Consider the following 46,532-nt stretch of genomic DNA (forward strand, 5'->3'; position numbering starts at 1 on the left):
GCCGGCGGCGAAGGCGACCGGAGGAGCGAAAGCGTCCGGCACGCGCACGCCGCGCCGGCGCGGCAGGACGCGGAGGCGCACGGCGGCGGCGGCCAGGCGCATGCCGCCCGCGGCGACGGCGGCCAGGCCGCGCATCGCCTTCAGCTGGGCGGCCCCGGCGGACCGGAGCCCCCGCGCGGCCTCGTGCTCCGCCTGGCAGACCGCGTGGACCGGGATCCGCATCTCGTCCGGCAGGCGGCGGAAGGCCCGGCGCAGCGCGCCGGCCGCTTCCGGCCGTTCGCGAGGGGACGGCGCCTCGCGCCGTGCGGGCGCATCGCGCGTCATCAGCGCGGCGAGCCGGGCCTCGACATCCGCCCAGTCGAGCTCGACGAAACCATGAGGGGCGCGGGCATGGCGGCAGACCCGGACCGCGCCGCCGCCGGCGGCCACCAGGGATGCGGAGAGTTCGAACGTCACCCGCTGGATACCGCTGGGGCGGTGCCCGGATTCGACATGTCGGATCAGGTTCTCAAGATCCAGCCAGATCAACAATGCGCTGCTACCTCAAAAGAAGGCGCGAAAAGAACACGCGGTTGGGCATTTGAACGGCGTTCCTCGTCGAATCCGTCGTTCCGATCGGCTTGGGCGTAACCGCCGATCCCGGCGACAATGTGTTTGCGACGCAACATATGACACGCGCAGGTTGAGGGTGCACGCCCATTGAGGTTAAATTTTGGCATAGCTTCCGGCCATATCGTTGCCATGCCGTGCCGGACGGCGGCGGGTCAGAGCGGGATCGTGATCGCCACCCGCAGGCCGCCGAGCGGGCTGGTATCGAGGCGGAGCGTGCCGCCATGCGCCGCGACGATGTCGCGGGCGATGGCGAGGCCGAGGCCGGTGCCGGCGGCCGAGCCGCTTTCGAAGGGACGCAGCATCTGCTCGCGACGCTCGGCGGGGATGCCGGGACCATCGTCGTCGATGACGATCCGCAGCATCTGCCCGCCTTCCGGCGCCGCCGCGACGACGATGCGGTGGGCGTGGCGGGCCGCGTTGTCGAGCAGGTTGGACAGCGCCCGGCGCATCGCCTCCGGCCGGACCACCGCCTGCGGCAGGTGCGCGAGGTCGAGCGCGATGGCGGCGCCGCCGCGCGCGGCGCGGGCGGCGAGATCCTCGATCAGCAGGGCGATGTCGGTCGGCTGGGGCTGCTCGGTGCCCTCGCCGCGGGCGAAGGTGAGGTAGAGGCCGATCAGCCGCTCCATTTCCGTCACGTCGTCGTTCATGCCGTCGGTGTCGGCGATGTCGGGCGGCAGCATGGCGATGGCGAGGCGCAGCCGGGTGAGCGGGGTGCGCAGGTCGTGCGAGACGCCGGCGAGCATCGCGGTGCGCTGGGTGAGGAAGCGGCGGATGCGGTCCTGCATGCGGTTGAAGGCGGTGGCGGCGCGGCGGACCTCGATCGCGCCCTCGGGGCGGATCGGACCGGGATCGCGCCCCATGCCGAAGGCCTCGGCGGCGAGGGCGAGCCGGCGGATGGCGCGGACCTGGTTGCGCAGGAACAGGATGGCGATGCCGAGCAGCAGGATGGTGACGCCGGCGAGCCAGGCGAAGAAGATGTAGAGCGCGCCGACATAGAGGCGCTTGCGCGGCACGTCGACCGTCATCACCCCGGTTGCGAGCTGGACATCGACGCGGATCATCCCCGGCGGGCCGTTCCAGACCAGGGAGAATTTCCGGTTGAGGTCGCGGCGGAGGGCGCGGGCGAGGTCGGTATCCACCGGGCCGAAGACATGGGGCAGGCCGCGCGGGGTGAGTTTTTCTCTCTCGTGGAAATGGAAGCGGAACTGGAAGCGCTGCCCGGCATGGGCGAAGATCCGCGCGCTGCTGGCGGGGTGCAGGGCGGCCTGGTCGAGCACGAAGGCGATCTCGCCGGCGACGCTGCCGGCGAGGCGGCGGGAGAGCACGTCGAGATGGCTGCCGTAGAAGATCTGCAGCGCGACGCCTTCAAGCAGGATCAGCGGCAGGATCACGATCAGCAGGGTGCGGCCGAACAGGCTGCGCGGCAGGATCTTGCGCAGGACGCGGTCGGGCTCGAGACCGCGCGGGGCGAGCCTCATGGACCCGGCTTGAGGACGTAGCCGCGGCCGCGCACGGTCTGCAGGTAGCGCGGCTCGCGCGGGTCGGGCTCGATCTTGCGGCGCAGGCGGGTCACCTGCACGTCGATCGCGCGTTCGCCGGCCTCGTCCATGCCGAGGATCTCGGCCAGCGCCTCGCGCGAGAGGACCTCGTGGGCGCGGGCGGCGAGCACGGCGAGCAGGCTCGCCTCGCCACCCGTGAGGCGGACCGGGCCGCGCTCGGTGGAAAGCTCGCCGCGGGCGGGATCGAAGCTCGCCGCCCCGAGCCGGACCGGGCCGGCCGCCTGCGCCGGCGGGGCGGCGCGGCGGAGCATGGCGCGGATGCGCAGCAGCAGCTCGCGCGGGTCGAACGGCTTGCCGAGATAGTCGTCCGCCCCCGCCTCGAAGCCGGCGATGCGGTCCTCCGGCGCGCCGCGGGCGGTGAGCAGCAGGATCGGCAGGTCCGGCGCGCGGTCGGCGCGCAGCGACTCGATCAGTTCGAGCCCGGTTTCCTCGGGCATCATGACATCGAGCACCATCATGTCGGGGTCGACCACGCGCAGGGTCTCGCGCGCGGCGGCGGCGCTCTCGGCGACGGTGACGCGGAAGCCGTTCTCGACGAGGTAGCGCTGCATCAGCGCGCGCAGGCGGGCATCGTCGTCGACCAGCAGGATGTGGGCGGCGGTGGCGCTCATCGGCGCGCGTTGCGCGCGGCCTCGGCCCGGTCGAGATAGGCGCGGGCCTCTTCCTTCATCATGCCGCGCAACACCTTGCGGAAGCCCTCGACGGCGGGGCCGCCGGCCTCGCGGAAGGCGGCGATCAGGCGCTCGCGCTGGGCCTCGAAGAGCTTGCGCTCCAGCGCGGCACCCGCCGGGGTGAGGCTGAGCAGGCGCTGGCGGCGATCCGCCCGGCCGGGGGTCTGCTCGACATAGCCGTCGCGGATCAGCGGGCCGAGGACGCGGGCGAGACTCTGCTTGGCGATCCCGAGAATGTGAAGCAGCTCGCCCACCGGCAGGCCGGGATTGCGGCCGATGAAATGCAGCGTCCGGTGATGCGCGCGACCGAAGCCGATTTCCGCAAGGATGGCGTCGGCCGCGGCCACGAGGTCGCGGTTGGCGAAGAAGATCATGTCCTGGGCGAGGCGAAGCTCTTCCTCGCGCAGGAACAGGAGGCCGGCGGCCGTGCCGGGCTGGGATGGTTTTTCGTGCATGGCTCCCTTGCCCATACTGAAGCGGGGACGCTGTGATAAGACAGGATTTATGGCTTTCCTGCAAGAACCGTTGCGCGGGCGGGCCGCAACCGCCGCCAAAACGTCAAACCTGCTCTCCGGCAATCATCGCTTGGCCATCGGCCGCGGACAAATTATGGTTCCGGGTTCCTCGGCAGAGGGGACCGACATGAAAGAGGACGCGAGGCGATGAGTCTGATTCCGTTTGACGACCGCGACGGCATGATCTGGTGGGACGGCGAGCTGCGCCCCTGGCGGGACGCCAAGCTGCACGTGCTGACGCACGGGCTGCATTACGCCTCCGCCGTCTTCGAGGGCGAGCGGTCGTATGGCGGGAACATCTTCCGCCTGCGCGACCATACCAACCGGCTGATCCAGTCGGGCAAGCTGCTCGGCTTCGACATTCCCTTCAGCGCCGATGCGATCGACGCCGCCTGCAACGAGGTGCTGAAGGCGAACGGGCTGACCGACGCCTATATCCGCCCGATCGCCTGGCGCGGCTCGGAGATGCTCGCGGTTTCCGCCCAGCAGACCAAGATCCACCTCGCCATCGCCGCCTGGCCGTGGCCGAACCTGTTCGGCAACGACCGGATGAAGGGCATCACCCTCGGCATGGCGCCGTGGCGCCGGCCCGATCCGCGCACCGCGCCGACCGCCTCGAAGGCCGCCGGGCTCTACATGATCGGCACGCTCTCGAAGCACGCGGCCGAGGCGGAGGGGTTCAACGACGCGCTGATGCTCACCCTCGACGGGCATGTCGCCGAGGCGACGGGGGCGAACATCTTCTTCGCGATCGACGGCGAACTGCACACGCCGACGCCGGACTGCTTCCTCGACGGCATTACCCGCCGCACGGTGATGGCGCTGGCCCGCGCGCGGCAGATTCCGGTGCATGAGCGGCACATCAAGCCCGAGGAGATGGCGAAGGCGAGCGAGGTGTTCCTCGCCGGCACCGCCGCCGAGGTGACGCCGGTGCGCCAGATCGGCGAGCTGACCTTCACGCCGGGGAAGATCACCGAGACGCTGATCGCGGACTATACCGCGCTCGTCCACATGTCGCCGGAAGAGGTGGCCAAGCGGGCGGCGTGACCGTTCCGCGGTTCAGCGACCACGCGGCGAACGAGCGCACCTTCCTCGCCTGGGTGCGCACCGCGATCGCGGTGATGGCGTTCGGCTTCCTGGTCGAACGCTTCAACCTCTTTCTCCAGGTGGCCGGGCAGTCGCTGGGGCGGAAGTTCACCGTCTCGGGGACGCTCGCGTCCGACGCGGTGGGGATCGCGCTGATCGTCGCCGGCGCGATGATGGTGGCGGCGGCGATGCTGCGATTCGTCGGCAACCGGCGCGCGATCATCGACGAGGACGCCCGCGCGCCGGAGAGCGACCGGCTCGACCTCGCGCTGGCGGGGATGATCGTCGCCCTCGGGGTCGGGCTTGCCGTCTATCTCGCGGCGACGATCCTGCACGGGACGGGCTGATCCCTGCGCGGGGCGGGCTGATCCAGATCGCCGACGCCCGGCAGGATTGCGCCGGCGGGGCGTTTGCCGGGATTCGCGGCCGGGTTATGGTGAGGCAATGTCATCCGCACAAAGCGCCGTTGCCGCCGATGCGCCGGATCTGGCGACCAGCCGGCGCCTGCCGCTGCTGCTCGGATTCCTGATCGCGATCGGGCCGGTATCGGTCGACATGTATCTTCCCGCCTTCCCGACCATCGCACGGCAGTTCCACGACCCGGCCGGGCCGGGGCTGACGCTCGCGGCGTATTTCGCCGGGCTCGCCGCGGGGCAGATGACGCAGGGGCCGTTCTCGGACCGGGCCGGGCGGCGGTTGCCGATCCTGCTCGGGCTCGCGCTCTACACCCTCGCCTCGATCGGTTGCGCGCTGGCGTGGAACACGGCCTCGCTCTCGGCGTTCCGGCTGGTGGCCGCCTTCGGCGGTTCGGCCGCGGTGGTGGTGCCGCGGGCGATGGTGCGCGACATCGCCGACGGGCCGGCGGCGGCGCTGCTGTTCTCGCGGCTGATGCTGGTGATGGGCGTGGCGCCGATCATCGCCCCCATTCTCGGCAGCGCGGTGATCGCGTTCGGCTCGTGGCGGTGGATTTTCGCGCTGGCGACGCTCTACGGGATCGTCGCGATCGGGCTGGTGTGGTTCCGGCTGCCGGACACGCTGCCGCTCGCGCGGCGCAGCACGGTGGGGTTCCGCACCATCATCATCCGCTACGGGCAGATTTCCGCCGAGCGCGGCTTCCTGACCCATGCGCTGACCGGGACCTTCGCGATCGGCGCGCTGTTCGCCTATCTCGCCGGCACGCCGGCCGTGTTCATCGGCGAGTTCCACTGGGACCCGATTTCCTATGCGCTGCTGTTCGGGCTGAACGCGGCGATCTATATCGGGTTCAACCAGTGGAACCCGCATCTCGTGGCGCGGGCGGGGCTGCGGCCGGTGATTTCCGCCGCGGTCGCGGCGCTGGTGTGCGGCACGATCGTGCTGGTGGCGGCGGCGCTGCGCGGCGGCGGGCCGCTGCCGATCATCGCCGGCCTGTTCATCTGCCAGGCGAGCTACGGGCTCAGCCTGCCGAGCTCGCTGGTCGCCGCCCTATCCCGGCACCAGGCGCATGCGGGCTCGGCCTCGGCCCTGCTCGGCACCTGGCAGTATCTCGGCGGGGCGATCACCGGCGCGCTGGTCGGCGCCTTCGCCGACGGCACCGCCCGGCCGATGGCCTTCGCCATGTTCGCCTGCGCGGTGCTCGCCGCGCTCGCCGCCGCCTTCCGACCGCAACGCCTGACCTGACACGCCCCTGACGAGGACAACATGCCCAGCATCATCGGCATTCCCGCCTGCACCAAGTTCATCGGCAACCACCACCAGCACGCCACCCCGGCGCGCTACGGCGAGGCGGTGATCGCGGCGAGCGACGCGCTGCCGCTGCTGATCCCGCCGGAAGGCGAGAAGATGATCGCCGTGCTCGACCGGCTGGACGGCATCCTGTTCAACGGCAGCCCGAGCAACGTGATGCCGGCACGCTACGGCGTGGCCAATGACGAGACGCCGGACGCGCACGACGCCGACCGCGACGCGACGACGCTGCCGCTGATCCGCGCCGCCCTCGCCCGCGGGATGCCGGTGCTCGGCATCTGCCGCGGGTTGCAGGAGCTCAACGTCGCCCTCGGCGGCACGCTGCACCAGCAGGTCCATACCCTGCCGGGGCGGCTCGATCACCGCGCCGGCAACGGCACGAGGGCCGAGCAGATGGCGCTCAAGCACGAGGTGCGGCTGAGCGGCGCGCTGCGGCATATCTGCGGGGCGGAGACGATCATGGTGAATTCGCTGCACGGCCAGGCGATCGACCGGCTGGCGCCGGGGCTCGCGGTGGAGGCGGTGGCGCCGGACGGGACGATCGAGGCGGTGCGGGTCGAGGGGGCGGCGGGCTTCGCCATCGCCGTGCAGTGGCACCCGGAATGGGCGGTGATGGAGGCGCCGGACCGGCAGCGGCTGTTCGCCGCCTTCGGCGAGGCGTGCCGGACCTGGCGCGGCGGGCGGGCGGCGGCCTGACTTTTCGGGACGCAGCTTCTATATGGGGGGCTTACGCGGAAGGACCGAGGCCATGGATATCCAGACGATCGATTCGCAATACGACCAGTTGCAGGCCCAGGCGCAGCAGACCGCCGGCCAGCTGAAGGCGCTGGCGCAGAAGCTGCAGGCGGCGCGCGACGCCGGGAACCAGGACGCGCGGGAATGGCTGCTCGACCTGCGCGAGGTCGCGCTCGCGATCCAGGCGGAGCAGAATCAGGTCGGCGGGCTGCTCCAGGCGCTTCACAATTTCGTGGCCAACCAGCCGGCGGCGGTGCCCGCCGCCTCGGTGCCGCAGACGCAGCCGGCCGCCCAGCCAGCGTCCCAGCCCTGGGGGGCGCCGCAGCAGGCGCCGTATCCGCCGCCGCCGCCGCAATACCCGCAGCAGGGTTATCCGCAGCAGGGCTATCCGCCGGCCTATCCGCAGCAGCAGGGCGGCGGGCTGCTCGGCGGGTTCCTGAATTCGGGCTTCGGCCGGGCGATCGCGATGGGGGCCGGGTTCGGCCTCGGCGACGACCTGATCAACAGCATTTTCTGACCGGCCCGACATGAACTGGCTTTCCGAATTCGTCCGCCCGCGCATCCGCACCCTGCTGGGCCGCAAGGAGGCGCCGGACAATCTCTGGCATCAGTGCAGCGCCTGCCAGCAGATGATCTTTCACCGCGAACTCGAGAACAACCTGAAGGTCTGTCCGCATTGCGGGCACCACATGCGGGCGACGGCGGCCGAGCGGCTGGCCTGGACCTTCGATGGCGGCGCGTTCCAGAGGATCGACCTGCCCAAGGTGCCGGCCGATCCGCTGAAGTTCCATGACCGCAAGAAATATCCCGACCGCCTGGCCGACGCGCGCCGGAAGACCGGCATGGAGGACGCCGTGCTGGTGGCGCATGGCACGGTGGGCGGGCACCGGGCCGTGGTCGCGGCGATGGATTTCCGCTTCATGGGCGGCTCGATGGGCGCGGCGATGGGCGAGGCGCTGGTCACCGCCGCCCGGCTCGCGGTGCTGCAGAAGGCGGCGCTGATCGTCTTCACCGCCTCGGGCGGGGCGCGGATGCAGGAAGGGCCGGTGAGCCTGATGCAGATGCCGCGCACCACCATTGCCGTGCAGATGGTCCGCGAGGCGGGGCTGCCCTATATCGTCGTACTGACCGACCCGACCACCGGCGGGGTGACCGCCTCGTTCGCGATGCTGGGCGATATCCAGATCGCCGAGCCGAACGCGCTGATCGGCTTCGCCGGGGCGCGGGTGATCGAGGAGACGATCCGCGAGAAGCTGCCAGAAGGCTTCCAGCGCGCCGAATACCTGCTCGAACACGGCATGGTCGACATGGTGCTCGCGCGCGGCGAGCTGGCGGCGACACTCGGGCGGCTGCTCGGCCTGCTGAAGGTGGGGCGGCCGGACGCAGAGGCGGCGTGAGCGGGGCGGCGCCGGCCCCGGCACCGGCACCGAGCCGGATCGACGCGCGGATCGAGCGGCTGCACGCGCTCTATCCGCGGCTGATCGACCTGCGGCTGGAACGGCTGGAGCGGCTGCTCGAAGCCCTGGGCCATCCGGAGCGGCGGCTGCCGCCGACCATCCATGTCGCCGGGACCAACGGCAAGGGCAGCGTCTGCGCCTTCCTGCGCGGCATGGCCGAGGCGGCGGGGCTGCGGGCGCATGTCTATACCTCGCCGCATCTCGTGCGGTTCAACGAGCGCATCCGGCTTGCCGGCGCGCTGGTCAGCGACGACGAGCTGGACGCAGCGCTCGACGAGGTCGAGCGGGTGAACGACGCCGCGCCGATCACCGTGTTCGAGGCGATCACCGCCGCCGCCTTCGTGCTGTTCGCGGCACGGCCGGCGGAGATCGCGATCATCGAGGTGGGGCTCGGCGGCACCTTCGATGCGACCAACGTGATCCCGCCGCCCGCCGCCGCCGCGATCACCGCGATCTCGCTCGATCACCGCGAGTTCCTCGGCGAGACGGAAACCGTGATCGCCGCCGAGAAGGCCGGGATCATGAAGCCGGGCAGCCGGGCCGTGACCGGGTTCCAGACGCCGGACGTGCTGGCCGTGCTGGAGTCGCGGGCGAAGGCGGCCGGGGTGCCGCTCGCCGCGCGCGGGCGGCAGTGGCGGATCATGAAGCAGGGCGAGGGCGCGGTGTATGAGGACGAGGAGGGGCGGCTGGAGCTGCCCCGCCCCGCCCTGCCCGGCGCGCACCAGTTCGACAATGCCGGCATCGCCATCGCCGCCCTGCGCGCCGGCGGGTTCGGGCTCGACCAGGCCGCCTTCGCGCGCGGCATGGCGGCGGCGGAATGGCCGGCGCGGTTGCAGCGCCTTGGGCCGCCCTTGGCCTCGTTGCTGCCGGCGGGCTCGGAACTCTGGCTCGACGGCGCGCACAATCCGGGCGGGGCGCAGGCGCTGGCCGAGGTTCTGGCCGGCTGGGAGGGGCCGACGCATCTCGTCGTCGGGATGAAGCAGGCCAAGGACGTCGCGGAGTTTTTGCGCATCCTGCTGCCGCAGGCGGCATCGGTGCAGGCGGTGGTCGAGCCGGGGCAGCACCTGGCCCTGCCCGTCGAGGCGATCATCGAGGCGTCGGGCGGGGTCGCGACGGCGGGGCCGGATGTGGAGGCCGCGCTGCGGCGCCTCGCCGCGGACGGGACGCCGAAGCGGGTGCTGGTCTGCGGCTCGCTCTATCTCGCCGGGGTGATCCTGGCACGGCAGGAAGCGGCGCCGGCGCAGGGCTGATCCCCCTCGCCTTCCGGCCTGCCCGGCTTGCCTGAACCGCGCGATCCACCCGATACTCGCGCGGAGCAAAAAGGGAGACCGGAATGTCCGCCACGATGAAAGCCTGGGCCGTTGTCGAGAACGGGGCGCCGCTGAAGGAAATCGACCTGCCGATGCCGGAGCCGACGGGGCGGGAGATTTTGCTGGAGGTGACGCATTGCGGCGTCTGCCATTCCGACCTGCATCTCTGGGACGGGTATTACGATCTCGGCAGCGCTGGGCGCTACGAGATCGTGCAGCGCGGGATCACGCTGCCGCTGGCGCTCGGCCACGAGATCGTCGGCCGGGTGGTGAAGCTCGGGCCGGAGGCGAGCGGGGTGAAGGTGGGGGATGTGCGGATCGTGTATCCCTGGGTCGGCTGCGGCGAATGCGCGCGCTGCAAGGCGGGCGAGGACAATCTCTGCGCCAAGCAGCGCTCGCTCGGCATCTACCAGCATGGCGGCTACGCGACCCATGTGATCGCGGCGCATGCGGGGCACCTCGTCGATCCCGGCGATCTCGATCCGGCGCTGGCGGCGACCTATGCGTGTTCGGGCATCACCGTCTATGCCGCGATCCGCAAGGTGATGCCGCTGCCGGCGGACACGCCGGTGGTGCTGATCGGCGCGGGCGGGCTCGGGCTTTCGGCGATCGCGGTGCTGCGCGCGCTCGGGCACAAGGCGATCGTCAGCGTCGATACCAGTGCGAGGAAGCGCGAGGCGGCGCTGGCGGCGGGGGCCACCGCGGTGGTGGATGGCAACGACCCGGCGCTGCACAAGGCGATCATCGCGGCGTGCGGCGGGCAGCCGGAGGCGATCATCGACCTCGTCAACGGCTCGGGCACGGCGAAGGCGGCGCATGCGGCGCTGGCCAAGGGCGGCAAGCTGATCATGGTCGGGCTGTTCGGCGGCGAGCTGAACATCCCCCTGCCCTTCATGCCGATGCGGGCGCTGACGTTGCAGGGCAGTTTCGTCGGCACGCCGGGCGATCTGCGCGAGCTGGTGGATCTCGCCCAGGGCGGGGCGCTGCCGAAGCTGCAGATCGAGACCGTGCCGCAGCGCGAGGCGGACGCGGCGATCCATCGGCTCAAGGCCGGGGATGTGACCGGGCGGCTGGTGCTGGTGGCCGACGGCGCGTGATCGACAAGCTCGAATACCTGCTCGCGCTGGCGCGGGAGGAGCATTTCGGCCGCGGCGCCGAAAGCTGCGGCGTGACCCAGCCCACCTTCTCGGCGGGCATCCGCTCGCTCGAGGAGGCGCTGGGGATGCCGCTGGTCGAGCGTTCGTCGCGGTTCCAGGGGTTCACTCCGGAAGGCGAGCGGGTGCTCGAATGGGCGCGGCGGATCGTCGGCGACATGCATGCCATGCGCGCCGATATCCGCGCCCTCAAGCGCGGGCTCAACGGGCTGCTGCGGATCGCCGCGATTCCGACCGCGCTCGCCACCATCACGGAACTGACCACGCCGTATCGCCGGCAGCACGAGGCGGTGCGGTTCTCGATCCAGTCCTGCACGTCGAACGAGGTGCTGCGGCGGCTCGACAATTTCGAGGTCGATGCGGGGGTGACCTATATCGACAACGAGCCGATCGGGAAGAACCGGGTGGTGCCGCTCTATGACGAGCGCTACCGGCTGCTGACCGCGGCGGACGCGCCGCTCGGCCGGCGCGAGCAGGTGAGCTGGGCGGAGGTCGGCCAGATTCCGCTCTGCCTGCTGACGCCGGACATGCAGAACCGGCGGATCCTCGACCGGCTGCTGCGCAATGCCGGGACCGAGCTGCGGCCGACGCTGGAGAGCAACTCGATCGTCGTGCTGGTCAGCCATGTGCAGACCGGGCGCTGGGCCTGCGTGCTGCCGGAGAAGCTGGCGCAGATCTTCGGGCTGACGCCTAGGCTGCGGGCGATTCCGATCGTGGAGCCGGAGGAGGTTCACGCGGTCGGGCTGGTGCTGCCGAACCGCGAGCCCGTGTCGCCGCTGGTGGCGGCGCTGGTGAACGTCGCGGAAGGACTGGCGCGGGGTCAAGCCGCCCTTGCTTGATAGACGCGCTCTATCAAACAATCCGGGTTTTGGCTTGTTTGCGGGAAGATCATGTGGATAATGCACACGAAAGATTAACCTGCCCGATTTAAGCAGGAGGTTCGGTCATCCCGGCCGAGCGAGGAAACAGGACTGTCGGAATGGACCCAAAGCCCGCTGAATGGAATGACGAGGCCGCCCGCGCCGTGATCCGGGATTACCTGGGCGAGGAAGGGCCGCTGCTGCCGATCCTTCACGCGCTGCAGGAGAATTTCGGCTTCATCCCGCGCGAGGCCGAGCCGCTGATCGCCGACATGCTCAACATCACCCGCGCCGAGGTGCATGGCGTGATCAGCTTCTACCACGATTTCCGCCGCGCGCCGGCGGGCCGCCACGTGCTGAAGCTGTGCCGGGCGGAGGCCTGCCAGTCGATGGGGTCGGAGGCGAATGCGCGCCGCCTGCTGGACGCGCTCGGGCTCGACTGGGGCGGCACCACGCCGGACGGGCGGATCACCGTCGAGGCGGTGTATTGCCTTGGCCTGTGCGCCACGGCGCCGAGCGCGCTGTTCGACGACGAGCCGGTGGGACGGGCGGATGCCGCCACCCTTGAAGCCCTGGTCGCGGAGGCCGCGTGATGAAGATTTTCGTGCCGCAGGACATGGCCGCCGTGGCGGTCGGGGCGAACCGGGTGGCCGCGGCGATCGAGGCCGAGGCGCGGGCGCGCAACATTCCGGTGACGATCGTGCGCAACGGCTCGCGCGGGCTGTTCTGGCTGGAGCCGCTGGTCGAGGTCGCCACCGCGTCGGGGCGGATCGGCTACCGGAACATCGGGGACGCCGACGTGGCGGGGCTGTTCGAGGCCCGCTTCTTCGACGGCGCGCCGCATGAAAAATGCGTCGGCCATGTCGAGGAGATTCCCTTCCTCGCGAAGCAGACGCGCTTCACCTTCGGCCGCGCCGGGATCATCGATCCGCTCTCGCTCGAGGATTACCGCCATCACGGCGGTTACAAGGGGCTGGAGGCGGCGCTCTCGATCGGGCCGGCGGCGACCGTCGCCGCGGTGAAGGAGAGCGGGCTGCGCGGGCGCGGCGGCGCGGGGTTCCCGACCGGGATCAAATGGGAGACCGTGGCGCGGGCGCCGGCGGACCGCAAATATGTCGTCTGCAACGCCGACGAGGGCGATTCCGGCACCTTCGCCGACCGGCTGATCATGGAAGCCGATCCGTTCATGCTGATCGAGGGCATGACGATCGCCGGCGTCGCGGTCGGCGCGACGAAGGGCTATGTCTATATCCGCTCGGAATATCCGCTGGCGATCCGGATGATGCGCCGGGCGATCGAGATCGCGGAGCGCGCCGGCTATCTCGGCAAGGGGATCAACGGCAGCGCGCATGATTTCGACCTCGAGGTGCGGGTCGGCGCCGGGGCCTATGTGTGCGGCGAGGAGACCTCGCTGCTGGAGAGCCTGGAGGGCAAGCGCGGGCAGGTGCGGCCGAAGCCGCCGCTGCCGGCGATCGAGGGGCTGTTCGGCCGGCCGACCATCATCAACAACACGATCAGCCTGGCGAGCGTGCCGTTCATCCTGGCCGAGGGGGCGAAGCGCTATGCCGAGATGGGCTATGGCCGCTCGCGCGGGACGATGCCGGTGCAGCTCGCCGGCAACGTGAAGCATGGCGGGCTGTTCGAATGCGCCTTTGGCGTGACGCTGGGCGAGCTGGTGAACGACATTGGCGGCGGCACCGCCTCGGGCCGGCCGGTGAAGGCGGTGCAGGCGGGCGGGCCGCTCGGCGCCTATTTCCCGGTCTCGATGTTCGACACGCCCTATGATTACGAGGCCTTCGCCAAGCGCGACGGGCTGATCGGCCATGGCGGGCTTGTGGTTTTCGACGACACTGCCGACATGGCCCAGATGGCCCGGTTCGCGATGGAGTTCTGCGCCCTCGAATCCTGCGGCAAGTGCACGCCCTGCCGCATCGGCTCGACGCGCGGGGTGGAGACGTTCGACCGCATCCGCGCCGGGATCGAGCCGGAGACGAATCTCGCCCTCGTGCGTGACCTCTGCGAGACGATGAAGTTCGGCTCGCTCTGCGCGCTGGGCGGCTTCACGCCGTATCCGGTGCTGTCCGCCATCAACCATTTCCCGGAAGAGTTTCGCGCGCCGAAACTCCCCGCCGCGGCTGAGTGAAGGAGAACCGCCATGGGTCTCGTCCATGAAATCGACTACGGCACCAAGGCCAGCAACGCCGCGGCGCTCGTTACCCTGACGATCGACGGGGTGAAGGTCAGCGTGCCGGAAGGCACGTCGGTCATGCGGGCGGCGATGGAGATCGGCACGCAGATCCCCAAGCTCTGCGCCACCGACATGCTGGACAGTTTCGGCTCGTGCCGGCTCTGCCTCGTGGAAATCGAGGGGCGCGCGGGCACGCCGGCCTCCTGCACCACGCCGGTGGCGGAGGGCATGGTGGTCCATACCCAGAACGAGCGGCTCGGCAAGCTGCGCCGCGGGGTGATGGAGCTCTATATCTCCGACCATCCGCTGGACTGCCTGACCTGCTCGGCCAATGGCAATTGCGAGTTGCAGGACATGGCCGGCGCGGTCGGGCTGCGGGAGGTGCGCTATGGTTATGAGGGCGAGAACCATCTCGACTCGGCCAAGGACGTCTCCAACCCGTATTTCCAGTTCGACCCGGCCAAGTGCATCGTCTGCTCGCGCTGCGTGCGGGCCTGCGAGGAGGTGCAGGGCACCTTCGCGCTGACCATCGCCGGGCGCGGTTTCGACTCCAAGGTATCGCCGGGGATGGAGGAGAGCTTCTTCGAGTCCGAGTGCGTGTCCTGCGGCGCCTGCGTGCAGGCCTGCCCGACCGCGACGCTGATGGAGACATCCGTCGTCGAGATCGGCCAGCCGGAGCATTCGGTGGTGACGACCTGCGCCTATTGCGGCGTGGGCTGCTCGTTCAAGGCGGAGATGCGCGGCGAGGAACTCGTGCGCATGGTGCCCTACAAGGATGGCAAGGCGAATCATGGCCATTCCTGCGTGAAGGGGCGCTTCGCCTGGGGCTATGCGACGCATCAGGACCGGATCACGAGGCCGATGATCCGGGCGAAGATCTCCGATCCGTGGCGGGAAGTGTCGTGGGACGAGGCGATCAGCCACGTGGCGTCGGAATTCAGGCGCATCCAGGCGACCTATGGGAAGGGCTCGATCGGCGGCATCACCTCGTCGCGCTGCACCAACGAGGAGACCTTCCTGGTGCAGAAGCTGGTCCGCGCCGCCTTCGGCAACAACAATGTCGATACCTGCGCGCGGGTGTGCCACTCGCCGACCGGCTATGGCCTGTCGCAGACCTTCGGCACCTCGGCGGGGACGCAGGATTTCGACAGCGTCGAGCAGGCGGACGTGATCCTGCTGATCGGCGCCAACCCGACCGACGGCCACCCGGTGTTCGGCTCGCGGATGAAGAAGCGGCTGCGCGAGGGGGCGAAGCTGATCGTGATCGATCCGCGGCGGATCGACCTCGTCCGCACCCCGCATGTCGAGGCGGCGTATCACCTGCCGCTGCGGCCGGGCACCAATGTCGCGATGCTGACCGCCCTCGCCCATGTGATCGTCACCGAGAACCTCTATGACGAGGCCTTCGTGCGCGAGCGCTGCGATCTCGACGCGTTCACGCTGTGGGCGGAATTCGCCGCGGCGGAGCGGAACAGCCCCGAGGCGCTGGCGGCGACCACGGGCGTCGATCCGCAACTCGTGCGCGCGGCGGCACGGCTCTACGCCAAGGGCGGGAATGCCGCGATCTATTACGGGCTGGGCGTGACCGAACACAGCCAGGGCACGACGGCGGTGATGGCGCTCGCCAATCTCGCGATGGCGACCGGCAATATCGGGCGCGTCGGCGTCGGCGTGAACCCGCTGCGCGGGCAGAACAACGTGCAGGGCAGCTGCGACATGGGCAGCTTCCCGCACGAGTTCAGCGGCTACCGCCATGTCTCGACCCCGGAGGTCCGGCAGGCCTTCGAGGTGGATTGGGGCGTTTCGCTCGATGCCGAGCCGGGGCTGCGGATTCCGAACATGCTCGACGCCGCGGTGGATGGCACGTTCAAGGGGCTTTACATCCAGGGCGAGGACATCGCGCAGTCCGACCCGGACATCAAGCATGTCACCGCCGGGCTCGCGGCGATGGAATGCGTCGTCGTGCAGGATCTGTTCCTGAACGAGACGGCGCAGTTCGCCCATGTGTTCCTGCCGGGCTCGACCTTCCTGGAGAAGAACGGCACCTTCACCAATGCCGAGCGGCGCATCCAGCTCGTGCGCAAGGTGATGACGCCGAAGAACGGCTACGAGGACTGGGAGGTGACCCAGCTGATCGCCAAGGCGCTGGGCTACGAGATGAACTACGCGCATCCGTCGGAGATCATGGACGAGATCGCGCGGCTGACGCCGAGCTTCGCGGGCGTGTCGTTCGACCTGCTGGAACGGCAGGGCTCGGTGCAGTGGCCGTGCAACGAGAAGGCGCCGGAGGGGACGCCGGTGATGCATGTGGGCGGCTTCGTCCGCGGCCAGGGGCGGTTCTTCGTGACCGAATACGTGGCGACCGACGAGAAGACCGGGCCGCGCTTCCCGCTGCTGCTGACCACCGGGCGCATCCTGTCGCAATACAATGTCGGCGCGCAGACGCGGCGCACGGCGAACACCGCCTGGCACGAGGAGGACCTGCTGGAGATCCATCCGCACGATGCCGAGCAGCGCGGGATCAATGACGGGGCGTGGGTCAAGGTGGCCAGCCGGGCGGGCGAGACCTCGCTCCGGGCGAAGGTGACCGACCGGGTCGCGCCGGGGGTGGTCTACACCACCTTCCACCACCCGATGACGCTCGCGAACATCGTCACCACCGACTATTCGGACTGGGCCACGAACTGCCCCGAATACAAGGTGACGGCGGTGCAGGTCTCGCCGTCGAACGGGCCGACCGAGTCGCAGCAGACCTATGCGGATCTCGGTCGCAGGACCCGGCAGATCGAGGCCACGCCGGCCGAATGACCAGGCTGTTCGAACCGGTCGTCCGCGTGGCGACGACCGCGTTCCACCACGGCGAGGTCAGCGCGGGATCGCGGCAGGTTCCGGAAGAAACCGCCATCGCGCTGAGCTACAACCGGGTTGGCTACGCGGTCATGATGGCGACGCCGCGCGATCTGCGGGATTTCGCGACGGGGTTCAGCCTGTCGGAAGGCATCGTCGACCGGGCGGCCGATCTGCTCGACTGCGAACTCGTGACCGTCGATCAGGGGATCGAGTGCCGGATGCGCGTCGGCACCGATGTCGCCGATCGCCTGGCGCGGCGGCGGCGGCACATGGCCGGGGCGCTCGGCTGCGGCCTGTGCGGGCTGGAAAGCCTCGCCGAGGCGACGCGGGCGATTCCGCGGGTCGGCTCGGGGCTGACGATCTCGGCCGAGGCGGTGATGCGCGGGATGCGGGCGATGGCGATGCAGCAGGAGCTGAACCGCCAGACCCGTGCCATTCACGCCGCCGGATTTCTCGACCCGGCGGACGGTTCGGTGCTGGTGCGCGAGGATGTCGGCCGGCACAACGCGCTCGACAAGGTGATCGGCGCGCTGGTCGGCGCCGGCCGGTCCGCGGGCAGCGGCGTCGTGCTCATGACCAGCCGGGTCTCGATCGAACTGATCCAGAAATGCGCGGTCGCCGGCGCGCCGGTGATCGTCGCCGTGTCGGTGCCGAGCGCGCACGCGATCCGCGCCGCCGACGAGGCCGGGATCACGCTCGTCGCCGTCGCGCGCGAGGACGGATTTGAAGTCTTTACCCACCAGACACGCATCTGTTTCGGAGCCTCCAGACATGTCGCCTGAAGACCAGGACCGCAAGCTCGTCTACATGGCGAACCAGATCGCCACCTTCTTCAACACCACGGCGGACGGCGAGGCCGTGGCCGGGATCGAGAACCATATCCGCAAGTTCTGGGACCCGCGCATGCGGGCGAAGATCATCGCCTTCCGCGCCCGCGGCGGCGAAGGGCTGACGGAAAACGCCGCCGCCGCGGTGGACCGGCTCGCCAGCGAAGCCGCCTGAACCTGTCTCAATCCTTGCATCGGTGCCTCGCGCGGCGGGCTTAGTAAATCATTTTTTTGATACGACAAGCACTCCGCCGAATTCGGCAGCGGAGCCGCTAGTGTTGACCCCGCGAAATACAAGACGAAGCCGGAAGCGTTATTGAAAGGCAGACAGATTTTGACTTTTGATCACTAAATCGTGTTGACCTGAGATTACAGCTCGGTTATCTCGCTCCGGTCCAAGCACATGGAGCGAAAAAATGGATTGGTTGAAACCGTCTGCCCTGGCGGCGGCGATGATGGAGGCGGGCGCCGCCAAGGGGAACCTGCCGGCCAGGACCATTCTCGTCACCGGCATTCTCTCCGGCCTGTTTCTCGGCTTCACGACGACGCTGTTCGTCTCCGCCCTGGTCGCCACCGGCAATCTGGTGGTCAGCGCGATGTTCTTCCCGGTCGGCTTCATCCTGCTGGTTCTGCTCGGCCTCGAACTGTTCACCGGCAATGCGGCGCTGCTGCCCTATGCCGGCATGGCCGGGCGCCTGAGCTTCGGCAGCATCGTGAGCGGGCTGGTGCTCGTCTATGTCGGCAACCTGATCGGCAGCCTGCTCTATGCCGCACTTTTCGCCGCGATCGATACCAAGTTCTTCACCGCGGCGGCCGATCCGATCGGCGCGAAGATTGCCGCGATCGCCGCCCTCAAGACGATCCCGTACATGAAGGCCGGCGCCGCCGGCTGGATGACCGCCTTCTCCAAGGGCGTCGTCTGCAACTGGATGGTCAGCCTCGGCGCGGTGATGGCGCTGGTCTCGCGCTCGGTCATCGGCAAGATCTTCGCGATGTACATGCCGATCATGGCCTTCGTCGCGCAGGGGTTCGAGCACTGCGTGGTGAACATGTTCGTCATTCCCTGCGGCATCATGCTCGGCGCGAAGGTGTCGATCTCGCAGTGGTGGATCTGGAACGAAATCCCGGTGACGCTCGGCAACATCGTCGGCGCCGTGGTGATCACCGCGTTCGGTCTCTATGTCGCGCATGGTGCGACGGCGGCGCCGGAACCGGTGCTGTCGCCGGCGCCGGCGGAGTAAGACGTTCCGCCTGACCGATGGGAAGGGCCGTGCCGGCGGGCGCGGCCCTTTTCGGTTCAGAGGATCGTGCCCTCGAAAGGCGGCAGGTAATCGGGCGCCTCGAACTCGACGACCCAGAGATCGGGGTCGAAGCGGAGTTGCTTCTCGACATAGGCATCGGCCCGCGCATCGTCGACCGGGTCGGGGCCGGTGGCGCGCAGCCAGGCGGGGCGGCCGAGGGCATCGCGCGTCTGGCTCAATATCACCACCCCCATCCGGCCACGCAGGAGCACCAGCACGCCGCCGGCATCCTCGTCGCCCCGGTGCAGCAGCATGCCGGGCCGGCCATCGGCGGCGCCGAGCCTCAGCGCCATCTGCACCCAGATGCCGGCCTTGACGCGGGGTTCGCTCACCGGGCTTGACCTATCGACGACCGCACCGAACTCTGTTGATAATGACTAACGAAAACCGACGGGGATAAGCTCATGGACTGGTTTCGCTCCTTGCCTCGACTGCTTGCCGCGCTGCTCTGCATATCACCGGCGCTGGCCCATGCCGCCTCGCCGCCGAAGCTGCAAAAGGTCACGTTCGGGCTCGACTGGGTGGCCGAGGCCGAATATGGCGGCTTCTATCAGGCGGTGGCGGACGGCATCTACCGCAAATATGGCCTCGACGTGACGATCCGCGAGGGCGGGCCGCAGGTGAACAACGCGCAGCTGCTGCTCGCCGGGCGGCTCGATTTCGATATCACCTCGAACAGCTTCCTCGCCTTCAATTTCGTGCAGCAGAAGATTCCCTTCGTCGCGGTCGCCGCGTTCTTCCAGAAGGATATCGACGTGCTGATCGCCCATCGCGGTGCCGGCGAGGACAGTTTCGCCGCGCTGAAGGGCAAGCCGATCGCGATTTCGGCGGATACGCGGGCGGGCTGGTGGCTCTTCCTGAAGAAGAAATACGGCTACAGCGACAGCCAGATCCGCCCCTACGATTTCAGCCTCGCCCCGTTCTTCACCAGCAAGGACCTGGTGGTGCAGGGATTTCTGACCTCGGAGCCGTTCCTCGTGAAGCAGAAGACCGGGCATTTCCCGGTGGTGCTGCGGCTCGACCAGGCGGGGTTCGACGGGTATGGCGAGCTGATCGCGACCTCGCGCAAGCTCGCGAAGACCGACCCTTCGGTGGTGCGCCGCTTCATCGAGGCGTCGGCCGAGGGGTGGAAATCCTATCTCGACGGCAATCCGGCGCCGGCCTTCGCGCTGATCCGCAAGGCCAATCCGGACATGACGCCGGCGCTGCTGAAATTCGGCTATGACCAGCTCAAGGCGCATCAGGTGGTGGAGGATGCCACCACGGCGAAGATCGGGATCGGCGGGATGACCGATGCGCGGTGGAAGGGCTTCTACGAGCAGATGCGCGCGGCCGGCCTGTATCCGGCGCATTTCGACTATCGCAAGGCCTATACGTTGCGGTTCCTGCCGAAGGGGAAAGCGGCCGCGCGCTGAGATGGTGCGGCTGGAACAGGTGACGCGGCGGTTCGGGGCGGTGACGGTCGCGCTCGCCGGGATCGACGCGGCGATCGGGCGGGGCGAGTTCGTCGCCCTGCTCGGGCCTTCGGGCTGCGGCAAGTCGACGCTGCTGCGGCTGCTCGCCGGGCTCGACGCACCAGATGCGGGGCGGCTGGTCTGGGAGGGCGGTGCCGCACCCGGCGCGGGCGAGATCGGCTTCGTGTTCCAGGACGCCACGCTGCTGCCCTGGGCGAGCGCGGCGCGAAACGTGCACCTGCCGCTCCGCCTCGCCGGACGGCGCTTCGAGGACGGCGCGGCGTCGGTGCGTGAGTTGCTGGCGCGGCTCGGGCTTGCGGGGTTCGAGGAGGCGAAGCCGGCGGCGCTGTCGGGCGGGATGCGGATGCGGGTCGCGATCGCGCGGGCGCTGGTCTCGCGGCCGCGCCTGCTGCTGATGGACGAGCCCTTCGCCGCGCTGGACGAGTTTACCCGCAACCGCTTGCAGGACGATTTGCTGGCACTGTGGCGGGAGACGGGCAGCACGATCGTGTTCGTGACCCATTCGATCTACGAGGCGGCGTATCTCGCCTCGCGCATCGTGGTGATGACGCCGCGACCGGGGCGGATTGCCGCGGAGATTGCCAGCCCGCTCGCCGAGGGCGGGGACCGGCGGACCGACCCGGCCTATGCCGCGCTGGTGCGCGAGGTGACGGAGACGCTGCGCGCGGTAATGCCGGCATGAGCCGCGCCGAGCGATGGGCGCCGGTGGTCTTCGGCCTCGCGGCGCTGGGGGTGTGGCAGGGGCTGGTGATCGGCTTGCGGGTGCCACCCTATGTGCTGCCGGGGCCGGCGGCGATCGTCGCGGCGTTCTGGGCGGATCGGGCGTCGCTGCTGCTCTCGCTGGTCTCGACCCTCGCCGTGACGGGGGCGGCGCTGCTGGCGGCGGCGCTGCTCGGCATGGCGCTGGCGCTGGCGATGGCGGCGAGCCGGCTGGCGCGGGCGGCGATCCAACCCTGGGCGGTGGTGTTGCAGGTGACGCCGGTGGTCGCCATCGCGCCGCTGATCATCATCTGGGTGCATCAGCAATTCGCCGCCATGGTGGTGTGCGCCACCATCGTCGCGTTCTTCCCGGTGCTGTCGAACACCGCGGCGGGGCTGGCGGCGACGCCGCCGGATCTCGCCGACCTGTTCCGGCTGAACGGGGCCAGCCGATGGCAGACGCTGGCGCTGCTGCGGCTGCCTTCCGCCCTGCCCTTCTTTCTCGCCGGGCTGCGGATTGCCGGCACGCTGGCGCTGGTGGGCGCGGTGGTGGCGGAGTTCGTCGCGAGTTCGGGCGGGTTTGCCGGCGGGCTGGCCGGGCGAATCCTGGAGTCGGGCTACCGGCTGGAGATTCCGCGCATGTTCGCCGCGCTGATGTTGCTGGCCTTCACCGGGATCGGGATCTATGCCGCGCTCGGCGCCTTCGAGCGGCGGATGCTGCGCCGCTTCGGCGCCGGAGGCTGAGATGAACGCGCGGGGCGCTTGATACGGATCGCGGGTTCTGGCACAGGCGCGCGCATGACCCGCAAGATGACCGACGCCCAGACCGACTACGAACGCAAGCGCGCCGCCAAGGCCAATATGAGCCTTGAGGACTGGCTGAAGACCAAGGAACGCCGGGCCGCCGAGGCGGCCTCGGCCACGGCACCGCGGCCGGAGAAAAAGCCCGGCCTGCTCAGGCGGCTGATCGACCGGGCGCACAAGCCCATCTGACGTCGGCCCCGGCGCGGGGCCGATCTGACGCCGCCTGCGGCCTCGGTTACTCGACGGCGTCGATATCCGGCGCCATCGGGTTCTTCATGCCGACGATGTGATAGCCGCAATCGACGTGGTGGATCTCGCCGGTGACGCCGCGCGAGAGATCCGACAGCAGATAGAGCCCGGAGGCGCCGACTTCCTCGAGCGCCACGTTGCGCTCGAGCGGCGCGTTGAGCTGGTTCCATTTCAGGATGTAGCTGAAATCGCCGATGCCGGAGGCGGCGAGCGTCTTGATCGGGCCGGCGGACAGGCCGTTCACCCGGATCGCGTCGCGCCCGAGATCGGCGGCGAGGTAGCGCACCGAGGATTCGAGCGCGGCCTTGGCCACACCCATCACGTTGTAGTGGGGGGTGACGCGCTCGGCGCCGAGATAGGTGAGCGTGACCATCGCTCCGCCCCGCTTCATCAGCGCCGAGGCGCGCTGCGCGGCCGCGGTGAAGGAGAAGCAGGAAATGTCCATCGCCTGGAGGAAGGCGGCGCGCGGCGTATCGGCATAGCGGCCGCGCAGGAACTGCTTGTCGGCGAAGCCGATGGCGTGGACGAGGAAGTCGATCTCGCCCCAGCGGTCGGCGACGGCGGCGAAGGCATCGTCGAGCGCCGCATCGTCGGTGACGTCGCAGGGGATGACGAGATCGGACTGCACGCTTTCGGCCAGCGGGCGGATGCGCTTCTCCAGCGCGTCGCCCTGGTAGGTGAAGGCGAGTTCGCCGCCCTGCGCGGCCACCGCCTGGGCGATGGCCCAGGCGATCGAGCGGTTGTTCGCAACCCCCATGATGACGCCCCGCTTGCCACGCATCAGCGTGCCGGTCAGCGGGTAGGTCTGTGCGGATTCCTGCATGTCGGGGGCTCCAGTCTGTCGTGTCTCGGCCGGCCGTGCCGGGGTGGTGGCGTGCGGCGGCTTGGACTATCAAATATTGCGACACGGAAGAGAGAGCAACCGATGATCGATATCAGTGCCGATCCGTTCCAGCTTTTCGCCGCCTGGATGCAGGACGCCGAGGCGGCGGAACCGAACGATCCCAATGCGATGACGCTGGCGACGGCGACGCCGGACGGCCGGCCTTCGGCGCGGATCGTGTTGCTGAAATCGTGGGATGAGGCCGGATTTGTTTTTTATACAAACCTGGAGAGCCGGAAATCGCTCGAGATCCGCGCGAATCCGGATGTGTCGCTGCTGTTCCACTGGAAGTCGCTGCGCCGGCAGATCCGCATCGAGGGGCGGTGCCGCGCGGTTTCGGACGACGAGGCGGATGCCTATTTCGACAGCCGGCCGCGGATTTCGCGGCTCGGGGCCTGGGCCTCGGACCAGTCGCGCCCGCTCGGCGAGCGGGCCGAACTCGAACGGCGGCTCGCTGAGGTGACCGCGCGGTATGGCGACGGGCCGATCCCGCGCCCGCCGCACTGGTCCGGCTGGCATGTGATGCCCGATTCGATCGAGTTCTGGCAGGACCGGGACTTCCGCCTGCACGACCGCGCGGTGTTCACCCGCACCGGCGACGCCTGGTCGGCGACGAGACTGTTCCCGTGACGGGCGACCTGCTCATCCGCAACGCGGCGCTGCCGGATGGGCGGCGCGGGGTCGACATCCTGATCCGCGGCGGCGTGATCGAGACGGTCGGCCCCGGTCTTCCAGAGGCGGCCGCGCCGGCGGTGATCGACGCGGCGGGGGATCTGGTCGCGCCACCCTTCGTCGATTCGCATCTGCACCTCGATTCGACGCTGTCGCTCGGGCTGCCGCGGCTGAACCGCAGCGGCACGCTGCTGGAGGGCATCGCCCTCTGGGGCGAGCTCAAGCCGGACCTGACCGTGGAGGCCATCCATGCGCGGGCGAATCGGCTCTGCACCTGGTCGATCGCGCAGGGGATCGGGGCGATCCGCTCGCATGTCGATATCTGCGACGACCGGCTGCTCGCGGTGGAGGCGCTGACCGCGCTGCGGGCCGAGATGGCGCCGTGGATCACCATCCAGCTCGTCGCCTTTCCGCAGGATGGCTGGCTGCGCTATCCGCGTTCGGCCGAAAACCTGCGCCGCGCGATGGCGATGGGGATCGACGTGATCGGCGGGATTCCGCATTTCGAGCGGACCATGGCGGACGGGGCCGAGAGCGTGCGCCAGCTGATGGCCATCGCCGCCGAGGCCGGGATGATGGTCGACATGCATTGCGACGAGAGCGACGATCCGCTCTCGCGCCATATCGAGACGCTGGCGGCGGAGACCGTGCGGCACGGGATGCAGGGGCGCGTTGCCGGATCGCATCTCACCTCGATGCACTCGATGGATAATTATTACGCGAGCAAGCTGATTCCGCTGATCGCCGAGGCCGGGGTTTCCGCGATCGCCAATCCGCTGATCAATATCACGTTGCAGGGACGGCACGACACCTATCCGAAGCGGCGGGGCATGACGCGGGTGCCGGAGCTGATGGCGGCGGGGGTGAATGTCGCCTTCGGGCATGATTGCGTGATGGACCCGTGGTATCCGCTCGGCACGCACGACATGCTGGAGGTGGCATCGATGGGACTTCACGTCGCGCAGATGACCGGCGTGGACGCGATGCGTTCCTGTTTCGATGCCGTTACGGTAAACGCGGCGCGGGCGGTGGGGCTGGAGGGTTACGGCATCGCCCCCGGATGCCGGGGCGATCTGGTGCTGCTCGATGCCGGCGATCCGATCGAGGCGATCCGCACTCGCGCCGCGCGGCGCGCGGTGATTCGCGGCGGGATCGCGATCGCCGAATCGCCGGCGCGCGTCAGCCGGCTTCGCCTCGGCGACGAGGCGATGGAGGTTCGCTTCCGCGCGGCGGTGTGAGGCGCGGCGGCGTCAGGCAAGGGCCATCCCCCCTGCCCGCAGCGCCGCGATATTCGCCGCATAGGCCGCCCTGCCGCCGCGAAAGACCGAGGAGCCGGCGACCAGCACATCCGCCCCCGCCGCCACGGCATCCGGCGCGGTCTCCGGCGTGATGCCGCCATCGAGTTCGAGGCGGATGTCGCGCCCCGCGATCATCTCGCGGATCCGGCGGATCTTCGGCAGTTGCGATCGCAGGAAGGTCTGGCCGCCGAAGCCGGGATTGACCGTCATCACCAGCACGAGGTCGACCGCGTCGAGCACGTAGGACAGCGCCGCTTCCGGCGTGGCCGGGCAGAGCGCGACGCCGGCCCGGCAGCCGCGCGCGCGGATGGACTGCACGGTGCGGTCGAGATGCGGGCAGGCTTCGGCATGGACGGTGATGATGTCGGCGCCGGCCTCGACGAAGGCATCGATGAAGGGATCGACCGGCGCGATCATCAGATGGACATCGAACACGGCATCGACGTGCTTGCGCACGGCGCCGATGACCGGGGGGCCGAAGGTGAGGTTGGGGACGAAATGCCCGTCCATCACGTCGATATGCACCCAGTCGGCCCCGGCCTCGATGACGGCGCGCGCCTCCGCGCCGAGGGTGGCGAAATCGGCCGAGAGGATCGACGGCGCGATCAGCAACCTGTCAGGCGCCGGCATCGGCTTTTTCCTCCGCGCGGAAGACGCGGCTGGCCAGCAGATCGTCGGGTTCGATGATCGTCAGCGCGTCTTTCGGGATGGGCGAGGTCGCCGTCATCAGCCGGTTCGCCTGGCGCAGGCGCGCGCGATCGAGCGCGTTGCGCACCGAGCGGGCGTTGGAGAAATAGGGCTGCGTGCGACGCCGGGCGATGTAGCGGTCCATGACGGCGCGGGCCTCGGGCGAAAAGCGGTAATGCTGGCGGGCCAGCATCGTGTCGCTGATCGCCAGCAGCTCGTCGTTCTCGTAATCGGGAAAATCGATGTGGTGGGCGATGCGCGAGCGGAAACCGGGATTGAGGGTGAAGAAATTCTCCATCCGGTCGGCATAGCCGGCGAGGATCACGACAAGGTCCTCGCGCTGGTTCTCCATTACCTGCAAAAGAATCTCGATCGCCTCCTGCCCGTAGTCCCGCTCGTTGTCGGGGCGGTAGAGGTAATAGGCCTCGTCGATGAACAGCACGCCGCCGATCGCCTTCTTGAGGATCTCCTTCGTCTTCGGCGCGGTGTGCCCGATATACTGGCCGACCAGGTCATCGCGGGTGACCGAAATCAGCTGGCCCTGCCTGACGAATCCCAGAGCCTTGAGAATGTTCGCCATGCGGAGGGCAACCGTCGTCTTGCCGGTGCCGGGATTGCCGGTGAAGGACATGTGCAGCGTCGGCGCCTCGGTCGCGAAGCCGCATTTCTGCCTGACCCGCTCGATGAGCAGGAGGGAGGCGATCTCGCGGATCCGCGCCTTGACGGGACGGAGCCCGACAAGGTCGCGGTCCAGCGCCGCGAGCACATCGCCGATCCCGGCGCCGTCGAATTCGGCGCGGAGATCGATCATCTCGCCCGGGGCGGGCGCGCCTGCCATCGTATCCGGCATGCCCCCCTCCCTCACCCGGAATTTCCATAGCGCGCGCCTTCGGGTTTCTGGACGACATAGGCGCGGGTTTCGTAGCGCATGGTGCGGCCGGCGGCCTCGCTCCGTGTCAGCATGAAGCCGGGTTCGTCCTTCGGCCGCTGCACGATGAAGGAAATGCGGAGCGACTCCCATGTGTTGGTGGCGTCGAACGCCGAGAGGCGGATATAGCAATCATCGTGAATCCGCCGGCAGTCCGCGAGTTCGGACATGATCGCCTTGGCATCGCGGATGTCGAACATCGGCAGGCCCCACATTTCCCAGTAGGTGTTCCGCGGGTGCGGGTCGTCGGTATATTCGAGGTTCACCGCCCAGCCCTTGTCGAGGCAGTACTGGATCTGGCGGCTGATCTGTTCATCGGTCAGATCGGGAAGAAACGAAAAGCAGCCCTGGGTCAGTCTCATGATAACGCTCCGTCAGTAGGCCGGCATCGCGGTGGGGACGAAATCGGGCGTGTCGGTCGAGGCGTAGTTGAACGTCACCTCGCCCCAGGTATCGAGCGCCTGGCGTAGCGGCAGGCAGTGGCGCGCGGCGTCGTTGAGGATCTGCGGACCTTCGGCGAGATAGTCGCGCCCTTCGTTGCGGGCGAGGATCATCGCTTCCAGCGCCACGCGGTTCGCCATCGCCCCGGCGGCGATGCCCTGCGGATGGCCGATCGTGCCGCCGCCGAATTGCAGGACGACATCCTCGCCGAGATGATGGAGGAGCTGGTGCATCTGCCCGGCATGGATGCCGCCCGAGGCGACCGGCATGACCTTGCGCGTGCCGGCCCAGTCCTGATCGAAGAAGATGCCGTGTTCGTAACGGGTTTCGTTATAGTCCTCGCGCAGGATATCGTAGAAGCCGCGGGTGGTGAGCGGATCGCCCTCGAGCTTGCCGACCACGGTGCCGGCGTGGATGTGATCGACGCCGGCGAGCCGCATCCACTTGGAGATCACCCGGAAGCTGACGCCATGCGTCTTGTGGCGGGTGTAGGTGCCGTGGCCGGCGCGATGCAGGTGCAGGATCATGTCGTGCTTGCGGGCCCATTTCGACATCGACTGGATTGCCGTGTAGCCGATGACGAGATCGATCATGATGATGGTCGAGCCGAGCTCGTGGGCGAAGGACGCGCGTTCGTACATGTCCTCCATCGTGCCGGCGGTCACGTTCAGGTATGTGCCCTTGACCTCGCCGGTCGCGGCCTGCGCCTTGTTCACCGCTTCCATGCAGTAGAGAAACCGGTCGCGCCAGTGCATGAAGGGCTGCGAGTTGATGTTCTCGTCATCCTTGGTGAAGTCGAGGCCACCCTTCAGCGCCTCGTAGACGACGCGGCCGTAATTGCGGCCCGAGAGGCCGAGCTTGGGCTTCACCGTCGCGCCGAGCAGGGGGCGGCCGAACTTGTCGAGCCGTTCGCGCTCGACGACGATGCCGGTCGCCGGGCCGTCGAACGTCTTCACATAGGCGACGGGCAGCCGCATGTCCTCGAGCCGCAGCGCCTTGAGCGGCTTGAAGCCGAACACGTTGCCGATGATCGAGGCGGTGAGGTTGGCGATCGAGCCCGGCTCGAACAACGCGAGATCGTAGGCGATATAGGCGAAATACTGGCCGGGCGCATTGGGCACCGGATCGACCCGGTAGGCCTTGGCCCGGTATTTCTCACAGGCCGTCAGCCGGTCTGTCCAGACGACGGTCCAGGTCGCCGTCGAGCTTTCGCCGGCGACCGCAGCCGCCGCCTCCACCGGATCGACGCCATCCTGCGGGGTGATGCGGAACAGCGAGATGACATCGGTGATCTTCGGTTCGTAGTCGGGTTCCCAGTAGCCCATCTTGCGGTATTCGAGAACGCCCGACCTGTAGCGCTCCTTGCCGCGCACCGTCAGGGCCTCGTTGGTGATGTTAGGGGTTGGCGTATCCATGATGCGGACTCCGTCTTCTGATGTCATCAAGCGGCGCGGCCGACATCGATCACGGGATCGAGGGCGCCGGATGCGTATTGCCTGGCCATCGCGGCGAGGGGCTGCGGTTTGATTCGCGAGGCCTGCCCGGCGGTGCCGAAGGCCTGGAAGCGCGAGCGGCAGAGATCGCGCAGTGCCGCGATGGCGGGCTTCATGAACTGGCGGGGGTCGAATTCCGCGCGGTTCCCGGTGGCGACCTTGCGGATGGCGGCGGCCATGGCGAGGCGGCAATCGGTGTCGATATTCACCTTGCGCACACCGTGACGAATGCCGAGGAGGATTTCCTCGACGGGCACGCCCCAGGTCTGCGGCATCTCGCCGCCGTGGCGGTTGAAGGCCTCCTGCAGGTCCTGCGGGACCGAGGACGAGCCGTGCATGACGAGATGGAGTTCGGGCATGCGCTCGTTGATGGCGCGGATGACGTGCATCGCGAGAATCGCGCCATCCGGCTTGCGGGAAAACTTGTAGGCGCCGTGGGAGGTTCCCATGGCGACCGCCAGCGCGTCGACCTTCGTGGCACGCACGAAGGCAACCGCCTGGTCGGGATCGGTCAGGAGTTGGTCGTGGGAGAGCGTGCCCTCGGCGCCGTGACCGTCCTCGGCCGCACCGGTGCCGGTTTCGAGACTGCCGAGCACGCCGAGCTCGCCCTCGACCGAAACGCCGACGCGATGCGCCATGTCGGTGACGCGGGCGGTGATGGCGACATTGTAGTCGTAGTCGGCGGGGGTTCTTGCGTCGGCCATCAGCGAGCCGTCCATCATCACGCTGGTGAAGCCGTGCTGGATCGCCGACAGGCAGGTCGCCTCGTCGTTGCCGTGGTCCTGGTGCAGGCAGATGGGAATCTGCGGGTGCTCGGCCTCCGCCGCCTCGATCATCTTCGCCAGCATCCGGTCGCCGGCATAGGACCGGGCGCCGCGCGAGGCCTGGAGGATGACCGGCGCATCGCAGGACGCGGCGGCCTCCATGATCGCGATCACCTGTTCCATGTTGTTGATGTTGAAGGCGGGAACGCCATATCCGCGTTCCGCCGCATGATCGAGTAGCTGACGCAATGTTATGCGTGCCATGTCAGTTTCCTTTCCGGGGCCAGCCGCCTGGGCGTGTCGGGGGCGGGTTCATTGCGCCCGCCTTTTCCGGTCCATCAGTTGCATGATGATCGGGGTGAGAATGAGCTGCATGGCGAGATCGAACTTGTTTCCGGGCACCGCGATCGAGTTCGCGCGGGACATGAAACTGCCGTGCAGCATGGCGAGGAGATAGGGGAAGTCGATGCCGTGCGGATCGCGGAAGCGGATGACCACGATCGATTCATCGGCGGTCGGGATCCAGCGGGCGATGAAGGGGTTGGAGGTGTCGACCGTGGGCACGCGCTGGAAGTTGATGTCGGTCTCGGTGAATTGCGGGCAGATGTAGTGCACGTAGTCCGGCATCCGCCGCAGGATCGTGTCCATCACCGCCTCGGTGGAATAGCGGCGGGCCGCGCGGTCGCGGTGGATTTTCTGGATCCATTCGAGATTGATCACGGGAACGACGCCGATCTTCACGTCGGCATGGCGCCCGGTATCGATGTCGCCATGCCTGACGGCGCCGTGCAGGCCTTCATACAGGAGAATGTCGGTCGGCGCCGGCAGGTCCTCCCAGGGCGTGAAGGTGCCGGGCGTGCCGCCGTAGCGTTCGGCTTCGTCCTGGTCGTGGATGTAGTGCCGGTATTGCCCGGTGCCGGTCGCGGCGTAGCTCTCGAAGGTTGCCGCGAGCTCGGCGAGGAGATTCGTCTCCGGGCTGAAATGGCTGAAATGGCGGTTTCCCGCAGCTTCCGCCTCGGCCATTTTCGTTTTCATCTCGGCACGATCGTAGCGGTGAAACGCATCGCCCTCGATATGCGCGGCGGTGATCTTCTCGCGGCGGAAGATCTGTTCGAACACGTTGCGCACCGAGGTGGTGCCCGCGCCGGAGGAACCGGTGACGGAGATGATGGGATGGCGCTGGCTCATGCGAACAGTTCCGCCACGTTCGAGGTGGAACGGAACAGCGAACGCCGGCGGAACAGCGGCGAGGAAGGCTGCCCTGCCCTTTCATAGGCCTGGGCGACGCGGCGGACTTCATCGGCCGAGCCGAAGACGAGCGGGCAGCGTTGATGGATGTGGGCCGGCTGGAGGTCGAGGATCGGGATGCGGCCATCGGTGGCGGAGGCGCCGGCCTGCTCCATGAGGAAGGCGATGGGGTTCGCTTCATAGACCAGTCGCAGCCTTCCGGCCTCGTAGCCTTGCCGTTCGTCCGCCGGGTAGAGATAGATGCCGCCGCGGCCGAGGATGCGGAACGCGTCGCCCACCATGGAGGCCAGCCAGCGGGTGTTGAAATCGATGCCGCGCGGACCGTTCCGGCCCTGCTTCAGCTCGACGATGTAGTCGCGGATCGGCTCTTCCCAGTGGCGGAGATTGGATCCGTTGATGGCGTATTCGCGGGTTGCGGCGGGCACGGTGGCCGGCGGGGCCGGCGCGAGAAAGGCGCCGGAGACGGGATCGAGCGTGAAGATGCGGGTGCCGTTGCCGAACGTCACGGCGAGCGCGGTGCGGGGGCCATAGATGAAGAAGCCGGCCGCGAGCTGGCGCCGCCCGGTCTGCAGGAACGGGCTTGCGGGATCGGCGCCGCTGGCATGCCGGGCGGGCAGGATGGAAAAGATCGTTCCGACCGGCGCCAGCGTGTCGATGTTCGACGAGCCGTCGAGCGGGTCGACCGCGACGGCGACCTCGCCCGCCGGATCGAGCCATTCCGGCGCGGCCGCTTCCTCGGAGGCGAAGGCGGCGGCGCCGGAAGCGATGACGGCCTCGCGCACCAGGGCGTGGGTTATCGCATCAAGCGCCTTCTGGCCGTCGCCGTCGAGCGACTCGCCGATGACGGCGCCGAGATCGCCGGAGAGCGGGCCGCGGGCCAGCAGATGGGCGATCTGTCTCGCGGCGCCGGCCAGCGCCTCGACGACGCGGCATGAAGCGGTCAGTGCGGGAAGCTGGCTGGCGATCTGGTCAAGACAGGTATCGAGCCTCAGAGCGTCGCTCATTTCGTTTCCTCCTCAATGGCGCACCACCTTGTGGCTCGTGCTGTCCGGTCTCGTGCCCCCGCGCTGTCTCAGCATCGCGGAAATCAGACTGGCAGACGAAATTAAGCTAAGTAAAGATAAATTTTCTTTGTATGTTTTTTTGCCGAATTTAATACACCGCGCATGACAGCCTTCTGCGGGTAGCGGTGAAGGCGCGATATCGGGGTGGATTGTGGCAGGCTCGGCCCGTGGCCGACGCGCTGCGTCAGGCGGTCAGGCGGCGGCGTTGCGTCCGCGCTCGAAGCCCGCTTCGCGCGCCAGGTCTTCGATCAGGCGGCCGAGCGGCCCCTTGGGCACCCCGGCGAAGCGTTCCTGCGCGCCGAGGCTGGTGAAGAGTTTGGGCAGTTCGGGAAGGCTGAGATCGACCTTGCGCTTGAGCGCATCCTCGATGTGCTTGCGACGCAGGCCGCCGGCCGCGCCTTCGCGGTTCAGGAAGATCGTCGGCCGCTGCGGCTGGCCCGGCGTGCTGGACGCGGCGATCAGGCGCACCGTATCGCGCAGGCTCGCGATGCTCGGGTCGAGGACGATGATGCGGTGATGAGCGAGTTCGAGCAGTTCCCGGTGCTGCTGGATCGGCAGGAACGGCAGGTCGACGATCACGAAGTTGAAGCGCATGCGGATCGCATCGATGATCCGCCGGGCGGCGCCGGCGGAGGCGGCCGGCTGGCAGGCGAGATCGGGCGGGGAGCCCAGGACATGCAACCGGTTCCGGACCGGCCGGACCGCGCCCGCGACGGCAGCACCCGGGTCATCTCCGGCATCCTGCAGAAGGGTCTGGAACGAGGGTTTGAATTCGACCCCGAACCAGTCCTGTGCCGTGCCGATGAACGGATCGGCATCGAGCAGCAGGGTGTGACGGTTCGACTCGACGCCCAGATACCAGGCCAGCGCGGCGGCGATGGTGCTGCCGCCGACCCCGCCGCGCGCGCCGGTGACGGAAATGACCCGGCCGCCTCGCGTCAGGTCGGCGACCGGCGAATTTCGGGTGATCAGCGAGGCGAAATGGCGGGCGACAAGCTCGCGGGTGATCGGCTTGAACAGGTAGTCGATCGCGCCGACCCGCCGGATGATGTTGCGGTAGAGATCGACATCGTCGACCTCGCCGATCACCAGCAGGGAGACCGACGGTTCGATGACATCGCAGAGTTCGAGCAGGGCGTGCATCGGCCGCTCGTCCTTGCCGATGTCGACGACGACGATTTGCGGCGTCGGGACTTTCGCGAGGGCGGCGATGGCGGCCTTCAGATTGCCGCGGCGAATGTCCGCCGTGTTCTGGATGCCCGTCTGGGCCAGGTCGCCCAGCCCGTCGCGTATCACCTGCTCGGTCGCCGCATCGGCAACGAAGCTCAGGACCGTGAGCTGGTCGATCCGCGCGCCGAGATCGTTCCCCGGCTCTTCGGCCGGCTTGAGCGACGGGTTATCCATGGCGACGAGGGATCGCCGCCGGCACGCAACCGCAGCGCCCGGCGGGGCGTCCGGCTGCGGCAGGCCCGCTCACGGGTGCCATGGGCAACACTGACTGCATGGCACCCGGATAGCCGGAAAAGTTTAAGAAAGCCTTTCAGGCAACGGCGAATCTGCTGTCGATATTGCCGCGCGTCGCATGCGCGTAGGGACAGACGATCTCGGCCTTGCGCACCAGGTCCTCGGCCTGCGCGCGGTCCATGCCCGGGATGGTCACGGTCAGGTGCGCCGTGATCCCGAACCCGGTGCCGTCGTCGCGCGGGCCGATGCCGATCTCGGCATTCACCTTCGCATCCTCGGGGATCTTCACCTTCGCCTGATTGGCGACGAATTTCAGCGCGCCGAGGAAACAGGCCGAATAGCCGATGGCAAAGAGCTGTTCCGGATTGGTGCCCTGCCCGCCATCGCCGCCGAGTTCCTTCGGCGTGCTGAGATCGACCTTGAGGCGGCCGTCGCTGGTTTCGGCATGGCCGGTGCGGCCGCCGGTCGCGTGGCCGCGCCCGTGATACAGTGTTTTCATGGCAGGAACTTCCTCCTCGATCAGTGACGGAATTCTAGATCATGCCGGCGGACGATCCTGCAAGAGCGCGGCGGCGCGGGCATGGCCGAGCGGCCCGTGGCCGCGGCCCAACCCCGGGGCGGCGCGCAGGGCGGCGTGGAGGAACGCTTCGGCGGCCTCGATCGCGGCCCGGAGATCGAGGCCGCGCGCGAGGCCGCAGGCGATCGCGCTGGCCAGGGTACAGCCGGTGCCGTGGGTGTGGCGCGTCGCGATGCGGGGATGGGCGAAGGTCACGACGTCGTCGCCGGCGATCAGGCGGTCGATGACCGGATCGCCGTCGAAATGGCCGCCCTTCAGCAGGACGGCTCGGGCGCCGAGGCGGCAGAGCGCGCGGCCGGCGCGGATCGCATCCTCGTGCGAATCGATGGCGAGGCCGGCGAGGGTTGCCGCCTCGTCGCGATTGGGCGTCACCAGCGTGGCGCGGGGCAGCAGACGGTCGCGGATGATGGCGAGCGCGCCCTCCCCCGCCAGCGCGGTGCCGCTGGTCGAGGCGAGGACGGGGTCGAGCACCAGAGGCGCGGCCGGCGCCGCGGCGGCGATCGCCAGGGAGACTTCCTCGGCCGTCCCGGCGCTGCCGAGCATGCCGAGCTTGATGGCATCGACCCCCAGATCGGCCACGACCATGCGGATCGACCGGGCGACGAGATCGGGCGGCACCGGGGCGATGGCGGCGATGCCGGTGGTGTCCTGCGCGGTGACGGCGGTGATCGCGGTCATCGCGTAGCCGCCCAGGGCGGTGATCGTCTTGACGTCGGCCTCGATGCCGGCGCCGCCGCCGCTGTCCGAGCCGCCGATGGCGAGAACCCGGAACCAGTCCATCGCCGCGCTCAGCCGGCCGATTCCGCCTCGATCACGGCGCAGAGCTCGTCGACCACGGCGGCGACGAGCTGCTCGTCCTCGCCCTCGGCCATCACGCGGATCAGCGGCTCGGTGCCGGAGGCGCGCAGGAGCAACCGGCCGATGCCGGCGAGCCTTGCCTCCGCCGCCGCCGCCGCCGCCGTGACGGCGGGCGAGAGCAATGGCGAGGCGCCGCTGTAGCGGACATTGCGCAGCAATTGCGGCAGCGGCGTGAACAGGCGGCACACCTCGCTCGCCGGCCGCCCCTCGCGCACCAGCACCGCCAGCACCTGGAGGGCCGCGATCAGCCCGTCGCCGGTGGTGGCGAAATCCGCGAGGATGACGTGGCCGGACTGCTCGCCGCCGAGATTGAGACCGTGCGCGCGCATGTGTTCGGCAACGTAGCGATCGCCCACCGGGGTGCGGTGCAGGGCGAGGCCGAGGCCGCCGAGATAGCGCTCCAGCCCGAGATTGGACATCACGGTGGCGACGATGCCGCTGCCCGACAGGCGGCCATCGGCCTGGAAGGCGCGGGCGATCAGCGCCAGCACCTGGTCGCCGTCGATGATCCGGCCGCGCTCGTCGGCGAGGATCACGCGGTCGGCGTCGCCGTCGAGCGCGATGCCGAGATCGGCGCGGTGCTTGACCACCGCCGCCGACAGGGCGGAGGGGACGGTCGAGCCGCATTCGTGGTTGATGTTGAACCCGTCGGGGCTGACGCCGAGGGTGATGACCTCGGCGCCGAGTTCCCACAGCGCCGCCGGCGCCACCTTGTAGGCGGCGCCATTGGCGCAATCGAGGACGACGCGCAGGCCGTCGAGCCGCAGCCCGCGCGGCAGGCTCGACTTCGCGGATTCGACGTAGCGGCCCGCGGCGTCGACCAGGCGCATCGCCCGGCCGAGCGCCGACGGGGCGGCGAGCCGGCCGGAGAGATCCTCCTCCATCAGCGCCTCGATCTCGGCTTCGGTCTCGTCGGACAGCTTGGCGCCGTCCGGGCCGAACAGCTTGATGCCGTTATCCTCGAACGGGTTGTGCGAGGCCGAGATGACCACGCCGAGATCGGCGCGCAGGCTGCGGGTGAGCATGGCGATGGCCGGGGTGGGCAGCGGGCCGGCGAGGGTCACGTCCATTCCGGCGCCGATGAAGCCGGCGGTGAGCGCCGGTTCGAGCATGTAGCCGGACAGGCGGGTGTCCTTGCCGATGATGACCCGGTGGCGGTGATCGCCGCGGGTGAACAGCAGGCCGGCCGCCTGGCCGAGGCGGAGCGCGATTTCGGCGGTCATCGGCGCGGTGTTGGCGCGGCCGCGGATGCCGTCGGTGCCGAACAGGCGGCGTTTGGGGCGGGGCTGGATCTGGTTCATCGCGGATCGAAACCTTGCTGTGGCGTGGGCCGGGCCGGCGCGCCCAATATCCCAAGAGACGGCCTCACGGTCCAGTCAGGCATCGGCGAGGGCCTGCCAGACGCGCAGCGCCTGCACCGTGCCGGGCACGTCGTGGACGCGGAGGATCGCCGCCCCCCGCCCCGCCGCGAACAGGGCGGCGGCGATGGAGCCGGGATCGCGGCGGGCGGGGTCGGGCTCGCCGGCGAGTTCGCCGATGAAGCGCTTGCGCGAGACGCCGGCGAGGACCGGATGGCCGAGCGCGCGGAAGGATGGCAGGGCGCGCAGCAGCGCCACGTTCTGCGCGCCGCGCTTGGCGAAGCCGAAACCGGGATCGAGCGCGATGGCGGCGGGCGCGATGCCGGCGGCAAGGGCGGCGTCGCGGGTGGCGGCGAGTTCGGCGAGGACATCGGCGACGACATCGTCATAGAGCGCCTGCGCGCTCATCGTCGCCGGGGTGCCGCGCATGTGCATCAGGATGACCGGGCATCCCGCCGCCGCCACCAGCGGCGCGGCGGCCGGGTCGTGGCGGAGGCCGGAGACGTCGTTGACGATGCGAGCCCCGGCATCGAGGGCGGCGCGCATGGTGGCGGCGTTCCGCGTGTCGACCGAGACGGTCGCGCCGTCCCGGGCGAGGCCGCCGATGACCGGCACGATGCGGGCGATCTCGATGTCGGGCGGCACCACGGCGGCGCCGGGGCGGGTGCTTTCGCCGCCGACATCGATGATCGCGGCGCCGGCCGCGCGCATGGCGAGCCCGGTTTCGATCAGGGCCGAGGGGCCTTGCGTCGCGCCGCCGCCCGAAAAACTGTCGGGCGTGGCGTTCAGGATGCCCATGACGAGGGGCCGGGCGAGGTCGAACCCCGCCCAGCCGGATGCGGCGACGTCAGTCATGCGGGCCGATTAGCCGCAAACGCGGCTTCGGCCAAATCCGCCCTTCGATTAGCCGAGGCCAGGGATCGCCGGCGCCTGGTGGTGATGGTGCGTGGTGCTGCTCTGGGCGCCGGGCAGCGCCTGGGCCGGGCCGATGCCGTTGAGGACGGCGGAGGTGCCGGCCTGCGTTGCCTGCAGGCTGGCGAGCGTCGCCTGCAGCGTGGCGCCGAATCCGGGACGGTGCGACGACGCGATGCCGCCGGCATAGGCGATGGGCTGCGCCGCGGCGGCGAGATTGTGGATGATCATGCGCGAACTCCTTTCGTGGCCGGGTGCGCGGCCGGCGGGACTGCGCCCGTCCGCCCGAAGCCCTCGACGGATGTGGATGCATCTCGCGTGCCAGATTTCCCGGCGGTGTTCCGGCGCGAATGCGGGATGGACGCGGCACGCATGCGGCAGATTTTGCCGGACCGGCATATATTGCCGGGCAGAAACGGCCCGCCATATCCGTTACATGACAGCATTGCCGACGCCGATCGACCTGCTGAACCGCGCGGTGCCGCGGTTCGGCACGGTCACGACACGGGATGTCGCGTTCGGCGACGGGACGCGCGACCGGCTCGACATCCATCGGCCGGCCCGCGCGGGCGGCGGCCTTCTGCCCGTCGTCGTATTCTTCTATGGCGGCTCGTGGCAGACCGGCGCGCGGGGCGAATATGCGTTTCTCGGCCGCGCGCTGGCCCGGCTCGGCCTGGTCGTCGCGGTGCCCGACTACCGGCTCTACCCGGAGGTCCGCTACCCGGCGTTCATTCACGACGCGGCACGGGCGACCGCCTTCATGCTCCGCCATGCGTGGCAATTCGGCGGCGATGGCCGGGCGGTGTTCGTCGCCGGGCACTCCGCCGGGGCCTATCTCGCGATGATGCTCGCTCTGGCGGAAGGGTATCTCGGCGCCGAGGGGGTGACGCCGTCGGCGCTCGCCGGCGCCATCGGGCTCGCGGGGCCGTATGATTTCCTGCCGATGACCGGGCCGGTCTATCGCCGCATCTTCGACCGCTTCGCCGATGATCCGGTCTGTCAGCCGATCAGCCATGTGAGCCCCGCCGCCCCGCCGTCGCTGCTGATCACCGGCGCGCGGGACCGGCTGGTGGCGCCGGCCAACACGGCGGCGCTGGCGGCCCGGCTGCGCGAGGCCGGCGCGACGGTGGACACGCGGATTTACGAACGGCTCTCGCATGTCCGGCTGCTGCTCTCGGTGCTGCCGAGCTTCGGGCTGATGCCGCCGGTCTGGCGGGATATCGCCTCGTTCATCGGCCGCACCGCGGCGCCGCCGGGCGGGGCGCGCGATACCGGCGGACGGGCGCCCGATATGGCGGGGCGGCTGCATCCGGGCTAATCGTCAATCATGAATGACAACTCATCGGTCCTCTATATCGGCAGCCGCCGCTATTCCTCGTGGTCGTTGCGCGGGTGGCTGGCCGTGCGCCTTGCCGGCCTCGCGGTGGAGGAGCGGGTGATCCCGCTGGCGGGCGGGCACACGCCGGCGGTGAAGGCCGTCTCGCCCTCGGGCATGGTGCCGTTCCTCGAACACGAGGGGGCGCGGGTCTGGGACAGTCTCGCCATCATCGAGTATTGCGCCGAGATCGCGCCGCAGATCTGGCCGGCGGCGCGCATCGCCCGCGCCCATGCGCGCGCCATCGCCGCCGAGATGCATAGCGGATTCCGCGAACTCCGCCTCGCCATGCCGATGAACTGCACGCGCACGCTGGAGCCCGCCGAGCCGGCGCCGGCGGTGCGCGCCGATCTCGACCGGATCGAGGCGATCTGGGCGGAGACGCGCAAGCGCTTCGGCGCCGGCGGGCCGTTCCTGTTCGGCGCGGCGCTGACCGGGGCGGATGCGATGTATGCGCCGGTGGTCTCGCGGCTGCTGACCTACCGACCGAAGGTCACGGCGACGACCGAAGCCTATCTCGCCGCCATTCGGGCGCATGAGCTGGTCGATGCCTGGTACCGGGATGCCGCCGCGGAGCCGGACGACTGGAAGATCGCCCGATACGAGACGTGACCATGATCCCCGACCCCGTCGTGGCGGGCGGGGCCGGCGCGACGGCGGGCGAGACGATCGACGACGTCGCCGCGGCGGCGCGCGCCTGCACGGTCTGCGCCGCGTCGTTGCCGCTGGGCCCGCGCCCGGTGTTCCGCATCTCGGCCACGGCGCGCGTGCTGATCGTCGGGCAGGCGCCGGGGACGAAGGTTCACGCGAGCGGGATTCCCTGGAACGATCCCTCGGGCGACCGGCTGCGCGACTGGCTCGGCATCGACCGGGCCACGTTCTACGACGAAAGCCGGATCGCGATCGTGCCGATGGGGCTGTGCTATCCGGGACGGCTGGCGCGCGGCGGCGACGCCCCGCCGCGGCCGGAATGCGGCAGGCTCTGGCAGGGGCGGCTGCGCGCGGCGATGCCGGCGATCCGCCTCACGCTGCTGGTCGGCAGCCACGCGATTCTCTATCATCTCGGCAAGGGGGCGATGGAGGAGCGGGTGCGGGGGTTCGCAGCCTATCTGCCCTCGCGGTTTCCGCTGCCGCATCCCTCCTGGCGGACACGGGCCTGGGCGGCGCGGCGGCCCTGGTTCGAGACCGAGGTGATCCCCGCCCTGCGCGCCGCCTTCGCCGCCGCCCTCTCGGAGCAAGGAGACACGACATGATCCCCCGCCTGACCGATGCCGAACGCGCCGCCCTTGTCGACCTCTTGCCGGAATGGTCGCTGGCGAAGGACCGCGACGCGATCGAACGGCGCTTCGCCTTCGCCGATTTCTCCGAGGCCTTCGCGTTCATGACGCGGGTGGCGCTGCTCGCGGAGAAGCACGACCATCATCCGGAATGGTCGAATGTCTACAATCGCGTGACGATCCTGCTGTCGACCCATGACGCGGGGGGGCTTTCGGCGCGCGATATCCGCCTCGCGGAGGCGATCGACGGGCTGGCTTGAGCGCCGCTGTCTTTTCCGGCACGCCGCCCTCCCCTATCGTCGTGCCGCCAACAGAGGGACATTCGATGAGCACCAGCAGGATCGACGACGTTCTCGCCCATATCGACGCCCATCTCGACAGCGCGCGCGGGCGCTGGTTCGAGCTGTTGCGGATTCCCTCGATCAGCGCGCAGGGGCTGACCGAAACCTCGCCGCACCGGGCGGATTGCCTGCGCGCCGCTTCACATATGCGCGACCTGCTCGCGGGGATGGGATTCGCGGCACGGCTGTCGGAGACCAGGGGCCTGCCCGGCGTGATCGCGACGCATCACAAGGCCGGGCCGGATGCGCCGACCGTGCTGTATTACGGGCATTACGACGTGCAGCCCGCCGATCCGCTGGACCTCTGGCACAGCGATCCGTTCGACCCGCAGCTTGTCGACCATCCGGAAGGCCCGCGCGTGGTCGCCCGCGGCGCGGTGGACGACAAGGGCCAGGTGATGATGGTGCTGGAGGCGGTGCGCGCCTGGCTCGACGTGACGGGCGGCCTGCCGGTGAACCTCACCGTGCTGCTGGAGGGCGAGGAGGAGTGCGGCAGCCCCTCGCTCGCCGCCATGCTCGAGGCCGAGCGGGAGGCGCTGAAGGCCGATTTCGTGCTCGTCGCCGACACCAACATGTGGGACCGGCAGACGCCGGCGATCACCACCAGCCTGCGCGGGCTCGCGGCGGTGGAGGTGCGGATTTCGGGGCCGGACCGCGACCTGCATTCCGGCCTGTTCGGCGGGCCGGCGCTCAACCCGATCCGCGCGCTGACCCGCATTCTCGGCGACCTGTTCGACGCCGACGGGCGGATCCGGATTCCGGGCTTCTATGACGGCATCCTCGATATTCCGGCGGACGTGCTCGCCTCCTGGCGGGCGACGGGGTTCGACGAGGCCGCCTGGCTCGGCGGCATCGGCCTCGCCCGGGCGAGCGGCGAGCGCGGGTTTTCGGTGCTGGAGCAGAACTGGGCGCGGCCGACCGCCGAGATCAACGGCATTTTCGGCGGCTATCAGGGCGAGGGCACCAAGACGGTGATTCCCGCCGAGGCCGGCGCCAAGCTCACCTTCCGCCTGGTGCCGGGCCAGGACCCGGCGAAGGTGGTCGAGGGATTCAAGGAATTCGTCAACGCGCGGCTGCTGCCGGATGCGAAGGCGCGTTTCGAGGTGCATGGCGCCTCGGCCGGGCTGGTCGTGCCGGTCGACCTGCCCTTCGTCCGCGCGGCGCGGGCGGCGCTGGAGCAGGAATTCGGCCGCAAGCCGGTGCTCGCCGGATGCGGCGCGTCGATTCCGGTGGTCGAGGCGTTCGAGCGGCAGCTCGGGCTGAAGACGCTGCTGGTCGGCTTCGGGCTGGACGATGACTGCATCCACAGCCCGAACGAGAAATTCGAGATGCGCTGCTTCCATCGCGGCATGCGGGCCGAGGCGCGGATGCTTGCCGCCTTCGCCGGCTGAGGCGGTGGCGTCATTCCTGGTGGCGGCCGGCCTGCGCGGGGCCGCGGGCGGGCCGTTCGACCTCGAACTCGGGCGCGGCGAGGCGGTGGCGATCACCGGCCCGTCCGGGGCGGGCAAGTCCGTGCTGCTGCGGATGATCGCCGATCTCGATCCGCATGAGGGGCAGGTCGCGCTCGGCGGGGCGGACCGCGCGGCGATGCCGGCGCCGTCCTGGCGGCGGCGCGTCGCCTATCTGCCGGCCGAGCCGGGCTGGTGGCACGAGACGGCTGCCGCCCATTTCCCCGACCGCGCGGCGGCGGCGGAGATGATGCCGCAGCTTGCCCTGGCGCCGGCGCTGCTCGACCAGAAGATCCACCGGCTTTCGACCGGCGAGCGGATGCGCCTCGCCCTGATCCGCACCATCCTGCCCCGGCCCGACGTGCTGCTGCTCGACGAGCCGACCGGCGCGCTCGATCCGAAGGCGACGGTGCTGGTCGAGAAGCTGCTGGCGCTGCGCCTTGCCGCCGGCACCGCGATCGTGATGGTGACGCATGACGAGGAACAGGCCCAGCGCCTTGGCGCGCAGCGGATGCATCTCGAAGGCGGGCGGCTGAACCTCGCATGACCCCGATCGACCTGACCCCGGCGGATCTGCTGATCGCCGCCTCGCTCGTGCTGGTCGATGCGCTGGCCTCGGTGCTGCTCGGCCTCAGGCTGCACCGGCAATTGCTGGTCGCGGCGGCGCGCTGCGCCGTGCAACTCCTGCTGATCGGGTTTTTGCTCCGCTTCGTGTTCGCCGCCGAGGCGCCGCTGCTCACGCTCGGCATCATCCTGCTGATGGTCGCGATCGCCGGACGCGAGGTCGCGGCACGGCCGGAGCGGCGGCTCGCGCGCTACGGCAACCAGATCGCCGGGCTTTCGGCGGTGGCGCTGGCCACCTTCATCACCGCGGTCTTCGCGCTGGCCACCGCGATCCGCCCGGAACCGTGGTATGCGGCGCGCTATGCCATTCCGCTCGCCGGGATCATGCTTGGCAACGCGCTCAACGCCGCCTCGCTCTCGCTCGACGCGCTGCTCTCGGCGGTGACGCGCGAGCGCGCCGCGATCGAGGCGCAGCTCGCCCTCGGGGCGACGTTCCGCGACGCGATGCGCCCGCTGATCCGCGAGGCGGTGCGCCGGGGGATGCTGCCGATCGTCAACACCATGTCCGCCGCCGGGCTGGTGACGCTGCCGGGCATCATGACCGGGCAGATCCTCGCCGGGCTGTCGCCGGTTTCGGCGGTGAAATACCAGATCATGCTGATGTTCCTGCTCGCCGGGGCGACCGGCATCGCCGCCGTGGGCGCGGCCTATTTCGCGGCGCGGCGGCTGACCGACGGGCGCGAGCGGCTGCGGCTCGACCGGCTGCACTGAAACGGGGCGCGGTTTCGCCGCGCTGGCGGGGCGCGGTTTCGCCGCGACGCGATCTCCGATAGGAAGTCCGCATGGACCGCACGACAGACACCACCGCCCTGCCCCTCATTCCGCGCGCCGCCCTGTTCGGCAATCCGCGCCGGGCGGGCGCGCAGATCAGCCCCGATGGCGGCACGATCGCCTTTCTCGCGCCGCGCAACGGGGTGATGAACCTCTTCGTCGCCCCGCGCGGGCGGATCGACGCGGCGCGGCCGCTGACCGACGAGCGGCGGCGCGGCATTCCGGGCTATGCCTGGGCGCATGACGGGCGGCATCTTCTCGTGGTCAAGGACAATGACGGTGACGAGAATTTCCATCTCCACGCCGTCGACTGCGAGACCGGGGCGATGCGCGACCTGACGCCGCACGGCCCGATCCAGGCGAGCATCGTCAAGCTCTCCCCCCGCCATCCCGGCGAGGCGGTGGTCAGCCACAATGCGCGCGACCCGCAATGGCCGGATCTCTACCGGATCGAGATCGCGACCGGGCGGTCGACGATGATCGCGGAAAATCCCGGCCTCGCCGGCTTCGATGTGGACGAGGATTTCGCCCTGCGCCTCGCCGCGCGGCTGGAGGGCGACGGCAGCCAGACGGTGCTGCGCCCGGATGGCGCCGGCGGCTGGGCGCCGTTCATGCGTTTCGCGCCGGAAGACGCGATGACCTCGGGCGTGCTCGGCCTGTTCACCGCCGATGGGCGGACGACGCTGATGCTGAGCAGCGCCGGGCGCGATACCGCCGCGCTGTTCCGCCTCGACCTCGAGACCGGCGAGGCCACCATGCTCGCCGAGGATGCGCGGGCGGATATCGGCGAGATCATCGTCCGGCTGCACGAGAACACGCCGCTCGCCTATGGCGTGAATTACGAGCGCAACCGCTACGTGGCGCTCGATCCCGCGATCCAGCCGGATCTCGACGCGCTCGATGCCGCCGGGATCGGCGATTGGGGCATCCAGTCGCGCAGCGAGGACGACCGGTTCTGGATCGTCGGCGCCGCCTCGGACACCGCCCCAGGCGTGGCCTGGCTGTATGACCGGAAGACACGGGCGCTGGAGAAGCTCTACGACACAAGGCCCGACCTTGCCGACGCCCCGCTCGCACCGATGCGCCCGGTGGTGATCGCCGCACGGGACGGGCTGTCCCTCGTGTCGTACCTCACCCTGCCGGCGGATGGGGGATCGGCGCCGCGGCCGCTGGTGCTGCTGGTGCATGGCGGGCCGTGGGCGCGGGATTCCTTCGGGTTCAACCCGTATCACCAGTGGCTGGCCAACCGGGGCTATGCCGTGCTGTCGGTCAATTTCCGGGCCTCGACCGGGTTCGGCAAGGCGTTCCTCAATGCCGGCGACCGCGAATGGGGCCGGGCGATGGATGACGACCTGCTCGATGCGGTGGACTGGGCGATCGGCCAGGGCATCGCCGATCCAAGCCGGATCGCCATCATGGGCGGGTCCTATGGCGGGTATGCGACGCTCGCCGCGATGACCCGGAATCCGGAGCGCTATGCCTGCGGGGTGGACATCGTCGGCCCGTCCAATCTCGAAACCCTGCTCGCGACGATTCCGCCCTATTGGGAGGCGGGGCGCAGCATCTTCACCCGCGCGCTCGGCGACCCGGCGACGCCGGAGGGCGCGGCGCTGCTGCGCGAGCGCTCGCCAGTGCACCAGGCCGCGCGCCTCGCCCGGCCGCTGCTGATCGGCCAGGGGGCGAACGACCCGCGGGTGAAGCAGGCCGAGTCCGACCAGATGGTGGCGGCGCTGAAGGCGAAGGGGATCGCGGTGACCTACGTCCTGTTCCCCGACGAGGGGCACGGTTTCGCGCGGCCGGAGAACAGCATCGCCTTCAACGCGATCACCGAGCATTTCCTCGCCGCCCATCTCGGCGGGCGGGCGGAAGCGTTGGCGGCGGAAGAGATCGGCCGGTCGACGGCGCAACTCCTCGAAGGGGCGGAGATCCTGCCATGAAGGGCATCGTCACCCGCAAGCGCGTCATGATGGCGCTGGAAATCCTGTTCAATTTCCTGCTGCCCTGGACCGTCTATCATTTCAGCAAGCCGCATATCGGCGAGATCCACGCGATCATGGCCTCGGCGGCGCCGCCGATCGTCTGGAGCCTCGTCGAGTTCGCCCGCCACCGGCGGGTCGACGCGATCTCGGTCATGGTGCTCGGCGGCATCGCGCTCTCGCTCGCCGGGTTCGCGCTCGGCGGTTCGCCCAAGCTGCTGCTGATGCGGGAATCGCTAGTCACCGGACTGATCGGCTTCATCTTCATCGTCTCGGCGCTGATCCGCCGGCCGCTGATCTATGTGCTCGCCAGCGCCAGCCTGAAGCGGCAATCGGCCGAGGACAGCGCGGAATTCGAATCCTATCGCCACCAGCCGGGCTTCCGGCGGGTGATGACGGTGATGACGATCGTCTGGGGCATCGGGCTGGTGGTGGAGACGGCCGTGCGCAGCGTGCTGGTGTTTTCGCTGCCGGTCGGCCGGTTTCTCATCGTCGGGCCGATCGTCGGCTACGTGACCATCGGGCTGCTGATGCTGTGGACCTTCCTCTATGGCCGTTCCGCGGAAAAGGCTGGACTTCTGGAAGGATGAGACCTACCTACATTTAAAATTCATGACATTACATTCATATATTGGACATGTATCAAGTCCGTATGAGTTTTAACCAAATCTTGTTTTACCGACAGACTGCGAGTGCCGGGCTTGTGACGGAACGGGGCAAAAAAGCGGCGGTGGGCGACCTCGCCACGGCAATGATGTGACCGCGCGGGACGCCGGTTCCCGGCCGCGGGCTGGAGACAACCGACGGTGGCTGAGACTTCGATCCCGCTGACGCTGGCGCAGGCCGGTGCGACCGATCCGGCGCCCGAAGCGTTCATGCCCGCCATGATCGCCGGTTTTGACTGGGCCGCGACACCGCTCGGCCCGATCGATACCTGGTCGGCAATCCGGCGGCGGACCGTGCAGCTGATCTGCCGCTCGGACATCGCCATCGCGACAATGTGGGGCCCCGAGGGCATCCTGATCTACAACGACGCCTGCGCCGCGCTGCTTGGCCGGCATCATCCGGGCAGCCTCGGGCAGCCGGCGGCGCAGGCGAACCCGCGCATGAAGCGCTTCATCCGCGACATTCTCGCCCGTGTCCACGCGGGCGAGACGGTGGTGCTGCACGATTACAGCCTGGTGTCCGACCGTGGCGACAGCCCCGAGCAGATCTGGCTCAGCCTGTCCTATACGCCGATTCTCGACGCCGACGGCCGGATCGACGGGGTGCACGCCGCCCTGACGGAAACGACGAACCAGGTGCGCGAGCGCGAGGAGGTCGAGACCGCGTTGCGGCAGTCGATGAAAATGGGCTCCTCGACGCGACGAATGGAAATGGGCTGAATGCTTTGGTCTGATGGGATAGCCTCCCTTTAGGTTTTGGGAGGCTGCGATGGATGCGGAACAGGTTCTGGCGCTGGGTCTTGGAGTTACGCCGCCATGGCGTCTGGCAGGTCAGCATCTGGAGACGGGGAAGCATCCACACGAGCTGCATCTGCGGCTGGAGGCGGATCGGGGTTCTCTGTTTGCCTGCCCGGAATGCGGTCGGGTCTGCAAGGCACATGACTTTGCCGAGTTCCGCTGGCGGCATCTGAATTTCTTCCAGCACCACTGCATTATCCTTGCACGGGTGCCCCGCGCGGACTGCCCGGAACACGGGGTGAAGCGGGTGCGGGTACCGTGGGCGCGGGAAGGCAGCGGCTTCACGCTGCTGTTCGAGCAGGTGGCGCTGATGCTGGCGCGCGAAATGCCGGTACAGGCGGCGGCACGGCAAATGGCTATCACCGACCAGCGGCTCTGGCGAATCATCGGGCATTACGTCGGGCAGGCACTGGATCGGCTCGACCTTGCCGAACTGAGGGCGGTGGCATTCGACGAGACGGCCTCGAAGCGGGGCCACAACTACGTCACGATCTTCATCGACCTGGAACGAAAGTCGCGGCCGGTGATGTTCG

Annotated in this window: 50 protein-coding genes and 1 pseudogene; 32 read left to right on the forward strand and 19 right to left on the reverse strand. The window is 69.2% G+C overall.

Annotation, left to right across the window (positions count from 1 at the left end):
* The 4 genes and pseudogenes from RT91_RS06910 to RT91_RS06925 form a co-directional block, all read right to left on the reverse strand.
* Positions 1–528 (reverse strand): annotated as a pseudogene (locus RT91_RS06910) (glycosyltransferase family 1 protein); the annotation flags it as partial.
* A 236-nt stretch (positions 529–764) separates the two neighbouring features.
* Positions 765–2,090 carry an ATP-binding protein gene (locus tag RT91_RS06915; RefSeq protein ID WP_035186396.1) on the reverse strand — a complete coding sequence of 442 codons (1,326 nt, stop codon included), beginning with the start codon at positions 2,088–2,090 and terminating at the stop codon, positions 765–767.
* Complete coding sequence (locus RT91_RS06920) at positions 2,087–2,782, reverse strand: response regulator (protein WP_011941820.1); 696 nt, start codon at positions 2,780–2,782, stop codon at positions 2,087–2,089. The genes RT91_RS06915 and RT91_RS06920 overlap by 4 nt, the downstream gene beginning before the upstream one ends.
* A complete protein-coding gene (locus tag RT91_RS06925; protein ID WP_007422860.1) occupies positions 2,779–3,297 on the reverse strand; it encodes a MarR family winged helix-turn-helix transcriptional regulator in 519 nt (172 codons plus the stop codon). Before RT91_RS06925 ends, RT91_RS06920 begins: the two co-directional genes overlap by 4 nt.
* Positions 3,298–3,504: 207 nt before the next feature.
* Between RT91_RS06925 and RT91_RS06930 the strand changes: the two genes are divergently transcribed.
* The 15 genes from RT91_RS06930 (at position 3,505) to RT91_RS07000 (ending at position 18,790) form a co-directional block, all read left to right on the forward strand.
* Positions 3,505–4,404 carry a branched-chain amino acid aminotransferase gene (locus RT91_RS06930; RefSeq protein ID WP_007422859.1) on the forward strand — a complete coding sequence of 300 codons (900 nt, stop codon included), beginning with the start codon at positions 3,505–3,507 and terminating at the stop codon, positions 4,402–4,404.
* Entirely contained in the window at positions 4,401–4,790 is a 390-nt protein-coding gene (locus RT91_RS06935; protein ID WP_007422858.1) for a YidH family protein, read from the forward strand. The genes RT91_RS06930 and RT91_RS06935 overlap by 4 nt, the downstream gene beginning before the upstream one ends.
* A 97-nt stretch (positions 4,791–4,887) precedes the next feature.
* Positions 4,888–6,102 (forward strand): multidrug effflux MFS transporter, encoded by a 1,215-nt coding sequence (locus RT91_RS06940; RefSeq protein WP_011941819.1) that lies wholly within the window; start codon positions 4,888–4,890, stop codon positions 6,100–6,102.
* 21 nt (positions 6,103–6,123) lie between these two features.
* On the forward strand, positions 6,124–6,864 hold the full coding sequence (locus RT91_RS06945) for a gamma-glutamyl-gamma-aminobutyrate hydrolase family protein (RefSeq protein WP_007422856.1): 741 nt from the start codon (positions 6,124–6,126) through the stop codon (positions 6,862–6,864).
* 52 nt (positions 6,865–6,916) lie between these two features.
* On the forward strand, positions 6,917–7,420 hold the full coding sequence (locus tag RT91_RS06950) for a hypothetical protein (protein ID WP_007422855.1): 504 nt from the start codon (positions 6,917–6,919) through the stop codon (positions 7,418–7,420).
* Positions 7,421–7,430: 10 nt separating this feature from the next.
* On the forward strand, positions 7,431–8,300 hold the full coding sequence (accD, locus tag RT91_RS06955; protein ID WP_007422854.1) for an acetyl-CoA carboxylase, carboxyltransferase subunit beta: 870 nt from the start codon (positions 7,431–7,433) through the stop codon (positions 8,298–8,300).
* Positions 8,297–9,610 carry a folylpolyglutamate synthase/dihydrofolate synthase family protein gene (locus RT91_RS06960; RefSeq protein ID WP_035186398.1) on the forward strand — a complete coding sequence of 438 codons (1,314 nt, stop codon included), beginning with the start codon at positions 8,297–8,299 and terminating at the stop codon, positions 9,608–9,610. The genes accD and RT91_RS06960 overlap by 4 nt, the downstream gene beginning before the upstream one ends.
* An 83-nt stretch (positions 9,611–9,693) precedes the next feature.
* Positions 9,694–10,767: an alcohol dehydrogenase gene (locus RT91_RS06965; protein ID WP_007422851.1), complete on the forward strand. Its 1,074-nt coding sequence runs from the start codon at positions 9,694–9,696 to the stop codon at positions 10,765–10,767.
* The gene (locus RT91_RS06970) at positions 10,764–11,663 is read left to right on the forward strand and encodes a LysR family transcriptional regulator (RefSeq protein ID WP_011941816.1); all 900 of its coding nucleotides are present in this window, start codon (positions 10,764–10,766) and stop codon (positions 11,661–11,663) included. The genes RT91_RS06965 and RT91_RS06970 overlap by 4 nt, the downstream gene beginning before the upstream one ends.
* Before the next feature lie 140 nt (positions 11,664–11,803).
* Positions 11,804–12,277, forward strand: coding sequence for a formate dehydrogenase subunit gamma (locus tag RT91_RS06975; protein WP_007422850.1), 474 nt, complete (start codon positions 11,804–11,806; stop codon positions 12,275–12,277).
* Entirely contained in the window at positions 12,277–13,827 is a 1,551-nt protein-coding gene (locus tag RT91_RS06980; protein WP_035186427.1) for an NADH-quinone oxidoreductase subunit NuoF, read from the forward strand. Before RT91_RS06975 ends, RT91_RS06980 begins: the two co-directional genes overlap by 1 nt.
* 12 nt (positions 13,828–13,839) lie before the next feature.
* Entirely contained in the window at positions 13,840–16,680 is a 2,841-nt protein-coding gene (gene fdhF, locus RT91_RS06985; RefSeq protein WP_035186400.1) for a formate dehydrogenase subunit alpha, read from the forward strand.
* Positions 16,677–17,504, forward strand: a complete 828-nt coding sequence (gene fdhD / locus RT91_RS06990; protein WP_035186402.1) for a formate dehydrogenase accessory sulfurtransferase FdhD — start codon at positions 16,677–16,679, stop codon at positions 17,502–17,504. The genes fdhF and fdhD overlap by 4 nt, the downstream gene beginning before the upstream one ends.
* The gene (locus RT91_RS06995; protein ID WP_007422846.1) at positions 17,494–17,724 is read left to right on the forward strand and encodes a formate dehydrogenase subunit delta; all 231 of its coding nucleotides are present in this window, start codon (positions 17,494–17,496) and stop codon (positions 17,722–17,724) included. Before fdhD ends, RT91_RS06995 begins: the two co-directional genes overlap by 11 nt.
* A 241-nt stretch (positions 17,725–17,965) precedes the next feature.
* A complete protein-coding gene (locus RT91_RS07000) occupies positions 17,966–18,790 on the forward strand; it encodes a formate/nitrite transporter family protein (protein ID WP_011941813.1) in 825 nt (274 codons plus the stop codon).
* 56 nt (positions 18,791–18,846) lie between these two features.
* Here the strand turns inward: RT91_RS07000 and RT91_RS07005 are convergent, their stop codons facing one another.
* Positions 18,847–19,182, reverse strand: a complete 336-nt coding sequence (locus RT91_RS07005) for a DUF1491 family protein (RefSeq protein ID WP_007422844.1) — start codon at positions 19,180–19,182, stop codon at positions 18,847–18,849.
* A gap of 72 nt (positions 19,183–19,254) precedes the next feature.
* Here RT91_RS07005 and RT91_RS07010 point away from each other — a divergent pair, with 72 nt between their 5' ends.
* From RT91_RS07010 to RT91_RS07025, 4 genes are read left to right on the forward strand one after another with little or no spacing between them, the layout of a single operon-like run.
* A complete protein-coding gene (locus RT91_RS07010; protein WP_007422843.1) occupies positions 19,255–20,265 on the forward strand; it encodes an ABC transporter substrate-binding protein in 1,011 nt (336 codons plus the stop codon).
* Position 20,266: 1 nt separating this feature from the next.
* Positions 20,267–21,007 (forward strand): ABC transporter ATP-binding protein, encoded by a 741-nt coding sequence (locus RT91_RS07015; RefSeq protein ID WP_035186405.1) that lies wholly within the window; start codon positions 20,267–20,269, stop codon positions 21,005–21,007.
* Positions 21,004–21,768, forward strand: coding sequence for an ABC transporter permease (locus tag RT91_RS07020; RefSeq protein ID WP_035186407.1), 765 nt, complete (start codon positions 21,004–21,006; stop codon positions 21,766–21,768). Before RT91_RS07015 ends, RT91_RS07020 begins: the two co-directional genes overlap by 4 nt.
* 54 nt (positions 21,769–21,822) lie before the next feature.
* A complete protein-coding gene (locus RT91_RS07025) occupies positions 21,823–22,017 on the forward strand; it encodes a hypothetical protein (protein ID WP_007422840.1) in 195 nt (64 codons plus the stop codon).
* Between the two features lie 46 nt (positions 22,018–22,063).
* Here the strand turns inward: RT91_RS07025 and fabI are convergent, their stop codons facing one another.
* Positions 22,064–22,900 carry an enoyl-ACP reductase FabI gene (gene fabI / locus RT91_RS07030; RefSeq protein WP_007422838.1) on the reverse strand — a complete coding sequence of 279 codons (837 nt, stop codon included), beginning with the start codon at positions 22,898–22,900 and terminating at the stop codon, positions 22,064–22,066.
* Positions 22,901–23,002: 102 nt separating this feature from the next.
* On the opposite strand from fabI, the gene pdxH reads away from it, so the two are divergent.
* Together pdxH and RT91_RS07040 are read left to right on the forward strand one after the other, a co-directional pair.
* A complete protein-coding gene (pdxH, locus tag RT91_RS07035; RefSeq protein WP_007422839.1) occupies positions 23,003–23,590 on the forward strand; it encodes a pyridoxamine 5'-phosphate oxidase in 588 nt (195 codons plus the stop codon).
* Positions 23,587–24,870 (forward strand): amidohydrolase family protein, encoded by a 1,284-nt coding sequence (locus tag RT91_RS07040; RefSeq protein WP_035186409.1) that lies wholly within the window; start codon positions 23,587–23,589, stop codon positions 24,868–24,870. Before pdxH ends, RT91_RS07040 begins: the two co-directional genes overlap by 4 nt.
* 12 nt (positions 24,871–24,882) lie before the next feature.
* Here RT91_RS07040 and rpe read toward each other — a convergent pair whose 3' ends face one another.
* From rpe to RT91_RS07105, 13 genes are all read right to left on the reverse strand, one after another.
* The gene (gene rpe / locus RT91_RS07045; protein ID WP_011941807.1) at positions 24,883–25,560 is read right to left on the reverse strand and encodes a ribulose-phosphate 3-epimerase; all 678 of its coding nucleotides are present in this window, start codon (positions 25,558–25,560) and stop codon (positions 24,883–24,885) included.
* Positions 25,547–26,467 carry a CbbX protein gene (gene cbbX, locus RT91_RS07050; RefSeq protein WP_007422835.1) on the reverse strand — a complete coding sequence of 307 codons (921 nt, stop codon included), beginning with the start codon at positions 26,465–26,467 and terminating at the stop codon, positions 25,547–25,549. Before cbbX ends, rpe begins: the two co-directional genes overlap by 14 nt.
* Positions 26,468–26,478: 11 nt before the next feature.
* The gene (locus RT91_RS07055) at positions 26,479–26,907 is read right to left on the reverse strand and encodes a ribulose bisphosphate carboxylase small subunit (protein ID WP_007422834.1); all 429 of its coding nucleotides are present in this window, start codon (positions 26,905–26,907) and stop codon (positions 26,479–26,481) included.
* A gap of 12 nt (positions 26,908–26,919) precedes the next feature.
* Positions 26,920–28,401 (reverse strand): form I ribulose bisphosphate carboxylase large subunit, encoded by a 1,482-nt coding sequence (locus RT91_RS07060; protein WP_035186411.1) that lies wholly within the window; start codon positions 28,399–28,401, stop codon positions 26,920–26,922.
* Between the two features lie 26 nt (positions 28,402–28,427).
* Positions 28,428–29,507, reverse strand: a complete 1,080-nt coding sequence (fba, locus tag RT91_RS07065; RefSeq protein WP_011941806.1) for a class II fructose-bisphosphate aldolase — start codon at positions 29,505–29,507, stop codon at positions 28,428–28,430.
* Between the two features lie 48 nt (positions 29,508–29,555).
* Complete coding sequence (locus tag RT91_RS07070; protein ID WP_007422831.1) at positions 29,556–30,431, reverse strand: phosphoribulokinase; 876 nt, start codon at positions 30,429–30,431, stop codon at positions 29,556–29,558.
* On the reverse strand, positions 30,428–31,495 hold the full coding sequence (locus tag RT91_RS07075; protein WP_013639784.1) for a class 1 fructose-bisphosphatase: 1,068 nt from the start codon (positions 31,493–31,495) through the stop codon (positions 30,428–30,430). The genes RT91_RS07070 and RT91_RS07075 overlap by 4 nt, the downstream gene beginning before the upstream one ends.
* Positions 31,496–31,747: 252 nt before the next feature.
* On the reverse strand, positions 31,748–32,959 hold the full coding sequence (locus RT91_RS07080) for an AAA family ATPase (protein WP_007422829.1): 1,212 nt from the start codon (positions 32,957–32,959) through the stop codon (positions 31,748–31,750).
* Positions 32,960–33,095: 136 nt separating this feature from the next.
* Positions 33,096–33,518, reverse strand: coding sequence for an organic hydroperoxide resistance protein (locus RT91_RS07085; RefSeq protein WP_007422828.1), 423 nt, complete (start codon positions 33,516–33,518; stop codon positions 33,096–33,098).
* 39 nt (positions 33,519–33,557) lie between these two features.
* Entirely contained in the window at positions 33,558–34,376 is an 819-nt protein-coding gene (thiD, locus tag RT91_RS07090; protein ID WP_035186412.1) for a bifunctional hydroxymethylpyrimidine kinase/phosphomethylpyrimidine kinase, read from the reverse strand.
* 8 nt (positions 34,377–34,384) lie between these two features.
* A complete protein-coding gene (gene glmM / locus RT91_RS07095) occupies positions 34,385–35,755 on the reverse strand; it encodes a phosphoglucosamine mutase (protein WP_011941804.1) in 1,371 nt (456 codons plus the stop codon).
* Positions 35,756–35,830: 75 nt separating this feature from the next.
* The gene (gene folP, locus RT91_RS07100) at positions 35,831–36,667 is read right to left on the reverse strand and encodes a dihydropteroate synthase (RefSeq protein ID WP_035186413.1); all 837 of its coding nucleotides are present in this window, start codon (positions 36,665–36,667) and stop codon (positions 35,831–35,833) included.
* 48 nt (positions 36,668–36,715) lie between these two features.
* Positions 36,716–36,955: a hypothetical protein gene (locus RT91_RS07105; RefSeq protein WP_007421690.1), complete on the reverse strand. Its 240-nt coding sequence runs from the start codon at positions 36,953–36,955 to the stop codon at positions 36,716–36,718.
* A gap of 205 nt (positions 36,956–37,160) precedes the next feature.
* Here RT91_RS07105 and RT91_RS07110 point away from each other — a divergent pair, with 205 nt between their 5' ends.
* The 11 genes from RT91_RS07110 to RT91_RS07160 all read left to right on the forward strand — a co-directional run.
* A complete protein-coding gene (locus RT91_RS07110; RefSeq protein ID WP_231295364.1) occupies positions 37,161–38,042 on the forward strand; it encodes an alpha/beta hydrolase in 882 nt (293 codons plus the stop codon).
* Between the two features lie 9 nt (positions 38,043–38,051).
* On the forward strand, positions 38,052–38,711 hold the full coding sequence (locus RT91_RS07115; protein ID WP_035186416.1) for a glutathione S-transferase family protein: 660 nt from the start codon (positions 38,052–38,054) through the stop codon (positions 38,709–38,711).
* Positions 38,712–38,713: 2 nt separating this feature from the next.
* Positions 38,714–39,352 carry a uracil-DNA glycosylase family protein gene (locus RT91_RS07120; RefSeq protein ID WP_085947336.1) on the forward strand — a complete coding sequence of 213 codons (639 nt, stop codon included), beginning with the start codon at positions 38,714–38,716 and terminating at the stop codon, positions 39,350–39,352.
* On the forward strand, positions 39,349–39,636 hold the full coding sequence (locus RT91_RS07125) for a 4a-hydroxytetrahydrobiopterin dehydratase (protein WP_007421687.1): 288 nt from the start codon (positions 39,349–39,351) through the stop codon (positions 39,634–39,636). Before RT91_RS07120 ends, RT91_RS07125 begins: the two co-directional genes overlap by 4 nt.
* A 65-nt stretch (positions 39,637–39,701) precedes the next feature.
* A complete protein-coding gene (locus tag RT91_RS07130; protein WP_035186418.1) occupies positions 39,702–41,108 on the forward strand; it encodes a dipeptidase in 1,407 nt (468 codons plus the stop codon).
* Between the two features lie 4 nt (positions 41,109–41,112).
* On the forward strand, positions 41,113–41,712 hold the full coding sequence (locus tag RT91_RS07135) for an ATP-binding cassette domain-containing protein (RefSeq protein ID WP_035186432.1): 600 nt from the start codon (positions 41,113–41,115) through the stop codon (positions 41,710–41,712).
* The gene (locus RT91_RS07140) at positions 41,709–42,500 is read left to right on the forward strand and encodes an ABC transporter permease (protein WP_007421683.1); all 792 of its coding nucleotides are present in this window, start codon (positions 41,709–41,711) and stop codon (positions 42,498–42,500) included. Before RT91_RS07135 ends, RT91_RS07140 begins: the two co-directional genes overlap by 4 nt.
* Before the next feature lie 71 nt (positions 42,501–42,571).
* Positions 42,572–44,497 (forward strand): S9 family peptidase, encoded by a 1,926-nt coding sequence (locus RT91_RS07145; RefSeq protein WP_035186419.1) that lies wholly within the window; start codon positions 42,572–42,574, stop codon positions 44,495–44,497.
* Complete coding sequence (locus RT91_RS07150; protein ID WP_007421681.1) at positions 44,494–45,126, forward strand: VC0807 family protein; 633 nt, start codon at positions 44,494–44,496, stop codon at positions 45,124–45,126. The genes RT91_RS07145 and RT91_RS07150 overlap by 4 nt, the downstream gene beginning before the upstream one ends.
* Before the next feature lie 216 nt (positions 45,127–45,342).
* The gene (locus RT91_RS07155; RefSeq protein WP_035186421.1) at positions 45,343–45,921 is read left to right on the forward strand and encodes a PAS domain-containing protein; all 579 of its coding nucleotides are present in this window, start codon (positions 45,343–45,345) and stop codon (positions 45,919–45,921) included.
* Positions 45,922–45,970: 49 nt separating this feature from the next.
* Positions 45,971–46,532 (forward strand): ISL3 family transposase (locus RT91_RS07160; RefSeq protein ID WP_035186422.1); only part of this gene is annotated, 562 nt, incomplete at its 3' end.

It is taken from the genome of Acidiphilium sp. JA12-A1 (genome assembly GCF_000724705.2).
Classification (GTDB): domain Bacteria; phylum Pseudomonadota; class Alphaproteobacteria; order Acetobacterales; family Acetobacteraceae; genus Acidiphilium; species Acidiphilium multivorum.

Coding starts and splice junctions, on each gene's coding strand:
- RT91_RS06915 (WP_035186396.1), bottom strand. CDS start 2,090: ATGAGGCTCGCCCCGCGCGGTCTCGAGCCCGACCGCGTCCTGCGCAAG.
- RT91_RS06920 (WP_011941820.1), bottom strand. CDS start 2,782: ATGAGCGCCACCGCCGCCCACATCCTGCTGGTCGACGACGATGCCCGC.
- RT91_RS06925 (WP_007422860.1), bottom strand. CDS start 3,297: ATGCACGAAAAACCATCCCAGCCCGGCACGGCCGCCGGCCTCCTGTTC.
- RT91_RS06930 (WP_007422859.1), top strand. CDS start 3,505: ATGAGTCTGATTCCGTTTGACGACCGCGACGGCATGATCTGGTGGGAC.
- RT91_RS06940 (WP_011941819.1), top strand. CDS start 4,888: ATGTCATCCGCACAAAGCGCCGTTGCCGCCGATGCGCCGGATCTGGCG.
- RT91_RS06945 (WP_007422856.1), top strand. CDS start 6,124: ATGCCCAGCATCATCGGCATTCCCGCCTGCACCAAGTTCATCGGCAAC.
- RT91_RS06950 (WP_007422855.1), top strand. CDS start 6,917: ATGGATATCCAGACGATCGATTCGCAATACGACCAGTTGCAGGCCCAG.
- accD (WP_007422854.1), top strand. CDS start 7,431: ATGAACTGGCTTTCCGAATTCGTCCGCCCGCGCATCCGCACCCTGCTG.
- RT91_RS06965 (WP_007422851.1), top strand. CDS start 9,694: ATGTCCGCCACGATGAAAGCCTGGGCCGTTGTCGAGAACGGGGCGCCG.
- RT91_RS06975 (WP_007422850.1), top strand. CDS start 11,804: ATGGACCCAAAGCCCGCTGAATGGAATGACGAGGCCGCCCGCGCCGTG.
- RT91_RS06980 (WP_035186427.1), top strand. CDS start 12,277: ATGAAGATTTTCGTGCCGCAGGACATGGCCGCCGTGGCGGTCGGGGCG.
- fdhF (WP_035186400.1), top strand. CDS start 13,840: ATGGGTCTCGTCCATGAAATCGACTACGGCACCAAGGCCAGCAACGCC.
- fdhD (WP_035186402.1), top strand. CDS start 16,677: ATGACCAGGCTGTTCGAACCGGTCGTCCGCGTGGCGACGACCGCGTTC.
- RT91_RS06995 (WP_007422846.1), top strand. CDS start 17,494: ATGTCGCCTGAAGACCAGGACCGCAAGCTCGTCTACATGGCGAACCAG.
- RT91_RS07000 (WP_011941813.1), top strand. CDS start 17,966: ATGGATTGGTTGAAACCGTCTGCCCTGGCGGCGGCGATGATGGAGGCG.
- RT91_RS07010 (WP_007422843.1), top strand. CDS start 19,255: ATGGACTGGTTTCGCTCCTTGCCTCGACTGCTTGCCGCGCTGCTCTGC.
- RT91_RS07015 (WP_035186405.1), top strand. CDS start 20,267: ATGGTGCGGCTGGAACAGGTGACGCGGCGGTTCGGGGCGGTGACGGTC.
- RT91_RS07020 (WP_035186407.1), top strand. CDS start 21,004: ATGAGCCGCGCCGAGCGATGGGCGCCGGTGGTCTTCGGCCTCGCGGCG.
- RT91_RS07025 (WP_007422840.1), top strand. CDS start 21,823: ATGACCCGCAAGATGACCGACGCCCAGACCGACTACGAACGCAAGCGC.
- fabI (WP_007422838.1), bottom strand. CDS start 22,900: ATGCAGGAATCCGCACAGACCTACCCGCTGACCGGCACGCTGATGCGT.
- pdxH (WP_007422839.1), top strand. CDS start 23,003: ATGATCGATATCAGTGCCGATCCGTTCCAGCTTTTCGCCGCCTGGATG.
- rpe (WP_011941807.1), bottom strand. CDS start 25,560: ATGCCGGCGCCTGACAGGTTGCTGATCGCGCCGTCGATCCTCTCGGCC.
- cbbX (WP_007422835.1), bottom strand. CDS start 26,467: ATGCCGGATACGATGGCAGGCGCGCCCGCCCCGGGCGAGATGATCGAT.
- RT91_RS07055 (WP_007422834.1), bottom strand. CDS start 26,907: ATGAGACTGACCCAGGGCTGCTTTTCGTTTCTTCCCGATCTGACCGAT.
- RT91_RS07060 (WP_035186411.1), bottom strand. CDS start 28,401: ATGGATACGCCAACCCCTAACATCACCAACGAGGCCCTGACGGTGCGC.
- fba (WP_011941806.1), bottom strand. CDS start 29,507: ATGGCACGCATAACATTGCGTCAGCTACTCGATCATGCGGCGGAACGC.
- RT91_RS07070 (WP_007422831.1), bottom strand. CDS start 30,431: ATGAGCCAGCGCCATCCCATCATCTCCGTCACCGGTTCCTCCGGCGCG.
- RT91_RS07075 (WP_013639784.1), bottom strand. CDS start 31,495: ATGAGCGACGCTCTGAGGCTCGATACCTGTCTTGACCAGATCGCCAGC.
- RT91_RS07080 (WP_007422829.1), bottom strand. CDS start 32,959: ATGGATAACCCGTCGCTCAAGCCGGCCGAAGAGCCGGGGAACGATCTC.
- RT91_RS07085 (WP_007422828.1), bottom strand. CDS start 33,518: ATGAAAACACTGTATCACGGGCGCGGCCACGCGACCGGCGGCCGCACC.
- thiD (WP_035186412.1), bottom strand. CDS start 34,376: ATGGACTGGTTCCGGGTTCTCGCCATCGGCGGCTCGGACAGCGGCGGC.
- glmM (WP_011941804.1), bottom strand. CDS start 35,755: ATGAACCAGATCCAGCCCCGCCCCAAACGCCGCCTGTTCGGCACCGAC.
- folP (WP_035186413.1), bottom strand. CDS start 36,667: ATGACTGACGTCGCCGCATCCGGCTGGGCGGGGTTCGACCTCGCCCGG.
- RT91_RS07105 (WP_007421690.1), bottom strand. CDS start 36,955: ATGATCATCCACAATCTCGCCGCCGCGGCGCAGCCCATCGCCTATGCC.
- RT91_RS07110 (WP_231295364.1), top strand. CDS start 37,161: ATGACAGCATTGCCGACGCCGATCGACCTGCTGAACCGCGCGGTGCCG.
- RT91_RS07115 (WP_035186416.1), top strand. CDS start 38,052: ATGAATGACAACTCATCGGTCCTCTATATCGGCAGCCGCCGCTATTCC.
- RT91_RS07120 (WP_085947336.1), top strand. CDS start 38,714: ATGATCCCCGACCCCGTCGTGGCGGGCGGGGCCGGCGCGACGGCGGGC.
- RT91_RS07125 (WP_007421687.1), top strand. CDS start 39,349: ATGATCCCCCGCCTGACCGATGCCGAACGCGCCGCCCTTGTCGACCTC.
- RT91_RS07130 (WP_035186418.1), top strand. CDS start 39,702: ATGAGCACCAGCAGGATCGACGACGTTCTCGCCCATATCGACGCCCAT.
- RT91_RS07140 (WP_007421683.1), top strand. CDS start 41,709: ATGACCCCGATCGACCTGACCCCGGCGGATCTGCTGATCGCCGCCTCG.
- RT91_RS07145 (WP_035186419.1), top strand. CDS start 42,572: ATGGACCGCACGACAGACACCACCGCCCTGCCCCTCATTCCGCGCGCC.
- RT91_RS07150 (WP_007421681.1), top strand. CDS start 44,494: ATGAAGGGCATCGTCACCCGCAAGCGCGTCATGATGGCGCTGGAAATC.